Raw genomic sequence first — 55,430 nt, forward strand, 5'->3', positions numbered from 1 at the left:
TTTTGTTGGGTGATCAGACTGCGACTCAAGCGCCGCGCTGCTCCGAAGCCAGCACCGTCGCCGCCGGTTGCGTCGACACAGGCACATTGCGCAGCGGCGCAGCAGCTTGCGTAGCTGCCTCGACATGCGGGTTGCGCTCCAGCCAGTTGCGCACGCGCGTGGCATCCGCAAAACGCGTCAGGTTGCCGGCCGAATCCAGGAACACCATCACCACGTTGCGGCCATGCACGTTGGCCTGCATCACCAGGCAGCGGCCTGCCTCGTTGATGAAGCCGGTCTTCTGCAGACCGATGTCCCATTCGCCGCCACGTACCAGGCGGTTGGTGTTCACGTAGTGCAGCGAGCGGCCGTTGGCGTTAACCGTGTGCTCGGTGGTGGTCGTGAACTGGCGGATGGTCGGCACCTTGTAAGCCGCAACGACGATCTTGGCCAGATCCTGCGCGCTCGACACGTTGCTGCTCGACAAGCCGTTCGAATCGACGTAATGCGTGTCGTTCATGCCCAGCTCATGCGCCTTGCGGTTCATGGCGGCAACGAACGCCGGACGGCCACCCGGATAGTTGCGGCCCAGCGCCGAAGCCGCGCGGTTCTCCGACGACATCAGCGCCAGCAGCAGCAGGTCTTCACGCGTGAGCATCGTACCGAAACGCAAACGCGAGCTGGTGTTGCGCTCGTAGTCGCGATCGTCATCGGTAATTTCAAGCAGCTCGTCCATCGGCTGGTGCGCTTCGGTCACGACCAGCGCGGTCATCAGCTTGGTGATCGAGGCGATCGGCAGCACGGCAGCCGAATTCTTCTGGAACAGGACTTCACCGGTGTTTTGGTCCATCACCAGCGCAACCGACGAACGCAGCGCCAGTGCATCTGGCGTGGCACGCAGGCCCATCGCTTCGCCCAGCGTCGGGCTGGCCGGCACAAAGGCTGCACGCACCGGACGCGCGCCGCGCTCAACCACGATCACACGACGTTTGCCCTTGACGGTCACGACCTTGCGGACTTTGGTGGTGGCAGTGTCATCGTTGCTGGCAACCGCAACCTTGGCGCCGGCTTTCTTGCTGGCGACAGTCTTGCCTTTGGATTTGGCTTTCTTGCTGGCGGCGGGCTTTTTGTCGGCGGTGGCAGCGTTGGCCACAGAGGCGACGGAAACGGCGGCGAGCGCGACAGTCATCAGCGAAGCTAGGCCGAGACGTCGGAAAAATGAGGAAACAGACCGTGACATGATTCGATCACCCGCGCGTGAGATGGCGCAAGTGTAGGCAAAAACAAAATTCTTAGCAAGATGAAGGACTTAGCTCACAGCCTTAAAGTTTGACCTCTGGAGCCTTATCATTCAGACATCATTTCGACGCAATTCCCTGCTACGGCAGACCACAATTTGCGAAGAAAGTTGCGCATAGGGCACTTTCTGAGTCACGCGTCAAAACGTATTGCGAAGGCTCCAGAACAGAGCACCTCATCCCGCTCGAATTCCCACCTGGGTGGTGACAATCACGGTTTACAACGTCGTCCAACACTTCCTCACAATGCGCCCGCGCTTACACGCCGACTGCATGATGGAAGTCTAACGACGCACCAGCCATATTTGTTGACATAACTGAACGACTTTTTAGTCTCTATTCGCTCCTTGCGCGAAGATGTGCGCGAATCACGGCGCGTAGACGTGTCAATCGAAGAAGCGAGTGAAGTCGGAGACAGGTGCTCGCTCGGTGACGAGCGTGTTTTCGATGGCGGACCGGTCTGCATACCCCATCGACATACCGCACACGACCATTTCGTCATCAGGCAACGCCAGGTGCGCTTTGATGATGCGATGGAATTGCGTGAAGGCCGCTTGCGGACACGTATCGATGCCGCGTGCACGCGCCGCCACCATCACGGCTTCGAGGAACATGCCGTAGTCGAGCCAGCTGCCCTGCTCCATCACGCGATCGATGCTGAAGATGAGGCCGACGGGCGCGTCGAAGAAGCGAAAGTTACGCGCGTGCTGTGCATGCATGCGCTCCTTCTCTGCACGGCCGATGCCGAGCAGGCTGTATAGGTCCCAACCCACTTTCCGCCGGCGGCTTTGATACGGGTCGACCCACGTGCGCGGGTAGTACGGATACTCCTCGCGATGCGGCGTATCGACCTCCGGATGATCGTATGCAGCCAGTACGGATTCCGACAGCCGCGCCTTCGGCTCGCCCGTCAGCACGTAGACCTTCCATGGCTGCGTATTACTGCCTGAGGGGGCACGGCGCGCGACATCCAGAATGGCTTCGATGTCCTCGCGCGCAACCGGCTTGGGCAGGAACGCGCGAATCGAACGGCGCGACGTGATGGCCTGGTCGACGAGCTCGACTTCGGTGGGATTGGGGCGTCGATCGTTCATGACAAGGCAGGTCGCTCAGACGGTGACGTTGGCGACCAACGGTTCCAGCACGGCGCGCAACGCCTCTGGCAGCGGCACCGGACGGCGCGTTTCACGATCAACGTAGACGTGTACAAAATGCCCTTGCGCTGCCGCCTCGTGCGCATCACCACGGAACAGCCCCACCTCATAGCGCACGCTGGTGTTGCCCAGGCGCGCAACGCGCAAGCCGGCGACCACCGGATCGGGAAACGACAGCGGCGCGAAGTAATTGCACTGTGTTTCGATGACGAGGCCGATGGTGTCGCTGCGTTCGGGATTCAGCACGCCCTGCTCGATCAGGTAGGCGTTCACCACGGTGTCGAAGTAGCTGTAGTAGACGACGTTGTTGACGTGGCCGTAGACGTCGTTGTCCATCCAGCGTGTGGTGATGGTGTGGAAGTGGCGGTAGTCGTCGCGCGTCTGTCGGGGCGTGCTCATGCTGGCGTGCGCTCTGAAGATTGGAAAACTACGAGGATACGCCAGCCGGTTTCAAGTCAGCGGCGCTTACTTGCGGATCACCAGCGCCACACCGCACGCAGCGATCACCATGCCAAGTGCGGCCAGCGGTGGAAAGCGCTCGCCAAAGAGCGCCCAGGCCATCACCGCAGTCGTTGGCGGCGTCAGATAAAGCAGCGACGTCACCTTGGTCGCCGCGCCCTTGCGGATCAGCACAAAGAGCAGCGAGATTGCACCGATGGACAGCGCCAGCACCGACCACACCAGCGAGCCGATCATCTGCGCAGTCCAGTGCACCTCGCGCGTCTCGAACAGGAACATGAACGGCAGGCACAGCAGCGCCGACGCGCCGAACTGAATGCATGCCCCCATGCGCAGATCAAATACCGGGCAATAGCGCTTCTGGTACAGCGTGCCAATCGTGATCGACAGCAGCGCGCCCACGCATAGCGCCAGCGTCGTCACGCCCACGCCGGCCAGGTGCAGCTTGTTCGCCACCACGAGCCCCACCCCGGCGATACCGCACAGCAGACCCAGCCACTGGCGGCCCGTTACGCGCTCGCCGCGCATAGATACATACAAGGCCGTGAGAATCGGCTGCATGCCGACAATCAGCGCCGTCATGCCCGCCGGCATGCCCAGCTTGACTGCCGCCCACACGCCGGCTAGGTAGCCCCACTGCATCAGCACACCCGCGACAGCGAGGTGGCCGACGGTTGCCCAATCGACTTCCTTCGTGCCCGCGCGGCGCGGCAGCGGCACCCGCGCCAACCACACGAGCGGCAGCAGGCACACCAGCACACCAACAAATCTCAGGAAAAGGAAGGTGATCGGCTCGGCGTACGGCATGCCGTACTTGGCCACGATAAAGCCCGTGCTCCAGATCAGCACGAACAGCCACGGCATGGCGGCCACAAAGAGGGAATCGCGGGCCTGCACAGGCGCTGCGGAATACGCTTGGGTCATGCGGAAAGCGGAAGAGAGATCGATGCGGTGACAGCCTCGTCGCGTGCCGCCCAACGCTGTGCATGCCGGGCAGCCAGCGCGATCGTCTGCGCGTGGACGGCTACGGTGTCGTCGATATTGTTGCCATAGCCGCCCGCCATGGTAACGGCAATCGGAATCCGCCGTTGATATGCAAAATCGAACACCTGCTGGTCGCGTGCGGCCAGCCCTGCCATCGTCAGCTTGAGCCGCCCCAAGCGATCACCTTCGTGCGGATCGGCGCCAGCCAGGTAAATGATGAGGCTAGGCTTGAAGCGCCCGGCCAGGATGTCGAGCGCACCGGTCAGGGCTTCCAGATAGTCGTGATCGCCGCAGCCGTCGTGCAGGCCCACATCCAGGTCGGACGCCTCCTTGCGGAACGGGTAGTTCTTTTCACCGTGCACCGACAACGTGAATACCGAGGCATCGTCGCGCAGGATCGACGCGGTGCCATTGCCCTGGTGCACATCCAGATCAACGATGGCGACGGGAAACTCTGCGGGCGCCCTGCCCGGCTGACGCTGCATCCAACGAGAAGCGATGGCCGCGTCGTTGAAGACACAAAAACCGGCGCCCTTGTCGGCATAGGCATGATGCGTACCGCCCGCCAGATTGACGGCAACACCATCGGTCATCGCGGCTTCACAAGCTGCCATCGTTGCGCCGGCGGACCGGCGGCTCCGCTCCACCATCTCCGGCGACCACGGAAAGCCGATTTCACGCTGGCGCGCCGGATCCAGCAGGCCGGCACTCACCGCCTGGACATAATCAGGCGCATGCGCCAGCAGCAAAGCCTGGTCGTCTGCGCGCGGCGCTTCGTGCATCGCCAACCCAGGCACCTCGGTCAATACCCGCTCGCGTAACGCACTGTATTTACGCATCGGAAACCGGTGACCAGGGGGCAGCGGCAGCACAAAGTGATCGGTATAGAACGCTCGCATAAGAGATCACAAATAATTGCAGCGCAACAGAATTGGCGAACGGACGCATCCTAACCTAGGCTGCGACAGTATGTTTTTTGAGACGAAACTGCCACCAAAGGCATCCAGGCAACTTCGTCGCGCACCAATAATGCGCATTCTTTTGCCACAAAAAGTCATGCCAAACGGTTTGTCGCGCAATTCCTGTGCACGAAAAATCAGCCGATTCTGATTTTTGTGCGATGCACAAAAGATGCTTGACACTGGTTTGACGTTCAACAACAATGGAATTGTTGCGATGCACCATCACTAAGCCATCGCGATGTCGCCTGGAAGGCCCGACGCAGACCGTCATGCTTTGTACATCTGGGCGATCTAAATTTTTGATTTTGATTCCCCCCGTCCACCTTGCATTGGAGAGACAACATGCTGACTCAGGAACAGATCGCTGCGGCGCACAAGGCCAACCTGGAAACCTTCTTTGGCCTGACCAACAAGGCTTTTGAAGGCGTCGAGAAACTGGTCGAACTGAACCTGCAAGTCGTCAAGGCTACCCTGGCCGAAAACGTCGAGCACGCCAAGAAGGCCCTGACCGCCAAAGACGCGCAAGAACTGCTGTCGGTGCAAACCGCTGCTGTTCAGCCCCTGGCTGAAAAGGTTCTGGCTTACAGCCGCCACCTGTACGAAATCGCTTCGGACACGCAAACCGAGTTCAGCAAGGCTGCTGAATCGCAAATCGCTGAAAACAGCCGCAAGCTGCAAGCGCTGGTCGACAACGTGTCGAAGAACGCCCCGGCTGGTTCGGAATCGGCTGTTGCCCTGGTGAAGTCGGCTCTGTCGGCTGCCAACAACGCGTACGACTCGGTGCAAAAGGCCACCAAGCAGGCTGTGGAACTGGCTGAAAGCAACTTCCACGCTGCTGCCAACGCTGCTAGCAAGGCAACCGCCCAAGCTTCGGCTCAAGCGCGCGCTGCCACCAGCAAGAAGACCACGACCGCTGCCTAATCGCTAATCGGTCTGAAGTTTTCTGCTCAAGCGGGCCTCCTTCGGGAGGCCCGTTTTGTTTTGGGCGCTCGAATCCATCCTCCAAACATATCGTTTGCGTGCATTTGCGCGGAACCGAAACGCGCGCCCAGCAGTCAATCCCACTGTGTTCGTTAGTTTGTCTCCTCGGTACCGCCAGAGAAAACCTGTCCTCAGTGGTGATCAGTGGGTACCTTTGACCCGGCCTCGGCCGGGTTTTTTGTGTGCGCTCGAATCGCCCAGCGCTTCAAGCTGCGAACTTTTGTGGATGCCCGGCGCTCCATCCTATATTGCGGATTACCGCCCCAGCCCAACGCCGATGTCCCGCGAATCCCTGGCCAAACGCGGCCTGATCTTCCTGGCTGCGCTCATCCTGCTCTTCGAAGAATGGATCTGGAACGCCATGCTGCGGGCAACTGAGCGACTGGTGAGGCACCCGTGGGTCCAAGCCGCAGAGCGCAGGTTGGCCACGTTTGAGCCCATCGAGGCGCTGTGCGTATTTATCCTGCCGATGCTAGTGCTGTTGCCCTTCAAGCTGGCCGCCTTTTACGTGTTGGCGCGCGGCAAGGTGATTGCAGGGACACTGGTGCTGGTCTTGGCAAAAGTGGTCAGCACCGCGCTGGGCGCCCGTATCTACTACGTCGTCCGCCCGCAACTGCACACAATCGCGTGGTATCTCCGCTGGGAGACGGCGTTCCTGGCCTGGAAGCGCCGCATGGTCACCACACTGCGCGCCACGCCAACATGGCAAACCCTGCAAGCACGCATTGCCATCTGGCGGGCGCATCGCCATGGGCTGATGCGGTTGGCTTGGCGGCGGCTGACCGCAACGCTGCGCTTACTACGCCGGCATCGTCGCCGTGCCGAACCCCGGCACTGAGCCGTCCCGCATACAAACAAGAAGGGCCGCCCAATTGAGCGGCCCTTCCCGTTTTGCCGGCTTAGTCTTTGGGTTGCCCTAAAAACAAGACGGTTAATTGCAGATCAGCGCTTACGAGCAGGCGGCACATCCGTGCAAACACCTTCGTAGATCTCCGCAGCCATGCCCACCGACTCACCCAGCGTCGGGTGCGGGTGGATAGTCTTGCCGATGTCGACAGCGTCCGCGCCCATCTCGATGGCCAAGCAGACTTCGCCAATGAGGTCGCCTGCATGCGTGCCGACAATGCCGCCGCCGATGATGCGGTGCGTTTCCTCGTCGAAGATCAACTTCGTGAAGCCTTCGTCGCGGCCGTTGGCAATCGCGCGGCCCGAAGCAGCCCAGGGGAACACGCCCTTGCCGTACTTGATGCCCTGCGCCTTGCACTGGTCTTCGGTCAGACCTGCCCAGGCCACTTCCGGATCGGTGTAGGCGACCGACGGAATCTGCTTGGCATCGAAGTACGCCTTCTCGCCATGCGCGGCTTCCGCAGCTACGTGGCCTTCGTGCACCGCCTTGTGCGCCAGCATCGGCTGACCAACGATGTCGCCGATCGCGTAGATGTGCGGCACGTTGGTGCGCTGCTGCTTGTCCACGTCGATGAAACCACGGTCGGTCACGGCCACGCCAGCCTTCTCGGCGCCGATACGCTTGCCGTTCGGGCTGCGGCCCACGGCCACCAGCACCAGGTCGTAGCGCTGCGGCTCGGCGGGTGCGGCTTCACCCTCGAACTTGACGTAGATACCGTCCGGCTTGGCTTCGACGCCGACCGTCTTGGTCTTGAGCATGACCTTGTCGAAGCGGCCCTTGTTCATCTTGTCCCACACCTTGACGAGGTCGCGGTCTGCGCCCTGCATCAGGCCATCGAGCATTTCCACCACATCGATGTGTGCGCCCAGCGTGCTATACACCGTGGCCATTTCCAGGCCAATGATGCCGCCGCCGATCACCAGCATCTTGCCCGGCACCTGACGCAACTCCAGCGCGCCGGTCGAATCGACGATACGCGGATCCTCTGGGATGAACGGCAGCTTTACGGCCTCGCTACCCGCGGCGATGATCGCCTTGGCGAAGCGGATGACCTTCTTTTCGCCGGTCACAGCCTTGCCTGCGCCATCCGTAACTTGCACTTCCAAGTGGTTCGGATCGAGGAACGTGCCGACGCCACGCACGACCTGCACTTTGCGCGACTTGGCCATGCCGGCCAGGCCGCCAGTCAGCTTGCCGATCACGGATTCCTTGTGCTTGCGCAGCAGGTCGATGTCGAGCTTCGGCTCGCTGTAGACGATGCCGTGTGCAGCCATCGCCTTGACCTCTTCCATGACGGCGGCGGTGTGCAGCAAGGCCTTCGACGGAATACAGCCCACGTTCAGGCAGACGCCGCCCAGCGTGGAGAAGCGCTCGACCAGCACGGTGTTCATGCCCAGATCGGCACTCCGGAAGGCTGCCGAATAACCACCCGGGCCGGAGCCCAGCACGAGCATGTCGCATTCGATGTCCGCGCCGCCGGCGTGCTTGGCGGCTTGCGGTGCGGGTGCCGATGCAGCCGGCGCGGCAGCAGGCGCTGCGGCAGGAGCCGGTGCTTGGGCCGGCGCCGCGGGTGCAGCAGCGGCGCCGGCTTCCGCCGTGGCAATCACCGTGCCTTGGCTGACCTTGTCGCCCACCTTGATCTTGACCTCGACGATCTTGCCCGCCACGTCCGACGGCACGTCCATGGTCGCCTTATCGGTCTCCAGCGTGATCAGCGCCTGATCGACGGTGACGGCATCGCCCGCCTTCACCATCACTTCAATGACGTCCACGTCTTTGTAGTCGCCGATATCCGGCACCTTGATTTCCACCACGCTCATTCCTGACTCCTTGTTCTTGTCGTCGGCTGCAGGCACTGCCTTGGCCGCCGACGCTTTCAATCCTGCAGACGTATCGTGTGCACTTCGATCGGGCCGCCCGAACTCTTGTCGAACTCCACGCCAGCGGACACGCCCACCTGCGCGATATCCGCCGCCGTCTTGCCCGGCATATCAAACACCGCCGACATGGCGCCCAACGCAAAATTGCGCCCCGAGCCGATACCCCAGAAACGGTCGAACGAAAACACCTCGCGGTACGAATAGACGCCATAGATGCCGGTTACGTTGGCGATCAGGCAGGTGATCTGCGACGACTCGTAGGGGTCGTCATCGTCTTCCTTGGTGTTGACGAAATACTCGTCCTTGAGCTTTTCATGCACCTTGAGGAAGGTCCGGAAGACGTCGTCGCGCGTGCTGAGCCGGCACTCATCGGCCAATCCGGTCAGCAGACTGCGCATGACCGGAAAATGAGCCGTCGTACCCGCCAGCGCAATCAGCGACTCACCCACCTGGAAGATCTTCTGGTTCTGTTCGTAGCCGCGCGCCAAGCGCGTATCACCGAAGGTCACCAACGAATCGGCTGCGATTGCCACTTCGCCGTCTTTCTTGACTACCACGCACGTTGTCATGTCGTCCTCGCCAAAAGTCAGCCGACCGAGCACGGCACGCTCAGGCTCGAAGCCAGATGCGTGCCGCGCCCGTGCAGGCTTACAGGCTGACGCGGCGGAAGTCCGCCAGCACGCTGGCCAGATACGCGTTGAAGCGTGCAGCCTCCGCGCCGTCGATTACGCGGTGATCGTACGACAGCGACAGCGGCAGCGTCAGGCGCGGCACGAACTGCTTGCCGTCCCACACCGGCTTCTGATAGCCACGCGACAGACCCAGGATGGCCACTTCCGGCGCGTTGATGATCGGCGTGAAGTTCGTGCCACCAATGCCGCCCAGCGACGAGATCGAGAAGCAGCCGCCCTGCATCTGGTCCGGCTTGAGTTTGCCTTCGCGCGCAGCCTTGGACAGGTCCGCCATTTCCTTGGCGATGTCGATCAGGCCCTTCTTGTCCGCATCGCGGATCACCGGCACCACCAGCCCGTTGGGCGTATCCGCTGCAAAACCGATGTGGAAGTACTGCTTGAAGACCAGGTTGTCGCCGTCCAGGCTGGCATTGAAGGTCGGGAACTTCTTCAGTGCGCCCACAACCGCCTTGATCACGAACGCCAGCATCGTGAACTTCACGCCAGCCTTTTCGTGGTCCTTGTTCATCTGCACGCGGAAGGCTTCCAACTCGGTGATGTCCGCTTCGTCGTTGTTCGTGACGTGCGGGATCATGACCCAGTTGCGGTGCAGGTTTGCGCCCGAGATCTTCTTGATGCGCGACAGCGGCTTCGGATCGACCGGGCCGAACTTGGTGAAGTCCACCTTCGGCCACGGCAGCAGGTTCAGTTCGCCGCCGCCGGCCGGTGCAGCTGCAGCAGCCTTGCCCGGCGCTGCGGCCTGGCCACTCATCACGCCCTTGACGTAGCGCTGCACGTCTTCCTGCGTGATGCGGTTCTTCGGGCCCGTACCGCCGACGAGGTTGACGTTCACGCCCAGTTCACGCGCGTACTTGCGCACCGACGGGCTGGCGTGGGCGGCCTTGCCCACCGTGCCGACGGTGTCGGCGGTGTAAGTTGCAGGCGCTGCGGCCGGAGCGGCAGCGGGCGCAGCCGCAGGGGCTGGGCTCGGTGCAGCGGCTGCCGGTGCGGCTGTGGGTGCCGATACTGGAGCTTGCACGGGTGCCGATGCAGCGGCCGCGCCGCCGGCACCTTCCAGCACGACGATCAGCGTGCCTTGCGACACGGCATCGCCGACCTTCACGCGGATTTCCTTAACGGTCCCCGCAGCCGGCGACGGCACATCCATCGTGGCCTTGTCCGATTCGAGCGTGATCAGCGACTGCTCGGCTTCCACCTTGTCGCCCACCTTCACGCTGATCTCGATGACCGGCACGTCGGTGTAGTCGCCGATATCCGGCACCTTCACTTCCACCGTGCCGCCACCTGCTGCTGCCGACGCGGGGGCCGGCGCTTGTGCAGCGGGTGCGGGAGCGGGAGCGGGCGCAGCAGCGGCCGGAGCCGGTGCGGGCGCAGCCTGGGGTGCCGGGGCCGGAGCAGCCGCAGCGCCCTGCTCTTCAAGCAGCAGCACCAGCGAGCCTTCCGACACGGCATCGCCCACCTTGATCTTCACTTCCTTGACGACGCCGCTCTTGGGCGACGGCACGTCCATGGTCGCCTTGTCCGATTCCAGCGTGACCAGCGAATCCTCAGCGTTGACGGTATCGCCCGCCTTGACCAGCACTTCGATCACCGGGACGTCTTTGTAGTCGCCGATGTCCGGCACCTTGATTTCTACGACTTGACTCATTCTTCTGTCTCCAGAGGGTCTGGCGGCGGGTGCGTCCGGCGGCGGGCACAAACTGCTCCGCAGGCTACCGCATCGTGCAGGCAAATGCACGTCGCGGAAAGTCTGCCGAGGCAGTGCCCGGCCGGGGACGCAACCCGCGCGCCCGGCGGCTCCGTTATACGGTCATCGGGTTGGGCTTGTTCGGATCGAGGTTGTACTTCTTCAGTGCCTCGGCCACCTTTTCGCGCGGCAGCACGCCTTCATCGGCGAGCGCCTTGAGCGACGCAACCGTCACCCAATAGCGGTCCACCTCGAAGAAGTGGCGCAGCTTCTCGCGGGTATCCGAGCGGCCGAAGCCGTCGGTGCCCAGCACCACGTAGCGACGCGGTACGAAGGCGCGGATCTGCTCGGCGAACGTACGAACGTAGTCGGTCGATGCGATGACCGGGCCGCGTGCGTTCTTGAGGAGCTTCTCGACGTGCGACTCGCGTTGCGGAGCGGTCGGGTTGAGCAGGTTCCAGCGTGCGGTGGCGTTGCCTTCGCGGGCCAGCTCGGTAAAGCTCGGGCAGCCCCACAGGTCGGATTCGACACCCCAGTCCTTCTTGAGCAGCTCAGCAGCTGCAATCACCTCACGGAAGATCGTGCCCGAGCCCAGCAGTTGCACGCGCGGTGCGTTGCTGTTTTCGACGCCCTTCTTGAACTGGTACATCCCCTTGATGATGTCGGCCTCGACACCCGCCGGCATTTCCGGGTGCTCGTAGTTCTCGTTCATCACCGTCAGGTAGTAATAGACGTCTTCCTGCTCGACATACATACGGCGCAGGCCGTCTTGCATCACCACCGCCAGTTCGTACTGGAAGGTCGGGTCATACGAGATGCAGTTCGGGATGGCAGCGTGGTACACGTGCGAGTGACCGTCTTCGTGCTGCAGGCCTTCGCCGTTCAGCGTCGTGCGGCCAGCGGTGCCGCCCAGCAGGAAGCCGCGCGAGCGCATGTCACCAGCGGCCCAGCAGAGGTCGCCGATACGCTGGATGCCGAACATCGAGTAGTAGATGTAGAACGGGATCATCGCCACGCCATGCGTCGAATACGACGTGGCGGCCGCGATCCAGTCGCACATGGCGCCGGCTTCGTTGATGCCCTCTTGCAGCACCTGACCCGTCTGCGATTCCTTGTAGAACATCAGTTGGTCGTGATCCTGCGGCACGTACTTCTGGCCTTCCTGGTTCCAGATACCGACCTGGCGGAACAGACCTTCCATACCGAACGTGCGCGATTCATCCGGCACGATGGGCACGACGTGCTTACCGACGTTCTTGTCCTTGAGCAGGATGTTCAGAATGCGCACGAAGGCCATCGTCGTGGACACTTCGCGGCCTTCGCCCGTGGCCTTGAGCAGCGCGTCGAACGCCGACAGCGCCGGCACTTGCAGCGGGTCAGCCTTCTGGCGACGGGCCGGCAGGTAGCCGCCCAGATCCATGCGCGCCTTGCGCATGTATTCGAGTTCCTTCGAGCCTTCTTCGAACTTAACGTACGGAACGTGCTCGAGCTGGTCATCAGCCACCGGGATGTTGAAGCGATCGCGCAGCTTGCGGATAGCGTCCACCGGCATCTTCTTCTGCTGGTGGGCGATGTTCATCGCTTCACCGGCTTCGCCCATGCCATAGCCCTTGATGGTCTTGGCGAGGATGACGGTCGGCTGGCCCTTGTGGTTGCTCGCCGATTGGAATGCCGCGTAAATCTTGTGCGGATCATGGCCGCCACGGTTCAGCGCCCAGATGTCGTCGTCGGACCAGTCGGCCACCATGGCCTTGAGTTCCGGCGTGTTGAAGAAATGCTCGCGCACGTAGGCGCCGCTCTTCGACTTGAAGGTCTGGTACTCGCCGTCGACGCATTCCATCATGCGGCTCATCAGCAGGCCCTTGGTGTCGCGAGCGAGCAGCTGATCCCAGCGGCTGCCCCAGATGACCTTGATGACGTTCCAGCCGGCGCCGCGGAATTCGCTTTCCAGCTCTTGAATGATCTTGCCGTTGCCGCGCACCGGGCCGTCCAGGCGCTGCAGGTTGCAGTTGATCACGAAGACGAGGTTGTCCAGCTTCTCACGGCCGGCCATGCCGATTGCGCCCAGCGATTCCGGCTCGTCGGTTTCGCCGTCGCCCAGGAAGGCCCAGACCTTGCGGTTTTCCCAGTTCTGGATCAGGCCGCGGCTGGCCAGGTACTTGGTGAAACGCGCCTGGTAGATCGCCATGATCGGGCCCAGGCCCATCGACACGGTCGGGAACTGCCAGAAATCCGGCATCAGCCACGGGTGCGGATACGACGAGATGCCCTTGCCGTCCACTTCCTGGCGGAAGCTGTCGAGCTGTTCTTCCGACAGGCGGCCCAGCAGGAAAGCGCGCGAGTACACGCCCGGCGCCGAGTGGCCCTGCACAAAGACCATGTCGCCGCCGTGCTTGCCCGACGGGGCGTGCCAGAAGTGGTTGTAGCCGACGTCATACAGCGTGGCTGCAGACGCGAACGACGAGATGTGGCCACCGACGTTGGTGTCCTTGTTCGCACGCAGCACCATCGCCATGGCATTCCAGCGGGTGTAAGAACGGATGCGGTGCTCGATTTCCTGGTCGCCGGGAATGCGGTCCTGGTTTTCGACCGGAATCGTATTGATATAGGGGGTCTCTGCGTGCAGCGGCGAGGTCACGCCGTTGATGCGCGCGTACTCGATCTGCTTATCAAGGAGGAACGCCGCGCGCTGCGGGCCTTCCGCGCCGATGACGCCTTGCAGCGCCTCCAGCCATTCCTTGGTCTCCTGGGGATCGACGTCGCTGGCGCGCGTGGCGCCCAGGACTTGTTCTGGTACGGCCGACATGGCGGTCTCCTTGGTAGCAGTAACGGTAGGTGCGTCTCTTTAGATTGGGGGTACCCCAACTTTTGCGCTGATTCTATGGGCACCCGCAAATGCAGCACAAGAGGAATTTTCAAATTGCGATATGGTTTTTTATAATGCGGAATATTGCGGCGCTGCAAAACAAATCACTTTTAACGCTGCAGCGCAGCATTTTCCCGCTGGTGAAATGTGCCTCACCAAGCGGTTTCCCCAAGCGACCAGCAGGTTAATTGCCGTTACACTTGGTTTTGCGCAGTTGCACAGATGTCCACACCTTTACCTCCGCAGAATTCCGGCGTTCGTCCGCCCATCATGCTTTCCCCCTCCCACGCCTCACAGGATTCGGCTGCACCCGAGCCGGCGAAACCTGCCTCGCCCCCGGCGATCTCGGTTTCGGTGCCTGCGCCCGAATTGCCGCCCGAAAACGGTGGGCGCCCCAACGTGCCGCGCCGCCTGTGGATGACACGCCTGAGCCGGCTGTGGACGACCAACTGGTTCATGTTCATTCCGCTGGTGGCTATCGTCCTGTTTGCCGGCGCGATGATCTTCATCCTGTATCAGTTGCACGCCACCGAAGTGCAGCAGCAGCGCGACGCCCTCTACCGCGATGCCGCCTGGGCCGAGCAGAAGGTGCGCCTGTCCCTGCAAAGCAACCAGGATCAAGTGGCGGCGCTGGCGCGCGACATTGGCGCCGCGCAGTTGGACCCAAGCGCCTACCGCGACGCCGCGCGCCAACTGCTGCGCGAAAACCCCGAGTTGGTCTTCATCAACTGGCTGGACGCCACCCGCCGCCCGCGCTGGGCCTTCCCGGCCAGCTCTGAGTTTGTCACCCGGGTGCGCGAGACGCGCGATCACCCGCTCGAAGCCGAGATCCAATCCGCCTATGATGCCGCGCGTGAGACGCAGCGTGCCGTCTACTCGCGCCCGATCCAGAACGAACGCGGCGAGAGCTTCATGCTCATGGAAGTGCCGATCGTGCGGGACAACGAGTTCCTCGGCACGGTGGGCGCCATGTACTCCGTCACCGGCATCCTCACGCAACTGCTGCCGGGTGAACTGACCGATCGCTACCGGTTCTCCCTGGTCGACAAGAACAACGTGATTCGCGCCAGCACGTCGCTGCGCCCGGTGCCCAAGGCCGCGGCCTCGTACGAGGTGCTGCTGGACCCGCCGGGGCATTCGCTGTCGCTGCGGGCCGAAGCGTATCCGGCGCCGTCCAATCTGCCCAACAACATGCTGATGTGGCTGGTGGCGGGCCTGTCGTGCTTCGTGATCTGGAGCTTGTGGAGCGTCTGGCGGCACACCAGCCGCCGCTCCGAAGCACAGCGCGCCCTGCTGGCGGAAACCTCGTTCCGCCGCGCCATGGAGAACTCCATGGTGATCGGCATGCGCGCGCTCGACCTCAACGGCCGCATCACCTACGTCAACCCTGCCTTCTGCCGCATGATCGGCTGGACCGAGGCGGAACTGGTTGGCCGCATGCCACCCTTCCCATACTGGCCACCCAACGAAATCGGCGAGATGCAGAAGCACATCGAGCTGACCCTGCGTGGCAAGGCCCCGGCCAACGGCATGGAACTACGGATGATGCGCCGCGACGGCACGAGCTTCTATGCACGGATGTACGTCTCACCGCTGATCGATGCACGTGGCCGGCACACTGGCTGGATGAGTTCGATCACCGACATCACCGAACCGAAGCGCGCGCGCGAAGACCTGGCCGCCGCGCACGATCGCTTCACCACGGTGCTGGAGAGTTTGGACGCCGCCGTGTCCGTGCTGTCCACCGACAAGGCCGAGCTGCTGTTTGCCAACCGCTACTACCGCCAGCTGTTCGGCTGGGAGGCCTTCGGCCACCTGCAACTGTCCGGCCAAGACGTCAACACGGAAGACGTCTCCAGCGATGCGCTCGACATGGTGGACGGCTACGCGGGCCTGCCCGCCTCCGAGCTGACGCCACACGCCGCCGACGCGCGCGAAATCTACGTCCCAGCGATGCAGAAATGGTTTGAAGTGCGCCGCCGCTACATCCAATGGGTGGACGGCCACCTCGCGCAGATGCAGATCGCCACCGACATCACCGTGCGCAAGGCTGCCGAAGAAATGACGCGCCAGCACGAAGAACGCCTGCAGTTCACTAGCCGCCTGACGACCATGGGCGAGATGGCCTCGTCGCTGGCGCACGAGCTGAACCAGCCGCTGGCCGCCATCAACAACTACTGCATGGGTGCAGTCGGCCGCCTGAAGAGCGGGCGCAGCACGGCGGAAGAGCTGATTCCGGTGCTGGAAAAGACCTCCGCCCAGGCGGTGCGCGCCGGCACCATCATCCAGCGCATCCGCGGTTTCGTGAAGCGCAGCCAGCCGCAGCGGCGCGAATCCGACCTGCGCGACATCGTGGCCGACGCCGTCGGCCTGGCGGAGCTGGAGGCCACGCGGCGCGGCATCACCATCCTCACGCGCCTGCCAGCCGACCTGCCGCACCTGTACGTCGACCCGGTGCTGATCGAGCAGGTGCTGGTCAACCTGCTGAAGAACGCCGCCGAAGCGATGGCTGCGCACCCGCGCCTGCGCGCCGCGAGCGTCCTGCGCCTGCACGCCAACCTCATCGAGGACCCGGATAACTCCGTGCTGATTGAAGTCATCGACCAGGGCCCGGGCGTGGACGACAGCACCAAGGAACGCCTGTTCGAGCCCTTCTTCAGCACCAAATCCGACGGCATGGGCATGGGCCTGAACATCTGCCGCTCCATCATAGAATCCCACCTCGGCAGGCTCTGGGTAGAAAACAATGCCGATGGCATCGGCTGTACGTTTAAAATCATCCTGCCGCTGAATCCGCTGTAACCCGCTGTAAATCGTTTTTAAAACAGAACGTAGACCGAGGACTCTCCATGAGCACAACGCCCGCAGCAGTTGCTCCGCGCAACGAAACCGTGTTCGTCGTCGACGACGATGAAGCCATGCGTGACTCATTGACGTGGCTGCTCGAAGGCAACGGTTACACCGTGCGCACCTACCGCAGCGCTGAAGAATTTCTCGTGGACGACAAGCGCACCGAAGGCGTCGGCTGCCTGATCCTCGACGTGCGCATGCAGGGCATGAGCGGCCCCGAGCTGCAAGACCGCCTCATGGCCGAGAACAGCCGCCTGCCGATCGTGTTCGTGACCGGCCACGGCGACGTGCCGATGGCGGTATCGACCATGAAGAAGGGCGCGGTCGACTTCATCGAGAAGCCGTTCGACGAATCGGAACTGCGCGAACTGGTCGAGCGCATGCTCAGCAAGGCCCGCTCGGAAGACTCCGTTGCGCGCGAGCAAAAGGCCGCCAAGGACCTGCTCGGCCGCTTGACCACGCGTGAGCAACAGGTGCTCGAGCGCATCGTTGCCGGCCGCCTGAACAAGCAGATCGCCGATGACCTGGGCATTTCCATCAAGACGGTGGAGGCGCACCGCGCCAACATCATGGAAAAGCTCAACGTGAACACGGTCGCCGACCTGCTGCGCTTGGCCCTCTCGCGCAATAGCTGATTCATTTTGTGGGCCGGTTGTGAGCAACCAGGGCGGCTGGAAGGGAGGCGCCGATTTATAATCGCGGTTTGCCCTCTCCCTCCTCCGCCCAGCCATGACCGCCCAACTCATTGACGGCAACGCGCTTGCCAAACAACTCCGCGCCGAAGCCGCGCAACGCGCCGCCGCCCTCACCGCGCGCGGCCACCAGCCCGGCCTCGCCGTCATCCTCGTCGGCGAAGACCCGGCCAGCCAGGTCTACGTGCGTAACAAGATCAAGGCGTGCGAAGACAATGGCTTCCTCTCCGTCTTCGACCGCTACCCCGCTGACCTGACCGAAGCGGACCTGCTCGGCCGCATCGATGCCCTGAACCGCGACCCGCGCATCCACGGCATCCTGGTCCAGCTCCCGCTGCCCAAGCACATCGACAGCCACAAGGTGCTCGAAGCCATCGCGCCCGAAAAGGACGTCGACGGTTTCCACGTCGCCAACGCCGGCGCGCTGATGACCGGCGCCCCGCTGTTCCGCCCGTGCACGCCGTATGGCTGCATGAAGATGCTGGAATCGGTCAACTACCCGGTGCGCGGCGCCAATGCCGTGGTGGTGGGTGCCTCGAACATCGTCGGCAAGCCGATGGCGATGCTGCTGCTGCAGGCCGGCGCCACCATCACCATCTGCAACAGCAAGACGCGCGATCTGGCCGCCCACACGCGTGAGGCCGACATCATCGTGGCCGCCGTGGGCCGCCGCAACATCATCACCGCCGACATGGTCAAGCCGGACGCCGTCGTCATCGACGTGGGCATGAACCGCGACGATGCCGGCAAGCTCTGCGGCGATGTCGACTTTGCGGGCGTGAAGGAAGTCGCCGGCTACATCACCCCCGTGCCGGGCGGCGTCGGCCCGATGACGATCACCATGCTGCTGATCAACACCTTGGAAGCCGCTGAACGTGTTGCCGCGGGAGCCTCGCTGGCAGCGTAAGCTTCACTTTCCACCATTGGAAACGGAAAAAGCGTCCCAACCTGCTGGATCGGACGCTTTTTTTGCACCCGATTTTTCCTACTGAGCCCGCCATGACCGACATTTCGCTCCAAGCCAATAATCCGCTGCTCGATTTCTCCGGTCTGCCGCGCTTTGCGGACATTCGCCCCGAGCACATCACGCCGGCCATCGACGTGCTGCTCGAGCGCGCAGCGGCCGCGGTTGCCAAGGTCAAGGACCCAGCCACCCCGGTCAGCTGGAACACCGTCGTCACCGCTCTGGAAGATGCCACCGAGCCATTGGGCCGCGCCTGGGGCGTGGTCGGCCACCTGAGCGCCGTGGTTGACACGCCAGCCTTGCGCGAGGCGCATGCCGCCAACCTGCCGCGTGTGACCGAGTTCTGGTCGGGCCTGGGGCAAGACCTTGAATTGTTCGAGAAATACAAGGCCATCGCACAAAGCGCCGAATACGCCACACTCACTTCCGCCCGCAAGAAGCTGCTCGACAATGAACTGCGCGGCTTCCGCCTGGGCGGCGCCGAACTGCCGGAAGATCAGAAGCCGCGCTTTGCCGCCATTCAGGAACAGCAGGCGCAACTGACCAAGGCCTTCAGCGACCATGTGCTGGATGCCACCAACGCCTATGCGCTGCTGATCAACGACGAAGCCCGCCTGGCCGGCCTGCCCGACGATGCTAAGCAAGCCGCGCAGGAAGCCGCCCGCCGTGACAACCCGAACGCTACGGGCTGGAAGTTCACGCTGCATTTCCCGTCGTACTTCCCGGTGCTGCAATATGCAGACGACCGCGCACTGCGCCGCACGCTGTACGAAGCCAACGTCACGCGCGCGTCCGAACTGGGCGCGCAATACGGCGGCGGCAAGGCTGAATGGGACAACACCGCCAACATGGCCGAGCAGCTCGCGCTGCGCACGGAAGAGGCGCACATGCTCGGCTATCGCAACTTCGGCGAGGTGTCGCTCGTGCCGAAGATGGCGGACTCGCCCGAAGACGTGCTGCGCTTCCTGAGCGAACTGGCCGACCGCGCCCGCCCGTTCGCTGAGAAGGACTGGGCCGAGCTGCAAGCCTTCGCCAAGACCACTCTCGGCATCGACAAGCTGGAACCGTGGGACATGGCCTATGCGTCGGAAAAGCTGCGCGAAGCGCGCTATGCCTTCTCCGAGCAGGAGGTGAAGCAGTACTTCCCGGAACCCGCCGTACTGGATGGCTTGTTCGAGGTTGTGCAGACGCTGTTCTCGGTCAAGATCCGCCCGGAGCAGGCCGAGGTGTGGCACCCGGACGTACGCTTCTTCCGCGTCGAATCTGCACAGGGCGAGCTGCTCGCCCAGTTCTACATCGACCTGTATGCCCGCGAAGGCAAGCGCGGCGGCGCCTGGATGGATGACGCCCGCGGTCGCAAGCTGCTGGATGATGCTGGCGTGCAAACCCCGGTGGCCTACCTCACCTGCAACTTCTCCGGCCCGGTCGGCAACAAGCCCGCGCTGTTCACGCACGACGAGGTCATCACCCTCTTCCACGAATTCGGCCACGGCCTGCATCACATGCTCACGCGCGTGGACGAGCTGGGCGTGTCCGGCATCAACGGTGTGGAATGGGATGCGGTGGAACTGCCCTCCCAGTTCATGGAGAACTTCTGCTGGGAGTGGGAAGTGCTCTCGCGCATGACCCGCCACGCGGAGACCGGTCAGCCGCTGCCGCGCGCCCTGTACGACCGCATGCTGGCCGCGAAGAACTTCCAGAACGGCATGATGACGCTGCGCCAGATCGTGTTCTCGACGTTCGACATGCACCTGCATACGGACTTCGACCCGAAGGGTCCGACGTCGGTGCTGGAACTCTCACGCCAGGTCAACAACCGCTTCCATGTCGTACCGCAGGCGGAGCTGTCACGCTGGCCGAATACGTTCAGCCACATCTTCGCGGGCGGCTACGCGGCTGGCTACTACAGCTACAAGTGGGCCGAGGTGCTGTCGGCAGATGCCTACGCGGCATTTGAGGAAGCCGGCAAGTTGAGTGGCTCGGTACTCGACGCCGAAACCGGCGCGCGCTACCGCCGCGAAGTGCTGGAAGTCGGCGGCAGCCGCCCGGCCATCGAATCGTTCACCGCCTTCCGCGGGCGCGCGCCGAGCATCGACGCGCTGCTGCGTCACGGTGGCATGGTGGCGGAAGCCGCCTGACGGTCTACGTAGCAAGAACAACGCCGCTTCGCGCGCAAGCCGAAGCGGCGTTTTTCATTGGGGCAAGCGGAAATCGACGTGCGCTGGCCTGCCCGGCAGTGACAGCGTTGCATGCGGCGCCGGCGCGCGAGCCACCACTTGGCCTCGCCGCATGACCAGCGTGCGCGTTGCGCGCAAGCGGATCGCCTCGATTGGGTCGCGCGCATCCAGCACCACCAGGTCTGCATGGCACCCCGGTACGATGCCGTAACGCTCCAACCCCAGGATCCGCGCGGGGGCTTCTGTCACCGCTGCAAAACACTGGCGCATGGCGTCTTGCCCGGTCATCTGCGCGACGTGCAAACCCATATGCGCAACCTCCAGCATGTCGCCGGAGCCCAGGCTATACCACGGGTCCATCACGCAATCGTGACCAAATGCGACATCGATACCGGCAGCCAGCAGTTCCGGCACACGCGTCATGCCACGCCGCTTCGGATACGTATCGGACCGCCCCTGCAGCGTGATGTTGATCAGCGGATTGGCAATCGCCGCCACACCCGCCTCGCGCATCAGCGGCAGCAGCTTGCTGACGTAGTAGTTGTCCATCGAGTGCATCGACGTGAGGTGCGAGCCGGCCACTCGCCCATGCAAACCCAGGCGATGCGTCTGCGCGGCGAGCACCTCGATATGGCGCGAGAGCGGATCGTCGGACTCATCGCAATGCATGTCGATGCGCAGGCCGCACTCGGCAGCAAATTCACAGAGCAGGCGGATGGACTCGGCGCCATCGGCCATCGTCCGCTCGAAATGCGGGATGCCTCCAACGACATCCACGCCCATGCTGATGGCGCGCTTGAGGTTGTCAAAGGCGCCCGGGCTGCGTAACAGGCCGTCTTGCGGGAAAGCGACAAGCTGCAGATCCAAATATGGCGCCACCTGCCGCTTGACGTGTAGCAGCGCCTCGACGGCCAACAACCGCGGGTCGCACACGTCCACATGGGAACGGATTGCCAGCAGGCCGCGCGCCACGGCCCAGTCGCAGTAACGCAGGGCGCGTTCGACCAGCGCGTCTTGCGTGAGCGTTGGTTTGAGTTCGCCCCACAGCGCGATGCCTTCAAGCAGCGTGCCGGACTGGTTCACGCGCGGTAAACCGTACGACAAGGTCGCATCCATGTGGAAGTGCGCATCGACGAACGGTGGGCTGACCAATGCCCCCGCTGCGTCGAACTCCTGCGCGCCATGCGCGGGCAACTGCGGCTGCACTGCCTCGATCCGTCCGGCGGTGATGCCGATATCGATGCCAGTAAGGCCGTCGGGCAAGCTGGCGTTGCGAATCACGAAATCCATACGGGCTCCTCATGCAACATGGCTGCCAATCTACCTCAAGCGGGTATGGCGGTGGCATGGGCGCTTGATGGCACAATACGCTCGATTTAGACGGCGCCGTTTGTATGCGCCGTCGCCATTTGCAAGGACCGATCCCCCATGCGTGTCGCCACCTGGAACGTCAACTCCCTCAAAGTCCGCCTGCCGCAAGTGCTGCAATGGCTGGCAGAACGCGAAGCCGACGGCACGCCCATCGACCTGCTCTGCCTGCAGGAACTCAAGCTGCCGGATGACCGCTACCCGCTGGCAGAGTTGGACGCCGCGGGCTACGCGTCGCTCTTCACGGGCCAGAAGACCTACAACGGTGTCGCCATCCTCGCGCGCAAGGCTGCTGTGCCCGAGGGTCGCGACGTGGTGAAGAATATTCCCGGCTTTGCCGACGATCAGCAACGCATCGTGGCCGCCACCTATGACGTAGCCGGCGGCCCGGTCCGCGTGATCTCCGCCTACATCCCCAACGGCCAGGCGCTGGACTCCGACAAGTTTGTCTATAAGCTGCGCTGGCTTGAAGCCCTGCAAGCATGGCTGAAAGACGAAATGGCTGCGCACCCCCGTCTGATGCTGCTGGGCGACTTCAATATCGCCCCGGAAGACCGCGACGTGCACGACCCGAAGAAGTGGGAAGGCCAGAACCTGGTGTCGCCGGAAGAACGTGCGGCGTTTCGCGCGATGCAGAGTGCCGGGCTGGTCGACGCCTTCCGCATGTTCGAGCAGGAAGACAAGCTGTTCTCTTGGTGGGATTACCGGATGTTCGGCTTCAGGCGCAATGCCGGCCTGCGCATCGACCACATCATGCTGTCACCCGAGCTCGCCAAGCTGTGCGAGTCGTGCCATATCGACAAGGTGCCGCGAGCGTGGGAGCAGCCATCCGACCACACGCCGGTGGTCGCTGCGCTGCGCGACGCATAAGGTAGGTTCGGCATGGCATCCACCTTCAAGCACCGCAACCTGCCGCATCTGCTGCTGCGCGCGCGCGAGACCTTCATGGCGCGCTTCCGGCCGATCCTGCGCGAACACGGCATCACCGAACAGCAATGGCGTGTGCTGCGCACGCTCAACGACACCGGCGACATGGAGCCCAATCAGCTCGCCGATGCGTGCCTGATCCTGAGCCCGAGCCTGACGCGCATGCTGGCGGCAATGGAGCAGTCCGAGATGATCGTACGTACGCGATCGTCGGTGGATCAGCGCCGGCAGGTGATTTCGCTCACGCCCAAGAGCCGCAGGTTCCTGGCCGATGTGGAGCCGCAAGTGGACGCGGAGTATGCGCGCATCGAAGCCCAGCTTGGACGCGCGCGTCTGGATGCGCTCTATGTCGCCATCGACGAATCCATCCGAGTGATGGAAACGCACACGCCGATGTCCCGCTTTACCGGCGACGAATAACGCCGCTCAGTAAACGCTGCCGCCCGTCTGCGGCTTGGCGCCCTCGCCCTTGAACGCCTGAGCCAGTTGCTCGGCGCTGCGGGCCAGCAAGGTGACGTCTGTTCCGACAGCAACGAAGGTCGCTCCGAGCGACAGGTAGTGCCTGGCCTGCGCCTGGTCAGCCGAGAGAATGCCTGCTGCCCTGCCCGAGGCCACGATACGGCGAATCGTGTCGTCGATCGTCTTGCGGACTTCCGGATGGCCCGGCTCGCCCAGGTGGCCCATGGACGCAGCCAGATCCCCTGGTCCGATAAAGACGCCGTCTACCCCATCCACCGCAAGAATCGCGTCGAGATGCACCAGACTCTCGGTGGTTTCCACCTGCACGAGCGTGCACATCTCTGCGTTAGCACGGCGGAGGTAATCGTCAACGCGGTTCCAGCGTGACGCGCGGGCCAATGCGCTGCCCACGCCGCGCATGCCCTCGGGCGGATAGCGCATCGCCTCAACGGCCGCGCGGGCTTCGTCTGCGCTTTGCACCATCGGCACCAACAGTGTCTGTGCACCGATGTCCATCAGGCGCTTGATCTCGACGGCGTCATTCCAGGCCGGCCGCACGATCGGGTGCGAGGGATACGGCGCAACCGCCTGCAGCTGCGCCAATGTCGATTGCAGCTGGTTCGGCGCGTGCTCGTTGTCGATCAGCAGCCAGTCGAAGCCGGCCCCTGCGACGATCTCGGCAGGATACGGATGCGTCACCGCCAGCCAGAGGCCGATCTGCGGGCGGCGCTCAGCCAGCGCGCGCTTGAAGTGGTTCACCGGGAGCTGCATGACGGAAACATCCTTTGAGCGTTAGACGAAATGGCAGGCGATGCTGCCGAGCGGACCATAGTCGCAGTGGAATGTATCACCGGGGCGTGCAGGCACCGGGCGTGTGAACGAGCCCCCCAGAATGATTTGCCCGGGCTCCAGGGCCACGCCGTGCGGTGCCAGCTTGTTGGCCAGCCAGACCACGCCATTGGCCGGGTGGTTCAGCACACCCGCCGCCACGCCGGTCTCTTCAATCACGGCATTGCGCGACAGGATGGCACCGACCCAGCGCAGGTCCACATCGCGCATGCGGATTGGGCGGCCACCCATCACCACGCCGGCATTGGCGGCGTTATCCGCGATCGTGTCGAACACCTTGCGCGGGCGGCCGCTGTCCGGGTCGATCGACTGCGAACGCGCATCGATGATCTCCAGCGCCGGGATCACGTGATCCACCGCGTCGTACACGTCGAACAGCGTCACCTCCGGCCCCTCCAACCGCTTGCCGAGCACAAAGGCCAGCTCCACCTCCACGCGCGGCACGATGAAGCGGTTGGCGGGAATCTCGCTGCCGTCAGCAAAGAACATGTCGTCGAGCAGCGCACCGTAGTCTGGCTCGTCGATCTGCGAGGACTGCTGCATCGCGCGCGACGTCAGGCCGATCTTGTGGCCCTTCAGGCGTCGGCCCTCCTCCATCTTCATGGTCACCCATTCACGCTGGATGGCGTAGGCGTCTTCAATGGTGATCTCAGGGTGGTCGAGTGAGACCTGGCGGATCTGCTTGCGGTCGATCTCGGCTTGGTGCAGGCGACGCGCAATGGTCTGGATGATCGTGGGTTCGAGCATGGGTCAGGCTTTGCGAAAACGCGCGTGGATGTTGTTGTGCTTGTAGCTGCCGCCTTCGTCAAATTCGGTCAGCTCCATCGAGAGCGCCAGATAGCGGCGAGCAAAGGCTTCTGCAAAGTGCGCCTTGATCGCGTCGAACAACGCATCGCAGGCGGCTTTCTTGACCTCGGGCGTGCGGCCTGCACCGATCTTGAGCGTGACGTGGACGAAGGCGTCGTCTTCCTTGCCATCGGCAACGCGGTAGTCCGTCAACCGGATGGCACGCGAGCGGATGCCACCGGTCGGGAACACGCCGTTCTGCGCGATCAACGTCTCATTGATTGTCTGCAGCAGCTTGGGGATGCGGGCGTCTTCGCCCAGGTTGTCGGTGTATTCAACAATGACGTGCGGCATGGTGGTCTCCTGCTCAAGCTCCGGTTTGACCACGTTCGGGCAGCGGGAAGATCGCGTTGATCTGGCCCGTACCGGAACTGGGGAAATACTCGGTGATGACTTCGATGCCCTTGTCGTAGGCATCCCAGCCGAGCAGGCCGAGCAGCATGGCCGTGTCGTGCATGCCGCCCTCGCCTTCACACAACGATGCGTACTCGGGCAGCATCGCGCAGAAGGTCTTCCAATCGCCCTGCTTCCACAGTTCCACCACACGCAGGTCGACCTGTTTGAAGAACTCGCGGCTGATCTGGTGGATGGACTCTTCGGGGCTGCCGTTATCGTTGAAGCGATGCGAGAGCGATCCACTGGCCAGGAACGCGACGGTGCTGTCGCTGGCCTCGATGGCTTCGAGCAGCGCGGCGCCAAAGCGGCGGCTCTCGTCCAGCTTGTGCCACGCGCACCAGCCGGCAATCGACACGACCTTGAAGTGCTGGTCGCCGTTCATGTAGCGCATCGGCACCAGCGTGCCGTATTCGAGTTCGAGGCTGTCGATCTCGTGCGCACGCGTAAAGACACCGCGCGCGGTCGCCGTTTCTGCAATCAGGCGACCGAGCGCCGGGTTACCCGGATACGCATACCGCATGTCCTTGATGAAATGCGGCAGCTCGTTGCTCGTGTAGATGCCTTCGAAGCGCGCATTGCAGTTGACGTGATAGCCGGCATTGACCAGCCAGTGCACGTCGGACACGACGATGGTGTCCACGCCCAGATCCCGGCAGCGCTGCCCGATGATGCGGTGCCCCTCGATGGCCGCTGCCCGGCAGCCATGATGCTTGCCGGGTAGCTCCGACAGATACATCGACGGTACGTGGGTAATCTTCGCGGCCAAGGCCAGCTTGCCCATGGTGTCTCCTTCCGCCCTTGTTTGACTGTGTGAGTTGGCGACCGAACGCCCTTACACGCCCCATCGGGGAATATGGTGGCTGCCCATCGAGATGCAGACATTCTTGATCTCGGCAAACACTTCCAGGCTGTACTCGCCGCCTTCGCGCCCCGTGCCGGATGCCTTCACCCCGCCAAATGGTTGACGCAGATCGCGCACGTTCTGGCTGTTGACGAACACCATGCCCGCCTCAATACCGCGCGCCAGGCGATGCACCTTGCCTACGTCCTGCGTCCAGATATACGAGGCCAGACCATATTCCACGTCGTTAGCGAGCTTCAGGCCGTCCGCCTCGTCCTTGAACGGGATCAGGCACGCCACGGGGCCAAAGATCTCTTCCTGGGCCACGCGCATGCGGTTATCGACGTTGGCCAGCACCGTAGGCGCGACAAAGTTGCCGTTCTTCAAGTGGTCAGGCAGGCCTGCAGGCTTGTCTGGGCCGCCGGCCAGAATCCTGGCGCCCTCCTGCTCGCCCAGGCGGATGTAACCCGTGACCTTCTCCCAGTGCGCGCGCGTGATCATCGAGCCGACGTTGGTCTTCTCATCCGCCGGATCGCCCACCACAAGGCGCTTGGCCCGCTCGGCAAACTTGCGCACGAAGTCGTCGTACACGCTCTCCTGCACGAAGATGCGCGAGCCAGCGGTGCAGCGCTCGCCGTTTATCGAAAAGATGGTGAAGAGCGATGCATCCAGCGCGCGGTCCAGATCCGCGTCGTCAAAGATCAGTACGGGCGATTTGCCGCCCAACTCCATCGAGAATTTCTTCAGGCCGGCGCGCTCCATGATCCGCTTGCCTGTGGCGGTGCCGCCCGTGAAGGACACCACGCGTACATCCGGATGCCGCACCAATGCATCCCCGGCGGTTGCGCCATAGCCTTGCACGACATTCAGCACACCCGGAGGAATGCCGGCTTCCAGCGCCAGACGGCCCAGTTGATCCGCAGTCAACGGCGACAGCTCCGACATCTTCAGCACCGCCGTGTTGCCCAATGCCAGACACGGCGCGACCTTCCACGTGGCCGTCATGAACGGCACGTTCCACGGCGAGATCAACGCACACACACCCACCGGCTGATACAGCGTGTAGTTCAGCATCTGATCGTCGACCGGATACGTGCGGCCGTTGATCTGCGTACACACCTCGGCAAAGAAGTGGAAGTTCTCCGATGCGCGCGGAATGAGTTGTTTGCTTGTCTGGGCGATGGGCAAGCCGGTGTCCATCGTCTCCAGCGCGGCCAGGTGCGGCACGTTCTGCTCAATCAGCTCGCCCAGGCGGCGCATCAGCTTGGCGCGTTGCTTGGCCGGGGTATTGGCCCAGGCGGGGAATGCGGCCTTGGCTGCGGCCACCGCCGCGTTGATCTCCGCCTCGCCGCCCGAAGCCACCTCGGCAATCGCCTCACCTGTGGCCGGGTTGGTGGTGATGAACCGCTCGGCACTATCGACCTGACGGCCATCGATCAAGTGTTTGACGGGGTCCATGCTCACGGGGTGCATGCGCGTGTTCATGCGGGCTCCTTGCTCGGTTGTTCTGCGGCGATGGTGCTGACCAATCGCCCGATACCTTCGATTTCGGTGACGACCTCGTCGCCGGGTTGCGTATCGGCCAAACCCTCGGGCGTGCCGGTCAGGATCATGTCGCCCGCTTCGAGCGTCATGAAGCTGGAGAACCATGCGATGAGCGCCGGGATGTCGAAGATCATGTCGCGCGTGCTGCCTTCCTGCGTGACACGGCCGTTGACGGTGGTGCGCAGGGCGAGGTTCATCGGATCGGGCACGTCATCGCGATCCACCAGCCACGGGCCAATGGGCGTGCAGGTGTCGCGGCTCTTCACGCGCAGATTCGGGCGATAGTAGTTTTCGAGGTAATCGCGGATGGCGTAGTCGTTGGCCACCGTGTAGCCAGCGACAACCTCATAGGCGCGTTCGCGCGGCACATTGCGCGCAGTCTTGCCGATCACCACCACCAGTTCGCACTCGTAGTGCATAAAGGCCACACCCGCCGGGCGCACGGTGTGGGCGCGGTGGCCGATCAGCGTGTTCGGCCCTTTCAGGAAAGCGAGCGGCTCCTCCGGTGCCTTGAAGGCGAGTTCCTTGGCATGGTCGGCATAGTTCAAGCCCAGCGCGAAGATAGTGCGCGGCTCAACCGGTGGCAACCAGATCACTTCGTTGTCATGCAGTACGCGGCCATCGGCAAGCTGCAAGCGAGTGTCGTCGCCAGGTACGGCGGTGGCCTGATGGATCGCGCCGTCATAGGCAATGCGTGCGCGCTTCATTGCAAGACCTCCTGCGCGTGCCTAACCAGCCGCGTCGTCAGTGTGCCAATGTGGGCAATGTCGATATCGATGCGGTCACCGGCACGGGCCAGCGGCGGGTTCTCGGGCATGCCGACAAGCAGCACGTCACCAGCTTCGAGCGTCATGAAGGCCGTCACGTCGGCCAGCAGTTGCGCGATCGGGCGCACCAGCGTTGCGGTCGAGGCGCGTTGCCTGATCTCGCCGTTAATACGCACGGTGATATCCAGTGCGTCCGCATTGGGCACATCGCTTCGATCCACCACCCAGGGGCCGATCGGGCAGAAACCATCACGACACTTGTGACGGATTGCCGGGCGGTAGTAGCTGGCATGCGGCACGGTCAGGTCATTGACGATGGTGTAGCCGGCAATGAATGCGTGGGCCTGCGCGGCGCTCACACGTGTGGCGGTGTGGCCAATCGCCACGCCCAGGCAGGCGCCTGCCCAGACCGCGTCAACATCGGCCGGCAGAACCACATCACGACCGTGCCCAACGTGCGTGTTGGCCGGCTTGAGATACAGGATGGGGGCTTTGGGTGGCGCTTGATAAGGCGGTGCCGAGAGCGCGTCGCCCAAGCTTTCCAGCTCGCCACGGTAGTTCAGCAACGCGCCGACAACCGTGCCGCCAACCGGTGGCAGCCAGTGCTGCGCGGCGCCCGCTTCAGCATCTCCAGGTGCCGTTGCCCAGGCGATTTCGCTCGCCCGACCATCCGGCAATGCCACTCTGCCTCGCCGCATCCCTGTCTCCTTGGCTTCGGGTCAGCATCAACGCTGCCCATATAATTAACATGTTAATCATCTAATCAGATGACGGCTCTGTCAAGTCGGGAAACACTGGAACATCGGCAATGAAAAAGCCGGTCACGCGGACCGGCTTTTTCAGAACGGTGGACGTGTGTCCACCATGCGGGCATATCGGACGCGCCGATGCCTGCGGAGGCAATCGACCACGCTCAAGCCACGGCGACGTGCACGCGCTTGACCACAACCGGTTGCGGTAAATCAGTCAACCCTTGAGATCGCTGCACGCCATCTGCGATGAGCACGCGCGCAGCATCCTGGATCCGATCCTGGCCGGCCTCAAAGGCCGCTTGAAGCGACAACACCTGATCACCTTCCAGGCCTTCCCACAGGGCCTCGCGCGTTGCCACGCAAGTCACCTTTTCGCCGTCGACCAATGCGTCGAACAGCAGGCCTTCGTTGTTGATGTCGTACGCCTCTTTCTTTTCGAACTTGATTTCCATCGTCAAAGCCCTCCGATTGCAATGGACAACAACGCACACGCCGTTGCGTGGAAACCGTGCGGGGGGGCCGGCACGATTCCGTCAAACAATGTGTCTGACCGCGAGATTCATTTTAACCACAGCTTGCGCTGCGCGTGCGAACCACATCGCCAAAGCCAGCGAACCCAAACAAGGGCGCTAGCTCGCCATCCCAGGCTGCATCAGGGCTCGCACACCCATCGCCATAGTTATGCTTTTTTGTCAGGACCGCGAGCGCCACCCGACTAAGCAAAGCGGGAGCCACATGCAAAGCCCGTGCCGACATGCTGACAAGGAGACCATCATGCGCATCCAACCACACTGTTTGCGACACTTTCGTGTCAGCGCAACACTGACATTGCTAGTACTGACAAGCGCCGCGCGCCCAGCGCCAGCCGCGGATTGCGCCGCGCTGCACGTCCAGAGCCCACCGCACACGGTTGCGGTTGTTGAACTCTATACATCCGAGGGTTGTAATAGTTGCCCTCCGGCTGACCGCTGGCTGAGCCGCACACCAGTCGATACGCTGCACTGGATTCCCCTCGCACTGCATGTGGACTACTGGGACGGTCTCGGCTGGAAAGACAGCTTCGGCCGCGCGGCCTTCTCTGAGCGGCAACGTGCGCTGGGCGATGCCACGCGCGCGCCAACAATCTACACGCCAGAGGTCTTCGTCTCTGACCGCGAGTTGCGCCGTTGGGCAGATCGCGCCGACTTCTCTCGCGCCATTGCGGCACGCAACGCACAGCCTGCCACGGCGGATATTGCACTCGATGCCACTGCAACGAACACGCCGCGTGCGGCACTGCAAACCCGCGCGCGCTTCACGTTGCGGCCGAGCGCAGCCAACGACTCCACCCCAACCGTCGCGTGGATCGCACTGACGCAAAACAACCTGGTGAGCCACCCGAGTGGCGGTGAGAACGGCGGCGTGGAACTACGCCACGACCATGTCGTAAGGGAATGGATCGGGCCAATCCGATTGACTGGCGCGAGCACGCAATGGCAGGGCGACATTCCCCTGCCCGCCAATGCGCACCCGACCGATGTGAGTGTGGTCGCCTTGATCGAGCGGCCACGCGACGCGGAAATCCTGCAAGCGGTTTCCGCGCCGCTATGCCATTAGGCGTAGGCGATCAGCGCGCCGTTTCCGAGGCCGGAGCGGCGCCTTGCTGCGGCGTGTGCAGCAGCGAGCGGCGACGTGCATAGCCGAAGTACACCAGCAGGCCGATCACCACCCAAACCACAAAGGCGATCCAGGTAACGGCCTGCAGATGACTCATCAGGAACAGGCACATGCCGATGGCCAGCAGCGGTACCACCGGCACGCCTGGGCAGCGGAAGCCGCGATGCAGGTCCGGACGCGTACGGCGCAGCACCAGCACGGCAACCGCGATGAGCGAGAACGCTGCCAGCGTGCCGATGTTGATCAGCTCGGCCAACACGTTCAGCGGCACGAACGCGGCGATCACCGCGAACACGATGCCGACCACCCACGTATTCAGGAACGGCGTTGCGTAGCGCGGGTGGATGTGCGACAGGCGCTTGGGCAGCAGACCGTCACGCGACATGGCGAAGATGATGCGGGTCTGGCCGTAAGCCATCACCAGGATCACCGTGGTCATGCCGATGATGGCGCCCAGGTCAACAAAGCCCGCGACCCAGCTTTCACCGGCCATCTGTAGCGCCAGCGACACCGGGTGGTCAACGCCTGCAAACTTCGTGAACGGCACGATACCGGTCATGATGGCAGCCACCACAACGTAAAGGACCGTGCAGACCGCCAGCGAACCGATGATGCCGATGGGCAGATCGCGCTTAGGGTTGCGCACCTCTTCCGCCGCAGAGGTCACTGCGTCGAAGCCGATGAAGGCAAAGAACACGATGGCTGCAGCACCGAACACACCCTCCATGCCGAACGGCATGAACGGCTGCCAGTTGGCCGGCTGCACGTGGCGCACGCCCACGAAGATGAACAACAGCACGACCGTCACCTTGATCACCACCATGATGTTGTTGGCACGCGCCGATTCACGCACGCCAAACGACAGCACCGTGGTGACAAGCAGCATGATCACCAGCGCAGGCAGGTTGAACAGCGTCTGCACGCCCGGGATTGCGCCCGGTGCCGCCGTCAGCGCCACCGGCAAATGCAAGCCGAAGCCCGACAACAGCGATTGGAAGTAGCCGGACCAGCCGACTGACACGGCGGAAGTCGCCAGCCCATATTCGAGCATCAGGTCCCAGCCGATGATCCAGGCAACCAGCTCGCCCATCGTTGCGTAAGCGTACGTGTAGATCGAGCCAGATACAGGGATGGTCGAGGCAAACTCGGCGTAGCACAGCGCGGCAAACCCGCAAGCCAGCGCCGCAACGATGAACGACAACGTGAGTGCGGGGCCCGCGGTCAGCGCGCCCGTGCCCGTGAGTACGAAGATGCCGGTGCCGATGATGGCGCCGACGCCCAGGAAGGTCAGGTCCAGGGGCCCGAGGACTTTCTTCAGGCCGGTATTGCTGTGGCCCGTGCGGATCATGTGATCCACGTTTTTGGTACGGAACAAACTCATTGACTGCGTCTCCTGTCTGCGTGCCTCCGTGGGTACGGATGCACTGTCGCGCACGTGTGGCGCGCGGCGGCGGATTTTTGCAAAAAGCGGGCATTTTACCCGCTGGCGACGTCCGCCCCTTCACATCGCCGTGATGCAGACAAGAAAATAGGACAATTCGTACCCGACTGACGTGCGTCACAACAACTCACGACAATTGAGGCTCACTCAACCGTGTCGGCGTCTTCTGTGAATAGCGTCTGTTGACGCGCGTGTGCATCGGACTCATACAAGCGCACGCCCACCCCCAGCAGCCGCACGGGAATCTGCCGCCGCTCGAAGCCCTGCGTCAGCAACTTCGCGAACACCGGCAACGACACTTTCGGGTGGATGCACTCAACCGTGGTCCCGCGAAAATCCGCAAAGCGCAGCTTGACGTAGGTCTTGTGGATCATGCCGGCAGCGCGGGCACGCTCAACGCGCGCGGCAAGCTGCTCGACGAGGATGATCAGCTCACGCTGGCAATCATCGAGCGTGCGCAGGTCCGTGGCGTACGTTTCTTCCACGCTGACGGACTTGCGGATCTGCGAGGGTTGCACCTGCCGGTGATCGATGCCGCGGCAAAGGTCATGCAGCCGAAAACCAAACACGCCGAAATGCTGTTGCAACCGGTCGGTGCCCCAACTGCGCAGATCCCCACACGTTTCAGCGCCCAGCCGGCGCAGCTTGGCGGCCGTCACCTTGCCCACGCCAAACAGGCGCTCCACCGGCAACTCGGCCACAAAGGCATCCACCTGTTCCGGCCGCACCACGAACAGGCCGTCGGGCTTCTTCCAATCACTCGCGATCTTGGCGATGAACTTGTTGGGTGCTACCCCGGCTGACACCGTGATACCGATCTCTTCCCGCACGCGGCGGCGGATGTCCTCTGCGATGCGCGTGCCACTGCCGGCAAGCATCGGGCTGTCGCTCACGTCGAGGTAGGCCTCGTCCAGCGAGAGCGGCTCAACCAGTGGCGTGTAGCTGTGATAGATGGCGAAGATCTGGCGCGCGACCTGGCGGTACTTGTCCATGGACGGCGGCACGATCAGCAAGTCCGGACAACGCTTGACGGCCTGCGACATGGGCATCGCGGAGTGGATGCCGAACTTGCGCGCTTCGTAGTTGCAGGTGGCCACCACACCGCGCCGCTCGGGCCGCCCGCCAACGGCCAGCGGCTTGCCGACCAGGCGCGGGTCATCGCGCATCTCGATGGCGGCGTAGAAGCAGTCGCAGTCGCAGTGGATGATCTTTCGCACGGCAGGAGGCCGTCAGGACGGGCTACAACAAGCCGCGTCAGATGCGGGCTTGCACGTTCAGGAGGAACGCAAGCGTACCAGCTTCCGCCGGGTGCGCGCCGAATGCGCACGCTCGGCGGCGCAACAATGCATTTCGCCGATACTGCAGCGCAGCATCGGCGAATGATGGGGCGGGAAGCGCGGCTTAACGGTTGATGTCGCGTGCCACGGCACCCAGCTCGTCGTTCAGCGCACGCTGCTCGTCGCCGGACAGGCCGCCATTGTGCTGGCTGGCCATGTCGTTGGTTTCCTGGCGGATGCGGCGCAGGCGGTCACGCAGGCCGTCGCCGCGGTACGGATCGATATAGCCCTGCGACTGGCGCACGTCGACGCGATGGAATTCCTCGGCGATGCGGCCCTGCACTTGGTCAAAGCGGGCGCGCGGATCAACCGGTGCCGGAGCCGGCGCGGGTTCGTGCACAACCACCGTGCGAGTTTGCTGCGGCGGGGCCACCACACAGCCGGCCATGGAAGCCGCCAGCACAGCACACAGGGTCAGACGCGGAAGAATCGACATGATTAGGCTCGTATTGTCGTTGTAGAGATGCGCAAGTCGCGCGAGGACTGACGCTATCTTACGAACCGCTTTGCGTAAAGCTGTGACGATTGGTAACAACACATCACAGCCACAACACCTCCGGTGGCTCGACCGGCGGCGGGGTTTCATCGGGCGACGGCAAATCAGGAGGAATACCCGGCGGCGATGGCTCGTCAGGGGGCGGAACAGTGTGTGCGGGATGCATCAGGCTGCGCGCGCGGCCCGCCCAATTGACTGACGGATTGGCGTAACGGCTGGCGGACATGGTTTCCCTCCGGGCAAAACGCATTGACAATCTAGTACGCGAACCCCACGCCAACAAGTCACCCTACCCGACCACGCATGCACGACCTGCCCACTGCCCGCTTCCAAGACCGCACGCTAGTCCGCATCGGCGATGTTGACGACCCGAGCGCGGACGGCTCTATGCTGCTGCTCGCACCGGAAGCTGGCGGCCGGCTCGCGCGCTGGCGCCATCTTGGTGAGGAGATCCTCTTCTGGCCGGAGCATGCGGACTGGTCCAACCCGGCCAAGGTACGTGGCGGCAATCCGCTGCTGTTTCCCTTCATCGGCCGGCACTTTGTCGATGGCGAGATCGGCCAGTGGCGCGACGCACGCGGACAACGACATGCCCTGCCGCAACACGGCTTTGCACGAGACCTGCCGTTTGAGGTGGAAGACGCGAGCGACACGCACATCGTCATGCTGCTGCGTGACCGCCCGCAAGCGCACGAAGGCTATCCGTTCACGTTCGAATTTCGCATCACGTATCGACTGCTGATTGACGGGCTGGAGGCAACGTTCTCGGTCAAGCACCTCGACAAAGGCGATATCCAGGCGCCGATGCCGTTTTACGCCGGCCACCATTTCTATTTCGCGCTGCCGCACGCGTTGCGCAGTGCGGCTGAGCTGTCGATGCCGCCATCGCGGCTTTCACGCCAATTGGCCGATGGCAGCCTCGATATGCCGGAACCTGGAAGGCCAACCTACAGGTTCGACGACACAGCGCTGCAGGATCGCTATCACCTGCTGGATGACGCCGGCGCGGCCACGCTGATCATTCCGCCGCACGCAGATGCGCCACTTGGCCGCCGTATCCACATCGAGGTGGATGGCGCGCCGGTACCCTGGCACGCCATCACCACCTGGACGGAAAACGCCACGTCCGACTTCTACTGCGTTGAGCCCTGGATGGGCCTACCCAACGCCATCCACCACGGCGAAGGCCTGCACCTGCTCGCCCCTGGCGAAACACGCCAAGCCACCTGCCGGTTGCGAATCACGCGCTAGCCAGCGCGCTCGAACCTCTCAGGCCTTCTCGTACGCTTGCACCGCGTCCATCACGCGTGCCGAGTACACCAGCGCTGCACCGGCATTGAGCGAAATCGCCACGCTCAGCGCATCCGCAATCTCTTCATGCGTGGCGCCGTGCTTGAGCGCTTCAGCAGTGTGCACGGTGATACAGCCATCGCAGCGCGTCGTCACCGCCACGGCCAGGGCAATCAGTTCACGCGTCTTGGCATCCAGGCTGCCGGTCTTCGCGCCCGACAGCGTTTGATAGCCCTTGACGGTATCCGGCGTGATCTTGCCGATCTCGCCAATGCGCCCCAGCAGTTCCTTCCGATACTCAACCCAGTTCAGCATGATGTGCTCCCGGTGGTGTGGCGCTGGCCCGATGCCTGCGCCGTTGGAAAGAGTATTGTCTTTGCGCTCGATCCGTTGAATACTCGATTCAAGCAATTTTTATCGAGATCGTCTCAATGGATGCGCTCAGCCAATTCATTCAGTTGACCCGCCCGCAGGCCAGTCTTGATTTGCGCTGCCTGTTCCAAGGCCCCTTCTCGATCCCGCATGATCCTGAGCCGGAGGGTCAGGTGATCTTCCACCTAGTGCTGGCTGGCACATGTTTGGTGGAAACCAGCGGCCGCACGCTCGCCCTACGCGAAGGTGATTTCATCCTGTTTCCGCGCGGCCACGCGCATACCATCCATGACCCGGCAAGCGCAGCCAACGCGCCCGTGCGCAGACCGCGCGCCTCGCACGACGGCATGCTCCCTCTGCAACGAACCGGCCGTGGCGCCGCTGAAGTCGACCTGCTGTGCGGCCGCTTCGTGCACGAGCGTGGCTCGACCACGCTGCTGGTGCGCACGCTGCCCGACCCGCTGCATGTGTCCTTGAGTGATAGTGCGTCGTTTCCAGCGCTGCAAGCCGTCATTGGCATGATGCGCAGCGAGGCTGAAACGCGCGCCCCCGGTGCGCTGGCGATCGTCACATCGTTGAGCCAGACCCTGCTGACGCTTGCGCTGCGCGTCTACGGCCAGCGCGAGGCCGCCGGCCCAGGGACGCTCACATTGCTATCGGACACACGTATGAGCGCGTCCGTGCAAGCCATGCTCACCGCACCCGAACAGGCATGGACCATTGATGCGCTGGCAGACCTGGCGGCCATGTCACGCGCCACCTATGCGCGCCACTTCAAGGCACGCGCCGACATGACCGTGTGGGATTTCCTCACGCGCGTGCGCATGACCCTGGCTTGCGATGCGTTGATGCATACGCGGCTGAGCGTGGGTGAGATCAGCGCGAACGTTGGCTATCAATCCGAAGCGGCATTCGGCAAAGCGTTCAAGCAGCAGTTGGGAATAACACCGGCGCGGTACCGACGGGCGACCGCTGGGCCCGAGCGCGAAGCGATCTCATCCTGAGCCAGATCCCTTAGTCGGAGCGGTTCTGGGCACGATCAGCAAGCGAGCTCGGATTGCCCCAGCCGTTTTCGAACAGCAGTTCATGGAGTGGCTGTCGCGCTGCCCACCGTTGCTGCTCCAGCATCGGCTGGTCGTAGAACTGATCCACATAGCCCAGGCATAGCACTGCGACAGGTTGGGCGCCCGGCGGCAGATGAAGCAGCTCGGCCAACTGCTCCGGATCGAATAGGGACACCCACCCCATACCGACCCCTTCAGCCCGGGCGGCGAGCCACAGGTTTTGGATCGCGCAGGCGACCGAAGCGAGATCCATCTCCGGCAGCGTGCGGCGGCCAAAAACATGCCGCTCGCGGTCGTCCATCAGCGCCGCCACCAGGACGTCTCCGCATTCCAGAATGCCCTCCACCTTGAGCCGCATGAAATCATCCTGCCGCTCGCCCAGTGCAGCGGCAGTCTGCTGACGCTCGGCTTCAACCAGTGCGTGCACACTGGTCCGCAGGTCTCGATCTGTGACGTGGATGAAGCGCCAGGGCTGCATGAAGCCGACGCTGGGGCCAAGGTGTGCGGCTTCTAACAGACGTGTCAGCAGCGCCGCATCAAGTGGGTCGGGCCGGAAATGGCGCATGTCTCGCCGCTCGCGGATCACCCGATAGACGGCGTCGACTTCACCGTCGCTATACCGAAATTGGCTCATGGCCTGAACCCGCGCGCATGCGCGGGTGATATCCCCGTAGAAAACAAAAAGGACTTACGGCTCATCACCGTAAGTCCTTCGATATTTCTGGTCGGGGCGAGAGGATTTGAACCTCCGACCACCTGCACCCCATGCAGGTACGCTACCAGGCTGCGCTACGCCCCGAACAAGCATGAAAGTATAACAGAGCCGCTACGCAGATGACTAGTGGGTACCGCGCTCGCTTACCGTTTATCGCTGCGCAGAATCTCCAGCACCGATTGCAACGCATGACGCAAGCCCAGCACATCGACGGGGCCACTCACGACAGCTGGCACCGGCGCCACGGTCTCCACGTGTGGCACGTCGACTTCCTCTACCGACGCGACGCTCACACCATGTCGCAGCTCATCAAGCCGATTGCGCGCGCCGTTGATCGTGAAACCCTGCTCGTACAGCAGCTCGCGAATGCGCCGAATCAGCAGCACTTCATGATGCTGGTAGTAACGACGATTGCCGCGCCGCTTGACGGGCTTGAGTTGCGTGAACTCCTGCTCCCAATAGCGCAGCACGTGCGGCTTGACGGCGCACAGATCGCTCACCTCACCAATGGTGAAGTAGCGCTTGGCAGGAATCGGCGGCAGGTTGACCCGCTCCGTGTGTTTATCGGCAGCCATGAAGGGCAGGCGAAAAGATCCGGATTGTCGAAACGGCTGGAACTACAGAATCACACGGCTGAATTACGCAACGTCCGCAGACATCGGCTCAAGGCGCTCTTCAACGAGCGCCTTGAGCTTCTGGCTGGCGTGGAACGTCACGACACGGCGCGCCGTGATGGGGATGATCTCTCCGGTCTTCGGATTGCGCCCCGGGCGCTGCGGCTTGTCGCGCAACTGGAAGTTGCCGAAGCCGGACAGCTTGACGCTGTCACCTTGCTCGAGCGCCTCGCGAATCACGTCGAAAAACGCCTCGACCATATCCTTCGATTCACGCTTGTTCAGGCCGACCTGCTCGAACAACATCTCGGCAAGCTCAGCCTTGGTGAGCGTCGGCACATCCTGGCCGCGCGCATCACGCGCGTCAGCCTGTGCTGCCGAAGAAGAACCGAGCGAGTCGTCCAAAGATGCCACCAGTGCGGGCGCGTGTTGATCGTTCATAGGATTCGCTTGGGCGTTGATCGATCCGAATGCGGAGGTTCGTTCGAGCTGTCTCTAGCGCAGTGCGGACGTCTGAGACGTCAGGCACGCAGGCGCGCGCCGAATGCATCGCTGGCCGCTCGAATCAGTTGCTGCGTGGCGGCCTCGACAATGTCGTCCTGGAGGGTGCTGTCAGTATCTTGCAACGTAATTCTGAAGGCAAGGCTTTTCTCCTGCGCCCCAATCGCCGCCGTAGCGGCCTTCGGACGGAACTCGTCGAACAGCACAACACCCTGCAGATAGCGTTGCCACGGCGTGCCGACAGCCGTCTTCTCGAACGTGTCGACCAAGTCCTGCACCGCCACATCCTGACGCACGACCAGCGCAATGTCGCGCGTCACGGCCGGCACGCGCGGCACTTCACGATACGTTGGCAGGCCGATGGCGGTGATCGCATCGAGCTCCAGCTCCCACACCACCGGCGCGGTCGGCAGATCGTACTTCTGCAGCCAGCGCGGATGCAGCTCACCGATCCAGCCGATGGCGCGTCCATTCAGCACCACACGGGCGGAGCGCCCCGGATGCAGCGCGGGATGCTCGGCGCGCTCGAAACGCGCCTGCAGCGGCCACAGCAGCGACTCCACATCGCCCTTCACATCGAAGAAATCGACCGGGCGCGTCTGCACGCCCCACTGCTCTTCCTTGGACGGGCCATAGGCAATACCGCCCGCCATCATCGGCTGTGCATAGCCGGCAATCGACAGACCACCATCCGCGACGCTCGCATCGCGGTGGAACACGCGGCCCACCTCGAACATGCGCACGCGCGAAGCCTTGCGATTCAGGTTGTAGCGCACCTTGTCGAGCAAGCCGCCGATGAGCGTGCTGCGCATCACCGAGTACTGGCTGGCGATCGGGTTCAGCAACGGAATCGGGTTGGTGTTGCCGGCAAAGTCGGCTTCCCATTCGGTCTCGACGAAGGCGAAGTTGACGACTTCGTGATAGTCGCGCGCGGCCACGGCGTGACGCACGTCGTGCATCGTGCGGCGTGCCTCGTTGGTCGGACGCATCGCGTTTTCGGCGACCGGCGGCTTGGCCGGAATCCGCTCGAAACCGTAGATGCGCGCGACCTCTTCGATCAGGTCTTCTTCGATCTCGATGTCAAAGCGATACGACGGCGGCTCGACGATGAACACATCGCCGTCCACACTGAACGTGAGGCCCAGGCGCTTGAACACATCGGCCACGACTTCGTGCGACAGCTCAATGCCGAGCACACGCGCCGCACGCGCGACACGCATGCGCACCGGTTCGCGCTTGGGCAGGTTGACGACCTGATCGTCAATCGGACCAGCCTCGCCACCGCAGATGTCGAGGATCAGGGCGCTGATGCGCTCGATGTGTTCAACGGTGGTCGCGTAATCGACACCGCGCTCGAAGCGATGACCGGCGTCGGTCGAGAAGTTGTAGCGGCGCCCGCGGCCCTGGATGGCTTCCGGCCACCAGAATGCAGCTTCGACGTAGATGTTCTGCGTGTCGAGCGTGACGGCAGTCTTGTCGCCACCCATGATGCCGGCCAGGCTTTCGATGGCCTGCTCGTCCGAGATCACGCCGACCTTTTCGTCGACGGTAATCGTGTCGCCGTTGAGCAGCTTCAGCTCTTCGCCGGCCTTGCCCCAGCGCACCGTCAAGCCGCCGTGGATCTTGTCCAGATCGAACACGTGCGACGGACGGCCCAGCTCCAGCATCACGTAGTTGGAGATATCAACCAGCGCCGACACGCTGCGCATGCCAGCGCGCTCGATACGCGAGACCATCCACGCCGGCGTCTTCGCGTGTGCGTTCACGCCGCGGATGATGCGGCCCGAGAAACGGCCGCACAGGTCCGGCGCTTCGACCTTGACCGGCAGCTTGTCGGCCAGCGTCACGGCCACGGGGGCCATCGACGGCACGGTGATCGGTGCGCCCGTCAGCGCAGACACTTCACGTGCCACGCCATGAATCGACAGGCAATCCGCCTTGTTGGGCGTGAGCTTGATCACGAAGATCTGATCATCCAGATCGAGCACCTTGCGGATGTCTTCACCCACCGGCGTGTCTTCCGGCAAGATCAGCAGGCCACCGTGGTCTTCCGACAGCTTCAGCTCGCGCGCCGAGCACAGCATGCCGTAGCTCTCCACGCCGCGCAGCTTGCCGATCTTGATCTTGAACGGCTTGCCGTCTTCACCCGGCGGCAGTTCGGCGCCCACCATCGCGCACGGCACCTTGATACCCACCGACACGTTCGGCGCGCCACAGACGATCTGCAGCAACTCGCCCGTACCCGCGTCCACCTTGCAGACGTTCAGGCGATCGGCGTCCGGGTGCTTGTTCACCTCGACCACATGGCCGACGACGATATTCGTGAACGGCGGCGCAACAGGGTCGACCTCTTCCACTTCAAGGCCGGCCATCGTCAGGCGATGGGAGAGCTCATCCGTGGTGATCGGCGGATTGACGAAACTGCGAAGCCAGGATTCCGGAAATTGCATGGCGCGACAGAAAAGAGAATTCGATTAACGGGGCGACGGGATGACTAAGCTGCGAATGAACGCGTATTACGCGAACTGGCGCAGGAAACGCACATCGCCCTCGAAGAACAGGCGCAGGTCATTGATGCCATAGCGCAGCATCGTCAGGCGCTCCAGGCCGGAGCCGAACGCAAAGCCGATGTAACGCTCCGGGTCCAGGCCCATGTTGCGCACCACGGTAGGGTGCACCTGGCCGGAACCGGAAATCTCCAGCCATTTGCCGTTGCCGAACGCCATGTCGATCTCGGCCGACGGCTCGGTGAACGGGAAATACGACGGGCGGAAACGCACCTGGATGTCGTCGCGCTCGAAGAAGTTGCGCAGGAAATCGGTGTAGACGCCCTTCAGGTCGGCAAAGCTGATGTTGTCGGCAATCCAGAGGCCTTCGACCTGGTGGAACATCGGCGAGTGTGTTGCATCGCTATCGACGCGGTACGTGCGGCCGGGGGCGATGACCTTGATCGGGGGAATGCGGTCGAGGTGCTTGTACTTCTCGACGTGCATGCGGGCGTAGCGCACCTGCATCGGGCTGGTATGCGTGCGCAGCAGCAGGAGCTTGTCGTCGCTGTCGCGGCCATCGATGTAGAAGGTGTCCTGCATCGAGCGCGCGGGGTGGTTGTCCGGGTTGTTCAGCGCCGTGAAGTTCATCCAGTCGGACTCGATTTCGGGGCCGTCGGCCACATCGAAACCAATCGAGCCGAAGATCTTGGCGACGCGCTCCCAGGTGTTCATCACCGGGTGCAGGCTGCCCTCGGCAACGTCGCGGCCGGGCAGCGTCACGTCGATCGCTTCGGCGGCCAGGCGCGCGTTCATCAGCGCATCGGCCAGTGCCTGACGGCGGGCGGTCAGGGCTTCTTCAACGCGGCTCTTGGCCTGGTTGATGCGCGCGCCTTCCGATTTGCGCGTCTCCGGATCCAGCTTGCCCAAACCTTTGAGCAAGTCGGTCAGCACGCCGGACTTGCCGAGAAAGCGCGCCTTCTCGTTTTCCAGCGAGGCGTTGTCCTCCACAGAGGCAAACGCGTTTTGGGCATCGACGACGACTTGGTCCAGATCCAGTGACATGGGAAGGCGAGCGAAAAGAATTCGGGTGATTCGGAACTGCAGAATAAAAAACGGGGCTCGGTGAGAGCCCCGTCAGGGTGATCAGCCGGCAAACTTACTGGGCAATTCCAGCAGCCTGCCCGGCTAATCCATCAGGCGACGTTGGCTTTCACCTGGTTCACGATGGCGGCAAAAGCCACCTTGTCGTGAATGGCCATGTCCGACAGCACCTTGCGGTCCAGCTCGATGGACGCCTTCTTCAGGCCGTTCATGAACTTGCTGTACGTCAGACCATGCTCGCGTGCGCCAGCGTTGATACGTGCAATCCAGAGTGCGCGGAACACGCGCTTCTTGTTGCGACGATCGCGGTAAGCGTACTGACCAGCACGCATGACCGCCTGCTTGGCGATGCGATAGACGTTATTGCGACGGCCGCGGTAACCCTTGGCTGCGCTGATAACCTTCTTATGACGGGCCCGCGCTGTGACCCCACGTTTTACTCGAGGCATGAAATGCTCCTTTCGTAGTTAGTTAGGGTTAGGCGTACGGCATCATTGCGCGAACGGACTTCAGGTTCGTCTCATGGACGCCCTCGGTACCGCGCAGGTGACGCTTGTTCTTGGTGGTCTTCTTGGTCAGGATGTGACGCTTGAAGGCTTGGCCACGTTTGATCGTGCCACCAGGACGGGCGGTAAAGCGCTTGGAGGCGCTTTTCTTCGTCTTCATCTTCGGCATGGAACAACTCCGTTTTTGACATGAAGCCAGGTGGACGGCTAGCGCCGACACTTGCATGACCCGGACTCACTTGTTGTATCGCGGCCAGTTTTGACACCCGCCGCGTTTTCCGACGTTTCCGTCTGAAACCTGCTCAGTGCAGCCGGAATCGTCCGGCCGCCACTGCGTTACTTTTTCTTCTTGGGTGCCAACATCATGACAGCCTGGCGACCTTCCATCTTGGGCATCTGCTCAACCTGGCCGTATTCCTCCAGGTCAGACTTGATACGCTCCAGCACGCGCATACCGAGTTCCTGGTGAGCCATTTCGCGGCCACGGAAACGCAGTGTGATCTTGGCGCGGTCCCCTTCTTCCAGGAAGCGCTTCAGATTGCGCAGCTTGACGTCATAGTCGCCGTCATCGGTACCAGGGCGGAATTTGACTTCCTTCACCTGGATGACCTTCTGTTTCAGCTTGGCTTCGTGAGCCTTCTTCTGCTCCGAATACCTGAACTTGCCATAGTCCATCAGGCGGCAGACGGGCGGCTGCGCAGTCGGCGCGATCTCGACCAAGTCGACGTCTTTCTCTTCTGCCAGACGCAGTGCGTCGAACAGCTTGACGATGCCGAGCGCTTCTCCCTCAACCCCCGTCAGCCGGACTTCCGGCGCGGTGATTTCGCGGTTGAGGCGGTGAGAAGATTTATCAGTAGCGATGTTGATGTCCTCAAAGATTCAAAAAAACAGGCCGTGCCCAGCTCATGACTTGTTGGCGAGATCGTTCTGCAGTCGCTCAACGAACGCCGACAGCGGCATGGAGCCTAGATCGACGTTGCCACGGGCACGCACGGCCACCTGATTTTCATCCCGCTCTTTGTCGCCCACCACAATCTGGTAAGGGACCTTCTGCACGGAATGCTCGCGGATTTTATACCCAATTTTCTCATTCCGCAAATCGACAACCGCCCTAAATCCTTGTTTTTGCAGGGATTGCGCAACGGATTGTGCGTATTCGGCATGCGAATCGGTGATGCTGAGCACCGCAATCTGTACCGGCGAAAGCCACGTCGGCAGCGCACCGGCATATTGCTCGATCAAGATACCGATGAATCGCTCAAGGCTGCCCACGATGGCCCGGTGCAGCATGATGGGGCGATGGCGCGCGCCGTCTTCGCCGACAAACTCGGCGTCCAAGCGCTCCGGCAGGTTCGGGTCGACCTGGATCGTGCCGCACTGCCACTGACGACCAAGTGCATCTTTCAGCACGTATTCGATCTTCGGGCCATAGAACGCACCCTCGCCGGGCAGATACTCGAATTCGCAGCCGGAGGCACGCAAGCCGTCCGCCAGGGCAGCCTCGGCGCGATCCCAGCTTTCTTCGGTGCCAATGCGCTTTTCGGGGCGCGTGGACAACTTGTACAGAATCTCGGTAAATCCGAAATCCTTGTAGACCTTCTGCAGCAGCGTGGTGAACGCCGTCACTTCGGCCTGGATCATGTCTTCCGTACAGAAGATGTGACCGTCGTCCTGAGTGAAGCCGCGCACGCGCATGATGCCGTGCAAACCGCCCGAAGGCTCGTTGCGGTGGCAGGCGCCAAACTCACCGAAACGCAGCGGCAGATCGCGGTAGCTCTTGATGCCCTGTTTGTAGATGAGGATGTGGCCGGGGCAGTTCATCGGCTTGAGCGCGTATTCGCGCTTTTCCGATTCCGTGATGAACATGTTCTCGCGGTACTTGTCCCAGTGGCCGGTTTTCTCCCACAGCGACTTGTCGAGAATCTGCGGCCCCTTCACTTCCTGGTAGCCGTTTTCACGGTACACGCGGCGCATGTACTGCTCGACCTCCTGCCACAGCGTCCAGCCCTTGGGGTGCCAGAACACCATACCCGGCGCCGTTTCGTCGATGTGGAACAGATCAAGTTCGCGACCCAGCTTGCGGTGGTCGCGCTTCTCGGCCTCTTCCAGCATGCGCAGGTAGGCTTCCTGATCTTCCTTCTTGGCCCAGGCCGTGCCGTAGATGCGCTGGAGCATCTCGTTGTTGTGATCGCCACGCCAGTAGGCGCCCGCGACCTTCATCAGCTTGAAGACCTTGAGCTTGCCCGTGGATGGCACGTGCGGGCCGCGGCACAGATCGACGAAATTGCCTTCACGGTACAGGCCGATCTCCTGGTCCTCCGGAATGGAGGCAATGATCTCGGCCTTGTACTTCTCGCCCATGCTTTGGAACAGCTTGACGGCCTCGTCACGGTTCCAGACTTCACGCGTGACCTTCTCGTCTTTCTTGGCGAGCTCGGTCATCTTCTTTTCGATGGCGACGAGGTCTTCCGGCGTGAAGGGACGCTTGTAGGCGAAGTCGTAGTAGAAGCCGTTGTCGATGACCGGGCCGATGGTGACCTGCGCGTCCGGATACAGCTCCTTGACGGCGTAGGCCAGCAAGTGCGCCGTCGAGTGGCGGATTACGTCGACGCCGTCGGCGTCCTTGTCGGTGATGATGGCGAGCTTGGCGTCGCGGTCGATCGTGTAGCTGGTGTCGACCATCTGGCCGTCCACGCGGCCGGCCAGTGCGGCCTTGGCCAGACCTGCGCCGATACTCTGCGCCACCTCAGCCACCGTTACCGGGCCGGGAAACTCGCGCCGGGAACCGTCCGGCAACGTGATTGCGATCATGCTTGCTCCTGTGGAGTCACCGTCGCGCTTGTCGTCCACGCGAAGGCTGTCATTCTGTCGTGCGCCACACCAAGCCGGTGCGGCAGATTGTCGAATCGATGCTTCGAAGCGCTTTCAGCCTGATCGCCACGTATGACATAAAAACGCGGACGAAAAAAAACGCGGCCAAGGCCGCGTTTTCTTTTGCGCTGACTACCGCTTGGGCAGAGCACAAAGGGCGAAAACCGCACCTTGACTACTGTCGCTCCGAAGCGGTTGTAGTTCGCGGTGCTTGAATCATGTTTTGCCCTTCACTTCAGTTGTACGGGACAAACCCGAGGGATGACGGCTTGGACATCCTACCCGACGCGCCCTGCTAAATGCGTTGGTAGGCTCGATTGGACTCGAACCAACGACCCCCACCATGTCAAGGTGGTGCTCTAACCAGCTGAGCTACGAGCCTGCCGAAGAACAAGACTATACCGTCACTTGCGCCTGGCTGTCAACACCCCTTGCACTTCTTCTATCAAAGTCAGTGCGCGTTGCAGTTGCGTTGCCTCCGCCACCTCGGCGGTGAACTGCATTTTGGCAACGCCCTTGCTCGACAGCGTGCGCACGCCCGTCACGTTGATCTTCTCGCGCGAGAGGATTTCCGAGATGTCGCGCAGCAGCCCCTGGCGGTCCAGCGCTTCGACCTGGATATCGATTGGATAGACTGAGTCACTGCGTTGACCCCACTCCGTCTGGATCACGCGGCCCGGCGCGCGAGCGGCCAGCTGCTGGAATGTCGCGCAGCTTTGCCGATGGATCGACACCCCACGCCCGCGCGTAACGAAACCGACGATCGGGTCCGGCGGCGCCGGCTTGCAGCAGCGCGACATCTGCGTAAGCAGCGAATCAACGCCCACCACCAGCACGCCGCTCTTGGCGCCACGGGCCACACTGGTCGCTTTGCTCTTCTTGGTGATCAACGCCTCGTCGTCAACCGGCACGGGGGGCGGCGCACCATCCGAGCGCAGCACCGCCTCGATGCGGCGCAGGCTTAGCTCATCCTTGGCGACCACAGCGTACAGATCGTCCGGCGTCTTGTAGCCGAGCTTGGCCGCCAGCTCCTCCAGATTGACGGCGGTCTTTCCCTCGCGCTGCAGCGTCTTTTCGATGAGCGCACGGCCTTGGGCGAGCGTCTCTTCCAGTTCCATCGCGTTGAACCAGGCACGCACTTTCGTGCGCGCACGCGGGCTGACCAGATAGTGCAACTCGGTGTTCAGCCAGTCACGCGACGGGCCGCCGTGCTTGACGGTCACGATCTCCACCGTCTGCCCGTTCTTCAGCGGCGTGTTCAACGGCACCATCGTGCCGTCGACGCGCGCGCCGCGGCAGCGATGGCCAAGATCGCTGTGCAGATGGTAGGCAAAGTCGACCGGCGTCGCGCCTTGCGGCAACGCGATCACGCGTGCCTGCGGCGTCAGCACGTAGATATGGTCATCGAGCTCGGTGTGCTTGAGCTGCTCCCAGGGCGAATCTTCGTGCGCGACGGTGTGTTCGGCGTCGTCCTTCCAGGCGAGAAGTTGACGCAGCCAGGCGATCTTCTCGTCGTAGCGCTCGCTGGCGGAGAACTGGCCGCCGTAGCCCTTGCTGCCCGCTTCCTTGTAGCGCCAGTGTGCAGCCACGCCGTACTCGGCAAAGTGGTGCATCTCGCGCGTGCGGATCTGCACCTCCAGCGCGCGGCCGTCGTCGCCGATCACCACCGTGTGCAGCGACATGTAGCCGTTGGCCTTCGGACGGGAGATGTAGTCGTCGAACTCTTTCGGGATCGGCTGCCACATGTGGTGCACGAATCCGAGCACCGTGTAGCAATCCTTAATGTCGTCGACGATCACGCGGAAAGCCCGCACGTCATACAGATCGGCAAAGTCGAGCTCCTTGCCGCGCATCTTTTTCCAGATGCTGTAGATGTGCTTGGGGCGGCCGCTCACCTCGGCCTGGATGCCGGCGTCGTGCAGCGTCTTCTGCAACTGCGCGATGGCCTCGCCGATAAACTTTTCACGCTCGATGCGCTTCTCGTCGAGCAGGCGGGCGATGCGCTTGTAGGTGTCGGGGTCTTCGAAGCGGAAGCCAAGATCTTCCAGCTCCCACTTGAGTTGCCAGATGCCGAGGCGGTTGGCGAGCGGCGCATAGATGTCGAGCGTCTCGCGTGCCATACCCTCGGGCGCGGGACGCTTGCTTTGCGCCAACCAGCGCAACGACTGCAACCGTGACGCCAACCGGATCAGCACCACACGAATGTCCTGCGCGAACGCAAGCAGCATCTTGCGCAGCGCTTCGACCTGGGCGCGGCGCGCCTCGGCTTCGTTCTTGCGCGTGATACCGGCATCCGTCGGACTCACCAAGCCAGCAATCGCGCCGATGCGCAGCAACTGCCGCACGTCGTGCACGAGTTTGACCACCTCGGGGCCGAAAGCGGGTTCGAGCGCCTTTTCGTTGTCCATCGCCAACGTGGGCAACAGGAACAGCGCGGCCGCCTGCAGCGACGGGGTATCAACGCGCAGCCCTTCGAGGATGGCGATCGTGCCACGCGCGTGCGACTCCAGCGACTCGCCCGTCAGCGTGACGTTATCGCCGGCATTGGCGGCGAGGTATTCGATCGCCCTAGCGACCTGCTCTGCCGCGGGTGTTGCCAACTTGCCAGCCCCCTCGGCTGGCCGGTCGGTCTTGTTCTCCATGATGCGTCCTGCTGTGACGCGACGGGCTTAGCTCTTCTGCGCAGCCGTCACGACGATTTCAATGCGGTACTTCGGGTTGGCCAGTGCGGACTCAACCGTAGCGCGCGGCGGCGAGTTCTTGGACTCGGCGGCGACCCACTGGTCCCACACCTTGTTCATCTCGCCAATCTCGGTGATGTCTTTCAGGAAGATCTGGCACATCAGGATGCGCGTCTTGTCGCTGCCGTTGGCGGCGAGCACGCGGTCGATGATGGCGAGCACCTCGGCCGTCTGCTCGGCGATGCCGGCATCCAGCGTGGTCTCGGGCACCTGGCCGGCCACGTAGACGACGCCGTTGTAGACGGCTGCGTCGGAGTAACGATGTTCGACGTTGTAGCGTTTCAGTTCAGTGCTCATATTGCGAATCGAATTGGGAGCAGACAAACGGTCATTGACCGAGAAAGAACTTGCGGGCGATCGCCACCTGGTCCGGCTGGATGAAGGTCGGCGCGTGGCCCACGTCGGGAATCTCCACCGTGTTGACGTGTTGACCGCGCTGCATCATGGCCTCAACGGTCTCGCGCGTGAGCAGATCGGACTGCGCGCCGCGCACGATGAGCACCTCGCCGGGAATCGCCTCGAAGAGTTTCCACAAGGTGGCCTCCCCCGCAGCGATCAACTCGGGCGTGGCGCTCTTGAACGGTTCGGCCAGGCGCGGGTCATAGTGCAGGATCCACTCACCGCCCTGCGGCTTGAGAATGGCGGTGTTCAACTCGCGCCATTGCTCGGGCGTATGCGGCCCGAACGACGCGCTGATCGTCTTTAGATACGCAAGCCCCTCGTCGAAGGTCTTGAAGCGGACGTTCAAGCCCAAGTACGCGCCAATACGCGTCAACGACGATTCCGTCACGCGCGGGCCCACATCGTTGAGCAGCAGTTTGCGGACCGGTGACTTCGGCAGGCCCGCCAGGCTCATGCCAATCAGCCCGCCCATCGAGGTTCCAAACCAGTCGACCGACTCCACGTTCAGGCGTGCCAGCAACGTCACCATGTCGGCCACATATTGCGGAATCACGTAGCCCTTCGGATCGAGCAGCCAGTCGGAACGACCACGCCCGACCACATCGGGGCAGATCACGCGGTAGTCGTTGCACAGCGCCTGCGCCAACACGTCGAAGTCGCGGCCGGTACGCGAGAGGCCGTGCACGCAAACCAGCACACGCGGGTTCTGCGGATCGCCCCACTCGTGATAGGCCATCCGATGCAGGCCGGACGGGCTCAGGCACTGCACGAAGGCAAGGCGCGGCGAAACTGGCATCTACAACTCCTACACGAAAATGACGGAGACAGCGAAGCCTGATTGTACGCGGCCCGGCAACCATGCGGCGGTGCAGCAGGCATGCGTGTCTTCGCACAAACAAAAAAGCCTCGCCGCAGCGAGGCTGTTCCACGACGTCGGTCGCGTTACTGCGCCACCCAGCCGCCGTCCATGTTCCAGGCCACGCCGCGCACCTGTTCGGCCGCGTCACTGCACAGGAACACCGCCAGCGCGCCAAGCTGATCGGGCGTGACGAATTCACCGGAAGGCTGTTTTTCCATCAGCAGGTCCTTCTTGGCTTCGAGCGCGGACAGACCATCCTTCTCGGCGCGCGCATCGATCTGCTTCTGCACCAGCGGCGTCAGCACCCAGCCCGGGCAGATCGCGTTGGACGTGATGCCCGTCTGCGCCGTCTCCAGCGCCACCGACTTGGTAAAGCCGACAATGCCGTGCTTGGCCGCCACGTAGGCCGACTTCTGCGCCGACGCCACCAGACCATGCGCCGAAGCGATGTTGATGATACGACCCCAGTTCTTGCGCTTCATGCCGGGCACGGCCAGTCGCGTGGTATGGAACGCCGAGGTCAGGTTGATGGCGATGATGGCGTCCCAACGCTCGGTCGGGAAGTCTTCCACATTGGCCACGTACTGGATGCCAGCGTTGTTGACGAGGATGTCCACACCGCCGAACTCAGCCTCGGCATAGGCAAACATGCCTTCGATCTCGGCCGCCTTGCTCATGTCGGCGCCGTGGTAACCAACGCGAATGGCGTTCTTGCCCGCCGCGGCAATCTGGGCCTTGGGCGCTTCCACATCGCCAAAGCCGTTCATGATGATGTTGGCACCCTGCGCGGCCAGCGAGCAGGCAATGCCCAGACCGATCCCGCTGGTCGAGCCCGTAACGAGGGCGGTTTTTCCTTGCAGCATCGCAGTCTCCGGGTTAGATCAGGGTGACGCCAGTCTTGGCTTGGATTTCTTCGCGCGAAACGCCTGGCGCGGTTTCAACCAGCTTCAGGCCCTGCTCGGTCACGTCCATCACGCCCAGGTCGGTAATGATGCGGTCGACCACGCCCACACCCGTCAGCGGCAGCGTGCACTTGGGCAGGAGCTTCAGGTCTTCAGTGCCGTCCTTCTTCTTGGCGGTGTGCTCCATCAGCACGATCACGCGCTTGACGCCGGCCACCAGATCCATCGCGCCGCCCATGCCCTTGACCATCTTGCCGGGGATCATCCAGTTGGCCAGATCGCCCTTCTCGCTCACCTGCATCGCGCCGAGAATCGACAGGTTGATCTTGCCGCCACGGATCATCGCGAAGCTCTGGTCGCTGCCGAAGATGGCGCTGCCCGGCAGCGTGGTCACAGTTTGCTTGCCGGCGTTGATCAGGTCGGCATCCACTTCGTCTTCCGTGGGGAACGGGCCGATGCCGAGCATACCGTTTTCGCTCTGCAGCCAGACCTCCTTGTCGCCGGTGTGGTTGGCGACAAGCGTCGGGATACCGATCCCGAGGTTGACGTAGAAACCGTCTTGCAATTCCTGGGCAGCACGCGCCGCCATTTGGTCTTGAGTCCAGGCCATGTCGGTCTCCTTAGTTGGCTGCACGGATAGTGCGCTTTTCGATGCGCTTCTCGGGCGTGGCGTTCAGCACAATGCGCTGCACGTAGATGCCGGGCAGATGGATGTCGTCCGGTGCGAGCTCGCCCACTTCGACAATCTCTTCGACCTCGACGATACAGATCTTGCCGGCGGTTGCCGCTGCCGGGTTGAAGTTGCGTGCAGTCAGATTGAAGCGCAGGTTGCCGGACTTGTCGGCCACCTGGGCCTTGACCAGCGACACATCGGGCACCAGCGAGCGCTCCATGACGTACGTTTCGCCATCGAATTCACGCAGCTCCTTGCCCTCAGCCACCAGCGTGCCGACACCGGTCTTGGTGAAGAACGCGGGGATGCCCGCGCCGCCTGCACGCAGCTTCTCTGCCAGCGTGCCTTGCGGCGTAAATTCCAGCTCGAGTTCGCCGGCCAGGTACTGGCGCTCGAACTCCTTGTTCTCGCCCACGTAGGACGAAATCATTTTCTTGATCTGACGGGTTTCCAGCAGCAGCCCCAAGCCGAATCCGTCAACGCCAGCGTTGTTGGAGATGCAGGTGAGATTCTTGACGCCCGAATCGCGCAGCGCGGCAATCAGCGCTTCCGGAATGCCGCACAGGCCGAAGCCGCCCACGGCGATGGTCTGGCCGTCTTTGACGACGCCCGCGAGCGCCTCGCTGGCGCTGGCGAAGATTTTGTTCATGCGTACTCCTTCCTTGGTGGTCCAACGAATCCGGCAGGTTTTTGACCGATCACACAGTTGGGGTTTGTGCGATGCAGCGCCGGAAAATAGTAACGATACAATCTGGCGAGAATACGCAAGCGTCACGCAACGCAGCAATACGTACGACTACATAAGGCTTAATCCCATGCCCGCACTCGATTATCAGACCGCGTTCCAGCTCGCCCCGGTCGGCATGGTGATGTCACGCGAGCGCGTGATGCTCGACGTCAACGACGAAGCCGCGCGCATCTTCGGCCACGCACGCACCACGATGATCGGGCAATCGTTTGAGTTGCTCTATCCGACCCACGATGAGTACGAGCGCACCGGCGCACGCATCATCCCTGTCATGAACGCACGCGGCAGCTACTCGGACGAACGCATCATGAAACGCGCCAACGGTGAGCTTTTCTGGTGCCACGTCACGGGCCGCGCACTGGATCGCACCAAGCCGCTCGGCGAAGGTATCTGGACGTTCGAGGATCTGTCAGCGCACAGACCAGTCACGGCGGCACTTACGCCACGCGAGCGCGACATCGCCGCACAACTGGTCGAAGGCAAGACCAGCAAGCAGATCGGCAAGCAGTTGGAGATCAGCCCACGCACGGTGGAAATTTACCGCGCGCGGCTGATGAAGAAGTACGCCGCCGGCACCTCGCTGGAGCTGGTGCAGCGGCTGATGGGGCATTGAGCCCCAGGACCAGACCCTTTAGACCATCCCGTCGTCAGCGTTGATGACGGCGCCGTTGATGAAATCCGACTGATCCGACGCCAGCAGCAGGATCAACCCATCCAGATCCTCCGGCTTGCCCACGCGCTTGCGCGGCAGCATCTGCACAAGCTTCTGGCCGGCTTCGGTTTCCCAGTGGTGGTGGTTGATCTCGGTGTCGATATAGCCCGGGCAAATGGCATTCGTATTGATGCCCAGACGCCCCCACTCCAGCGCCATGGCCTTGGTCATGTGCACCACGGCAGCCTTGCTCATGCAATAGATGCCGATCTGCGACAACACCTTCAGCCCAGCCACCGACGCAATGTTGATGATGCGCGACTGCGGCAGCGGCGAGCCGTTTTTCTCCGCGCCCTTGGCCCGCGCGATCATGCGCTTGGCGGTTTCCTGCGCCACGAAGAAGGCACCACGCGTGTTGGTGTCAAAGACGAAATCGAAGTCGTCCGGCGTCACGTCCACCATGCGCTGCGTGGTCGACACACCCGAATTGTTGACCAGGATGTCGATGGTGCCCGCCTCGGTTTCGGCATGGGCGATGGCGGCACGGATGCTGTCCGGGTCCGTCACATCCAGGCGCACGACGTGAGCGCTGCCGCCCTTCGATTCGATGTCGGCGCGCAGCTCCTTCAAGCGTTCGACGCGGCGCGAGGCCAGCACGACCTTGGCACCGGCAGCCGCCAGCGTATGCGCGAAACGCGCCCCCAGGCCACTGGATGCGCCGGTGATCAGCGCAACCTTGCCTTCCAGATTGATCGACAGACCCATGATGCGTGATCCCCGTATGTTGGTTTCGCGTGTGGTTTGGCATACGCGAGGCCCGCTGCAGGCGGTCTCGGCATGTGAAGTCGGCGCAGCTTAGCAAAAAATCGAACGATCGTTCAGAAATTTCACTTGCCGCATGCGGGCGTGTCCCCGACAATGCGGGAAATTCTAATGCAGCATTCCGCCATACCAATAAGCAAACGCCCTTAACTGTCCCTAAAAGAGCGACGAGACATCTATGAACCAGCAGCAGCTCCTCGAACAGTACGGTCCCCGAGAGTCCATGGAGTACGACGTCGTGATCGTCGGCGGCGGCCCCGCTGGCCTGGCGACCGCGATCCGGATCAAGCAACGCGCCGCCGAGACCGGCAAGGATGTGTCGGTCGTCGTGCTGGAAAAGGGCTCGGAGCCCGGCGCGCACATCCTCTCGGGCGCGGTGATGGACCCGCGCGCAATCACTGAACTGCTGCCCAACTGGAAGGCCGACGGCGCCCCGCTCAGCCAGCCCGTGACGGGTGACGATGTGCTCTTCCTGAGCGAAACCGGCACCAAGCGCACGCCTGACTGGCTGGTGCCGCGCAACTTCCACAACCACGGCTGCTACGTCATCTCGCTGTCGAACGTGGTCAAGTGGATGGCAACGCAGGCCGAATCGCTGGGCGTGGAAATCTTCCCGGGCTTTGCCGCGGCTGAAGTGCTGTACGACGACAAGGGTGCCGTGCGCGGTGTCGCCACAGGCAACATGGGCATCGGCAAGGATGGTGAGCCGACCGAAAACTTCCAGCTCGGCATGGAGCTGCTTGGCAAGTACACGATCTTCGCCGAAGGTGCGCGTGGCCATCTGGGCCGCCAACTGCTCGACAAGTACAAGCTGAACGCCGGTAAAGACCCGCAGACCTTCGCCATCGGTATCAAGGAACTGTGGGAAATCGATCCGGCCAAGGCCAAGCCTGGCCTAGTGGTGCACACCGCCGGCTGGCCGATGGAAGACGACACCTTCGGCGGCGGCTTCCTGTACCACCTGGAAGACAACAAGGTCACGCTCGGCTTCGTGATCGGGCTCGACTACAAGAACCCGTGGATGAGCCCGTTTGAAGAAATGCAGCGCTGGAAGGCTCACCCGGCCATCCGCGCGCATATCGAAGGCGGCAAGCGCATCGGCTATGGCGCCCGCGCCATCAACAACGGTACGCCGCAAGCGCTGCCGAAGACGGTGTTCCCGGGTGGTGCGCTGGTCGGCTGTGACGCCGGCTACCTGAATGCTGCACGCATCAAGGGCAGCCACGCAGCTATCAAGAGCGGCATGATGTGCGGCGAAGCCGTATTCGACGCCGTGACGGCTGGCCGCTCCGCAGATGAGCTGTCCGCCTACCCGGCTGCTTTCGAGCAAAGCTGGCTGAAGGAGGAACTGGACCAGTCGCGCAACTTCAAGCTGTGGTTCAAGAAGAGCCCGACGCTGGGCAAGATCATGACCGGCATCGAGCAATGGCTGCTGCCCAAGATTGGCGTCAGCAACCCGCCATGGACGCTGCACGGCACGAAGTCGGACAACCAGTCGCTCAAACCTGCCGCCGAGTGCGTAAAGATCGAGTATCCGAAGCCGGACGGCAAAATTACGTTTGACCGCCTCTCGTCGGTGTTCATCTCGAACACCAACCACGAAGAGAATCAGCCGGCCCACCTGACGCTGAAGGACCCAACCGTTCCGACGCGCATCAACCTGACGCAGTTTGCAGGCCCCGAGCAGCGCTACTGCCCGGCCGGCGTGTACGAGTTCGTGAAGAACGACGACGGCGCCGAGCGTCTGCAGATCAACGCGCAGAACTGCGTGCACTGCAAGACCTGCGACATCAAGGACCCGACGCAGAACATCGTATGGGTCACGCCAGAAGGCGGCGGCGGTCCGAACTACGTCGGCATGTAAGCGCCGAATGACCAACAAAAAAGCGCGTTCGA

52 protein-coding genes and 2 tRNA genes are annotated in these 55,430 nt (G+C 62.7%); 13 read left to right on the forward strand and 41 right to left on the reverse strand.

The features are described 5' to 3' along the window. Window positions 1-25: 25 nt before the first annotated feature. The 5 genes from pbpG to C404_RS41280 all read right to left on the reverse strand — a co-directional run bounded on the left by pbpG (window position 26) and on the right by C404_RS41280 (window position 4,773). Window positions 26-1,219, reverse strand: a complete 1,194-nt coding sequence (gene pbpG / locus C404_RS41260) for a D-alanyl-D-alanine endopeptidase (RefSeq protein WP_037011563.1) — start codon at window positions 1,217-1,219, stop codon at window positions 26-28. A gap of 444 nt (window positions 1,220-1,663) precedes the next feature. Next, window positions 1,664-2,371, reverse strand: a complete 708-nt coding sequence (locus tag C404_RS41265) for a nitroreductase (RefSeq protein WP_021194641.1) — start codon at window positions 2,369-2,371, stop codon at window positions 1,664-1,666. A gap of 15 nt (window positions 2,372-2,386) precedes the next feature. Continuing rightward, on the reverse strand, window positions 2,387-2,830 hold the full coding sequence (locus C404_RS41270) for an acyl-CoA thioesterase (protein ID WP_021194642.1): 444 nt from the start codon (window positions 2,828-2,830) through the stop codon (window positions 2,387-2,389). 66 nt (window positions 2,831-2,896) lie between these two features. After that, complete coding sequence (locus tag C404_RS41275) at window positions 2,897-3,814, reverse strand: DMT family transporter (RefSeq protein ID WP_021194643.1); 918 nt, start codon at window positions 3,812-3,814, stop codon at window positions 2,897-2,899. Next, window positions 3,811-4,773 carry a histone deacetylase family protein gene (locus C404_RS41280; RefSeq protein ID WP_031329295.1) on the reverse strand — a complete coding sequence of 321 codons (963 nt, stop codon included), beginning with the start codon at window positions 4,771-4,773 and terminating at the stop codon, window positions 3,811-3,813. Before C404_RS41280 ends, C404_RS41275 begins: the two co-directional genes overlap by 4 nt. Window positions 4,774-5,178: 405 nt before the next feature. Between C404_RS41280 and C404_RS41285 the strand changes: the two genes are divergently transcribed. Both C404_RS41285 and C404_RS41290 read left to right on the forward strand, forming a co-directional pair. After that, window positions 5,179-5,757 carry a phasin family protein gene (locus C404_RS41285; RefSeq protein WP_021194645.1) on the forward strand — a complete coding sequence of 193 codons (579 nt, stop codon included), beginning with the start codon at window positions 5,179-5,181 and terminating at the stop codon, window positions 5,755-5,757. A gap of 337 nt (window positions 5,758-6,094) precedes the next feature. Further along, window positions 6,095-6,655 carry a hypothetical protein gene (locus tag C404_RS41290; protein ID WP_021194646.1) on the forward strand — a complete coding sequence of 187 codons (561 nt, stop codon included), beginning with the start codon at window positions 6,095-6,097 and terminating at the stop codon, window positions 6,653-6,655. Between the two features lie 104 nt (window positions 6,656-6,759). Here the strand turns inward: C404_RS41290 and lpdA are convergent, their stop codons facing one another. The 4 genes from lpdA to aceE all read right to left on the reverse strand — a co-directional run bounded on the left by lpdA (window position 6,760) and on the right by aceE (window position 13,789). Further along, complete coding sequence (gene lpdA / locus C404_RS41295) at window positions 6,760-8,544, reverse strand: dihydrolipoyl dehydrogenase (protein ID WP_021194647.1); 1,785 nt, start codon at window positions 8,542-8,544, stop codon at window positions 6,760-6,762. A 56-nt stretch (window positions 8,545-8,600) separates the two neighbouring features. Beyond that, complete coding sequence (locus C404_RS41300) at window positions 8,601-9,173, reverse strand: MFS transporter (RefSeq protein ID WP_021194648.1); 573 nt, start codon at window positions 9,171-9,173, stop codon at window positions 8,601-8,603. A gap of 79 nt (window positions 9,174-9,252) precedes the next feature. Further along, the gene (gene aceF, locus C404_RS41305) at window positions 9,253-10,944 is read right to left on the reverse strand and encodes a dihydrolipoyllysine-residue acetyltransferase (RefSeq protein WP_021194649.1); all 1,692 of its coding nucleotides are present in this window, start codon (window positions 10,942-10,944) and stop codon (window positions 9,253-9,255) included. Window positions 10,945-11,098: 154 nt separating this feature from the next. Continuing rightward, window positions 11,099-13,789: a pyruvate dehydrogenase (acetyl-transferring), homodimeric type gene (aceE, locus tag C404_RS41310; RefSeq protein WP_021194650.1), complete on the reverse strand. Its 2,691-nt coding sequence runs from the start codon at window positions 13,787-13,789 to the stop codon at window positions 11,099-11,101. A 282-nt stretch (window positions 13,790-14,071) separates the two neighbouring features. Between aceE and C404_RS41315 the strand changes: the two genes are divergently transcribed. The 4 genes from C404_RS41315 (at window position 14,072) to C404_RS41330 (ending at window position 20,493) form a co-directional block, all read left to right on the forward strand. Continuing rightward, entirely contained in the window at window positions 14,072-16,651 is a 2,580-nt protein-coding gene (locus C404_RS41315) for a PAS domain S-box protein (protein ID WP_031329296.1), read from the forward strand. Window positions 16,652-16,698: 47 nt separating this feature from the next. Continuing rightward, the gene (locus C404_RS41320) at window positions 16,699-17,334 is read left to right on the forward strand and encodes a response regulator transcription factor (protein ID WP_021194652.1); all 636 of its coding nucleotides are present in this window, start codon (window positions 16,699-16,701) and stop codon (window positions 17,332-17,334) included. 94 nt (window positions 17,335-17,428) lie between these two features. Then, window positions 17,429-18,298: a bifunctional methylenetetrahydrofolate dehydrogenase/methenyltetrahydrofolate cyclohydrolase FolD gene (gene folD / locus C404_RS41325; RefSeq protein WP_021194653.1), complete on the forward strand. Its 870-nt coding sequence runs from the start codon at window positions 17,429-17,431 to the stop codon at window positions 18,296-18,298. Window positions 18,299-18,390: 92 nt separating this feature from the next. Next, window positions 18,391-20,493, forward strand: coding sequence for a M3 family metallopeptidase (locus C404_RS41330; RefSeq protein ID WP_021194654.1), 2,103 nt, complete (start codon window positions 18,391-18,393; stop codon window positions 20,491-20,493). A 54-nt stretch (window positions 20,494-20,547) separates the two neighbouring features. Here C404_RS41330 and C404_RS41335 read toward each other — a convergent pair whose 3' ends face one another. Then, entirely contained in the window at window positions 20,548-21,822 is a 1,275-nt protein-coding gene (locus C404_RS41335; RefSeq protein ID WP_021194655.1) for an amidohydrolase family protein, read from the reverse strand. A gap of 138 nt (window positions 21,823-21,960) precedes the next feature. On the opposite strand from C404_RS41335, the gene xth reads away from it, so the two are divergent. Together xth and hpaR are read left to right on the forward strand one after the other, a co-directional pair. Further along, on the forward strand, window positions 21,961-22,770 hold the full coding sequence (gene xth / locus C404_RS41340; RefSeq protein WP_021194656.1) for an exodeoxyribonuclease III: 810 nt from the start codon (window positions 21,961-21,963) through the stop codon (window positions 22,768-22,770). 12 nt (window positions 22,771-22,782) lie between these two features. Then, window positions 22,783-23,247 (forward strand): homoprotocatechuate degradation operon regulator HpaR, encoded by a 465-nt coding sequence (gene hpaR, locus C404_RS41345; RefSeq protein ID WP_021194657.1) that lies wholly within the window; start codon window positions 22,783-22,785, stop codon window positions 23,245-23,247. 6 nt (window positions 23,248-23,253) lie between these two features. On the opposite strand, the gene hpaI is transcribed toward hpaR, so the two are convergent. The 8 genes from hpaI to C404_RS41385 form a co-directional block, all read right to left on the reverse strand. Next, window positions 23,254-24,057, reverse strand: coding sequence for a 4-hydroxy-2-oxoheptanedioate aldolase (gene hpaI, locus C404_RS41350; RefSeq protein ID WP_021194658.1), 804 nt, complete (start codon window positions 24,055-24,057; stop codon window positions 23,254-23,256). Window positions 24,058-24,078: 21 nt separating this feature from the next. Beyond that, window positions 24,079-24,882: a 2-oxo-hept-4-ene-1,7-dioate hydratase gene (gene hpaH, locus C404_RS41355; RefSeq protein WP_021194659.1), complete on the reverse strand. Its 804-nt coding sequence runs from the start codon at window positions 24,880-24,882 to the stop codon at window positions 24,079-24,081. Window positions 24,883-24,885: 3 nt separating this feature from the next. Further along, window positions 24,886-25,275 (reverse strand): 5-carboxymethyl-2-hydroxymuconate Delta-isomerase, encoded by a 390-nt coding sequence (locus tag C404_RS41360; protein WP_021194660.1) that lies wholly within the window; start codon window positions 25,273-25,275, stop codon window positions 24,886-24,888. A 13-nt stretch (window positions 25,276-25,288) separates the two neighbouring features. After that, the gene (gene hpaD, locus C404_RS41365; protein ID WP_021194661.1) at window positions 25,289-26,158 is read right to left on the reverse strand and encodes a 3,4-dihydroxyphenylacetate 2,3-dioxygenase; all 870 of its coding nucleotides are present in this window, start codon (window positions 26,156-26,158) and stop codon (window positions 25,289-25,291) included. A gap of 51 nt (window positions 26,159-26,209) precedes the next feature. Continuing rightward, window positions 26,210-27,691 (reverse strand): 5-carboxymethyl-2-hydroxymuconate semialdehyde dehydrogenase, encoded by a 1,482-nt coding sequence (gene hpaE, locus C404_RS41370; RefSeq protein ID WP_031329297.1) that lies wholly within the window; start codon window positions 27,689-27,691, stop codon window positions 26,210-26,212. A gap of 8 nt (window positions 27,692-27,699) precedes the next feature. After that, window positions 27,700-28,470 carry a fumarylacetoacetate hydrolase family protein gene (locus C404_RS41375; RefSeq protein ID WP_021194663.1) on the reverse strand — a complete coding sequence of 257 codons (771 nt, stop codon included), beginning with the start codon at window positions 28,468-28,470 and terminating at the stop codon, window positions 27,700-27,702. After that, window positions 28,467-29,228, reverse strand: coding sequence for a fumarylacetoacetate hydrolase family protein (locus C404_RS41380; protein ID WP_031329298.1), 762 nt, complete (start codon window positions 29,226-29,228; stop codon window positions 28,467-28,469). The genes C404_RS41375 and C404_RS41380 overlap by 4 nt, the downstream gene beginning before the upstream one ends. 215 nt (window positions 29,229-29,443) lie before the next feature. Beyond that, window positions 29,444-29,734, reverse strand: a complete 291-nt coding sequence (locus tag C404_RS41385; protein WP_021194665.1) for a DUF1488 domain-containing protein — start codon at window positions 29,732-29,734, stop codon at window positions 29,444-29,446. Between the two features lie 322 nt (window positions 29,735-30,056). On the opposite strand from C404_RS41385, the gene C404_RS0129875 reads away from it, so the two are divergent. Further along, window positions 30,057-30,878: a DUF1223 domain-containing protein gene (locus C404_RS0129875; RefSeq protein WP_049285820.1), complete on the forward strand. Its 822-nt coding sequence runs from the start codon at window positions 30,057-30,059 to the stop codon at window positions 30,876-30,878. Window positions 30,879-30,888: 10 nt separating this feature from the next. Here C404_RS0129875 and C404_RS41390 read toward each other — a convergent pair whose 3' ends face one another. The 4 genes from C404_RS41390 to C404_RS59275 form a co-directional block, all read right to left on the reverse strand. After that, the gene (locus C404_RS41390; RefSeq protein ID WP_021194667.1) at window positions 30,889-32,319 is read right to left on the reverse strand and encodes an amino acid permease; all 1,431 of its coding nucleotides are present in this window, start codon (window positions 32,317-32,319) and stop codon (window positions 30,889-30,891) included. Between the two features lie 203 nt (window positions 32,320-32,522). After that, on the reverse strand, window positions 32,523-33,596 hold the full coding sequence (gene dinB / locus C404_RS41395; RefSeq protein ID WP_021194668.1) for a DNA polymerase IV: 1,074 nt from the start codon (window positions 33,594-33,596) through the stop codon (window positions 32,523-32,525). Between the two features lie 184 nt (window positions 33,597-33,780). Beyond that, a complete protein-coding gene (locus C404_RS41405; RefSeq protein ID WP_021194670.1) occupies window positions 33,781-34,152 on the reverse strand; it encodes a hypothetical protein in 372 nt (123 codons plus the stop codon). Between the two features lie 103 nt (window positions 34,153-34,255). Then, window positions 34,256-34,438: a hypothetical protein gene (locus C404_RS59275; RefSeq protein WP_080981201.1), complete on the reverse strand. Its 183-nt coding sequence runs from the start codon at window positions 34,436-34,438 to the stop codon at window positions 34,256-34,258. Between the two features lie 77 nt (window positions 34,439-34,515). On the opposite strand from C404_RS59275, the gene C404_RS41410 reads away from it, so the two are divergent. Next, window positions 34,516-35,463 carry an aldose epimerase family protein gene (locus tag C404_RS41410; protein ID WP_021194671.1) on the forward strand — a complete coding sequence of 316 codons (948 nt, stop codon included), beginning with the start codon at window positions 34,516-34,518 and terminating at the stop codon, window positions 35,461-35,463. A gap of 18 nt (window positions 35,464-35,481) precedes the next feature. Here C404_RS41410 and C404_RS41415 read toward each other — a convergent pair whose 3' ends face one another. Continuing rightward, window positions 35,482-35,817, reverse strand: coding sequence for a carboxymuconolactone decarboxylase family protein (locus tag C404_RS41415; protein ID WP_021194672.1), 336 nt, complete (start codon window positions 35,815-35,817; stop codon window positions 35,482-35,484). Window positions 35,818-35,933: 116 nt separating this feature from the next. Here C404_RS41415 and C404_RS41420 point away from each other — a divergent pair, with 116 nt between their 5' ends. Continuing rightward, window positions 35,934-36,878 carry a cupin domain-containing protein gene (locus C404_RS41420; protein WP_021194673.1) on the forward strand — a complete coding sequence of 315 codons (945 nt, stop codon included), beginning with the start codon at window positions 35,934-35,936 and terminating at the stop codon, window positions 36,876-36,878. Between the two features lie 10 nt (window positions 36,879-36,888). Here C404_RS41420 and bluB read toward each other — a convergent pair whose 3' ends face one another. The 17 genes from bluB to C404_RS41495 all read right to left on the reverse strand — a co-directional run bounded on the left by bluB (window position 36,889) and on the right by C404_RS41495 (window position 51,961). Continuing rightward, complete coding sequence (gene bluB / locus C404_RS41425; RefSeq protein ID WP_021194674.1) at window positions 36,889-37,572, reverse strand: 5,6-dimethylbenzimidazole synthase; 684 nt, start codon at window positions 37,570-37,572, stop codon at window positions 36,889-36,891. Between the two features lie 88 nt (window positions 37,573-37,660). After that, window positions 37,661-37,737 (reverse strand) — tRNA-Pro (locus C404_RS41430). Window positions 37,738-37,796: 59 nt separating this feature from the next. Next, on the reverse strand, window positions 37,797-38,228 hold the full coding sequence (locus tag C404_RS41435) for a MerR family transcriptional regulator (protein ID WP_021194675.1): 432 nt from the start codon (window positions 38,226-38,228) through the stop codon (window positions 37,797-37,799). A 63-nt stretch (window positions 38,229-38,291) separates the two neighbouring features. Further along, on the reverse strand, window positions 38,292-38,708 hold the full coding sequence (locus C404_RS41440) for an integration host factor subunit alpha (protein WP_021194676.1): 417 nt from the start codon (window positions 38,706-38,708) through the stop codon (window positions 38,292-38,294). A gap of 80 nt (window positions 38,709-38,788) precedes the next feature. Beyond that, window positions 38,789-41,218, reverse strand: coding sequence for a phenylalanine--tRNA ligase subunit beta (gene pheT / locus C404_RS41445; protein WP_021194677.1), 2,430 nt, complete (start codon window positions 41,216-41,218; stop codon window positions 38,789-38,791). Window positions 41,219-41,284: 66 nt separating this feature from the next. Next, window positions 41,285-42,313, reverse strand: coding sequence for a phenylalanine--tRNA ligase subunit alpha (gene pheS, locus C404_RS41450; RefSeq protein WP_192840335.1), 1,029 nt, complete (start codon window positions 42,311-42,313; stop codon window positions 41,285-41,287). Between the two features lie 137 nt (window positions 42,314-42,450). Continuing rightward, a complete protein-coding gene (rplT, locus tag C404_RS0129880; RefSeq protein WP_012762124.1) occupies window positions 42,451-42,807 on the reverse strand; it encodes a 50S ribosomal protein L20 in 357 nt (118 codons plus the stop codon). Between the two features lie 28 nt (window positions 42,808-42,835). Beyond that, entirely contained in the window at window positions 42,836-43,033 is a 198-nt protein-coding gene (gene rpmI, locus C404_RS41455) for a 50S ribosomal protein L35 (protein ID WP_004636003.1), read from the reverse strand. A 167-nt stretch (window positions 43,034-43,200) separates the two neighbouring features. Continuing rightward, window positions 43,201-43,725: a translation initiation factor IF-3 gene (infC, locus tag C404_RS0129885; protein ID WP_374754741.1), complete on the reverse strand. Its 525-nt coding sequence runs from the start codon at window positions 43,723-43,725 to the stop codon at window positions 43,201-43,203. A 42-nt stretch (window positions 43,726-43,767) separates the two neighbouring features. Then, window positions 43,768-45,675, reverse strand: coding sequence for a threonine--tRNA ligase (gene thrS, locus C404_RS41460; protein ID WP_021194681.1), 1,908 nt, complete (start codon window positions 45,673-45,675; stop codon window positions 43,768-43,770). 365 nt (window positions 45,676-46,040) lie between these two features. Continuing rightward, window positions 46,041-46,117: transfer RNA gene (locus C404_RS41465), tRNA-Val, on the reverse strand. Between the two features lie 22 nt (window positions 46,118-46,139). After that, window positions 46,140-48,377, reverse strand: coding sequence for a RelA/SpoT family protein (locus tag C404_RS41470; RefSeq protein WP_021194682.1), 2,238 nt, complete (start codon window positions 48,375-48,377; stop codon window positions 46,140-46,142). Between the two features lie 27 nt (window positions 48,378-48,404). Beyond that, on the reverse strand, window positions 48,405-48,773 hold the full coding sequence (locus tag C404_RS41475; protein ID WP_021194683.1) for a RidA family protein: 369 nt from the start codon (window positions 48,771-48,773) through the stop codon (window positions 48,405-48,407). Window positions 48,774-48,804: 31 nt separating this feature from the next. Then, window positions 48,805-49,674 carry an alpha/beta fold hydrolase gene (locus C404_RS41480; RefSeq protein WP_021194684.1) on the reverse strand — a complete coding sequence of 290 codons (870 nt, stop codon included), beginning with the start codon at window positions 49,672-49,674 and terminating at the stop codon, window positions 48,805-48,807. Between the two features lie 146 nt (window positions 49,675-49,820). Continuing rightward, window positions 49,821-50,600 (reverse strand): 3-hydroxybutyrate dehydrogenase, encoded by a 780-nt coding sequence (locus tag C404_RS41485; protein WP_021194685.1) that lies wholly within the window; start codon window positions 50,598-50,600, stop codon window positions 49,821-49,823. 13 nt (window positions 50,601-50,613) lie between these two features. Continuing rightward, the gene (locus tag C404_RS41490) at window positions 50,614-51,249 is read right to left on the reverse strand and encodes a 3-oxoacid CoA-transferase subunit B (protein ID WP_031329304.1); all 636 of its coding nucleotides are present in this window, start codon (window positions 51,247-51,249) and stop codon (window positions 50,614-50,616) included. Between the two features lie 10 nt (window positions 51,250-51,259). After that, window positions 51,260-51,961, reverse strand: a complete 702-nt coding sequence (locus C404_RS41495) for a CoA transferase subunit A (protein WP_021194687.1) — start codon at window positions 51,959-51,961, stop codon at window positions 51,260-51,262. A gap of 166 nt (window positions 51,962-52,127) precedes the next feature. Between C404_RS41495 and C404_RS41500 the strand changes: the two genes are divergently transcribed. Further along, on the forward strand, window positions 52,128-52,673 hold the full coding sequence (locus C404_RS41500) for a LuxR C-terminal-related transcriptional regulator (RefSeq protein ID WP_021194688.1): 546 nt from the start codon (window positions 52,128-52,130) through the stop codon (window positions 52,671-52,673). 18 nt (window positions 52,674-52,691) lie between these two features. Here C404_RS41500 and C404_RS41505 read toward each other — a convergent pair whose 3' ends face one another. Beyond that, a complete protein-coding gene (locus tag C404_RS41505; RefSeq protein ID WP_021194689.1) occupies window positions 52,692-53,477 on the reverse strand; it encodes an SDR family oxidoreductase in 786 nt (261 codons plus the stop codon). Between the two features lie 235 nt (window positions 53,478-53,712). Between C404_RS41505 and C404_RS41510 the strand changes: the two genes are divergently transcribed. Next, window positions 53,713-55,398, forward strand: a complete 1,686-nt coding sequence (locus C404_RS41510) for an electron transfer flavoprotein-ubiquinone oxidoreductase (protein WP_021194690.1) — start codon at window positions 53,713-53,715, stop codon at window positions 55,396-55,398. Window positions 55,399-55,430 lie beyond the last annotated feature (32 nt).

Source organism: Ralstonia sp. AU12-08 (genome assembly GCF_000442475.1).
In the GTDB taxonomy this organism is placed as follows: Bacteria; Pseudomonadota; Gammaproteobacteria; order Burkholderiales; family Burkholderiaceae; genus Ralstonia; species Ralstonia insidiosa.

Coding starts and splice junctions, on each gene's coding strand:
- bluB (WP_021194674.1), bottom strand. CDS start 37,572: ATGAGCCAATTTCGGTATAGCGACGGTGAAGTCGACGCCGTCTATCGG.
- C404_RS41505 (WP_021194689.1), bottom strand. CDS start 53,477: ATGGGTCTGTCGATCAATCTGGAAGGCAAGGTTGCGCTGATCACCGGC.
- C404_RS41300 (WP_021194648.1), bottom strand. CDS start 9,173: ATGACAACGTGCGTGGTAGTCAAGAAAGACGGCGAAGTGGCAATCGCA.
- C404_RS41385 (WP_021194665.1), bottom strand. CDS start 29,734: ATGGAAATCAAGTTCGAAAAGAAAGAGGCGTACGACATCAACAACGAA.
- hpaR (WP_021194657.1), top strand. CDS start 22,783: ATGGCATCCACCTTCAAGCACCGCAACCTGCCGCATCTGCTGCTGCGC.
- C404_RS41290 (WP_021194646.1), top strand. CDS start 6,095: ATGTCCCGCGAATCCCTGGCCAAACGCGGCCTGATCTTCCTGGCTGCG.
- rpmI (WP_004636003.1), bottom strand. CDS start 43,033: ATGCCGAAGATGAAGACGAAGAAAAGCGCCTCCAAGCGCTTTACCGCC.
- C404_RS59275 (WP_080981201.1), bottom strand. CDS start 34,438: ATGTCCGCCAGCCGTTACGCCAATCCGTCAGTCAATTGGGCGGGCCGC.
- folD (WP_021194653.1), top strand. CDS start 17,429: ATGACCGCCCAACTCATTGACGGCAACGCGCTTGCCAAACAACTCCGC.
- C404_RS41485 (WP_021194685.1), bottom strand. CDS start 50,600: ATGCTGCAAGGAAAAACCGCCCTCGTTACGGGCTCGACCAGCGGGATC.
- C404_RS41285 (WP_021194645.1), top strand. CDS start 5,179: ATGCTGACTCAGGAACAGATCGCTGCGGCGCACAAGGCCAACCTGGAA.
- C404_RS41405 (WP_021194670.1), bottom strand. CDS start 34,152: ATGTCGATTCTTCCGCGTCTGACCCTGTGTGCTGTGCTGGCGGCTTCC.
- aceE (WP_021194650.1), bottom strand. CDS start 13,789: ATGTCGGCCGTACCAGAACAAGTCCTGGGCGCCACGCGCGCCAGCGAC.
- rplT (WP_012762124.1), bottom strand. CDS start 42,807: ATGCCTCGAGTAAAACGTGGGGTCACAGCGCGGGCCCGTCATAAGAAG.
- C404_RS41440 (WP_021194676.1), bottom strand. CDS start 38,708: ATGAACGATCAACACGCGCCCGCACTGGTGGCATCTTTGGACGACTCG.
- C404_RS41490 (WP_031329304.1), bottom strand. CDS start 51,249: ATGGCCTGGACTCAAGACCAAATGGCGGCGCGTGCTGCCCAGGAATTG.
- C404_RS41480 (WP_021194684.1), bottom strand. CDS start 49,674: ATGCCAGTTTCGCCGCGCCTTGCCTTCGTGCAGTGCCTGAGCCCGTCC.
- C404_RS41335 (WP_021194655.1), bottom strand. CDS start 21,822: ATGGATTTCGTGATTCGCAACGCCAGCTTGCCCGACGGCCTTACTGGC.
- C404_RS41410 (WP_021194671.1), top strand. CDS start 34,516: ATGCACGACCTGCCCACTGCCCGCTTCCAAGACCGCACGCTAGTCCGC.
- C404_RS41280 (WP_031329295.1), bottom strand. CDS start 4,773: ATGCGAGCGTTCTATACCGATCACTTTGTGCTGCCGCTGCCCCCTGGT.
- C404_RS41320 (WP_021194652.1), top strand. CDS start 16,699: ATGAGCACAACGCCCGCAGCAGTTGCTCCGCGCAACGAAACCGTGTTC.
- xth (WP_021194656.1), top strand. CDS start 21,961: ATGCGTGTCGCCACCTGGAACGTCAACTCCCTCAAAGTCCGCCTGCCG.
- aceF (WP_021194649.1), bottom strand. CDS start 10,944: ATGAGTCAAGTCGTAGAAATCAAGGTGCCGGACATCGGCGACTACAAA.
- C404_RS41495 (WP_021194687.1), bottom strand. CDS start 51,961: ATGAACAAAATCTTCGCCAGCGCCAGCGAGGCGCTCGCGGGCGTCGTC.
- lpdA (WP_021194647.1), bottom strand. CDS start 8,544: ATGAGCGTGGTGGAAATCAAGGTGCCGGATATCGGCGACTACAAAGAC.
- hpaD (WP_021194661.1), bottom strand. CDS start 26,158: ATGGGCAAGCTGGCCTTGGCCGCGAAGATTACCCACGTACCGTCGATG.
- thrS (WP_021194681.1), bottom strand. CDS start 45,675: ATGATCGCAATCACGTTGCCGGACGGTTCCCGGCGCGAGTTTCCCGGC.
- C404_RS41420 (WP_021194673.1), top strand. CDS start 35,934: ATGGATGCGCTCAGCCAATTCATTCAGTTGACCCGCCCGCAGGCCAGT.
- C404_RS41475 (WP_021194683.1), bottom strand. CDS start 48,773: ATGAGCACTGAACTGAAACGCTACAACGTCGAACATCGTTACTCCGAC.
- C404_RS41375 (WP_021194663.1), bottom strand. CDS start 28,470: ATGAAGCGCGCACGCATTGCCTATGACGGCGCGATCCATCAGGCCACC.
- C404_RS41275 (WP_021194643.1), bottom strand. CDS start 3,814: ATGACCCAAGCGTATTCCGCAGCGCCTGTGCAGGCCCGCGATTCCCTC.
- pheT (WP_021194677.1), bottom strand. CDS start 41,218: ATGCAATTTCCGGAATCCTGGCTTCGCAGTTTCGTCAATCCGCCGATC.
- C404_RS41415 (WP_021194672.1), bottom strand. CDS start 35,817: ATGCTGAACTGGGTTGAGTATCGGAAGGAACTGCTGGGGCGCATTGGC.
- C404_RS41380 (WP_031329298.1), bottom strand. CDS start 29,228: ATGCGGCGAGGCAGAGTGGCATTGCCGGATGGTCGGGCGAGCGAAATC.
- C404_RS41330 (WP_021194654.1), top strand. CDS start 18,391: ATGACCGACATTTCGCTCCAAGCCAATAATCCGCTGCTCGATTTCTCC.
- C404_RS41435 (WP_021194675.1), bottom strand. CDS start 38,228: ATGGCTGCCGATAAACACACGGAGCGGGTCAACCTGCCGCCGATTCCT.
- C404_RS41500 (WP_021194688.1), top strand. CDS start 52,128: ATGCCCGCACTCGATTATCAGACCGCGTTCCAGCTCGCCCCGGTCGGC.
- hpaI (WP_021194658.1), bottom strand. CDS start 24,057: ATGCAGCTCCCGGTGAACCACTTCAAGCGCGCGCTGGCTGAGCGCCGC.
- C404_RS41510 (WP_021194690.1), top strand. CDS start 53,713: ATGAACCAGCAGCAGCTCCTCGAACAGTACGGTCCCCGAGAGTCCATG.
- hpaE (WP_031329297.1), bottom strand. CDS start 27,691: ATGCACCCCGTGAGCATGGACCCCGTCAAACACTTGATCGATGGCCGT.
- C404_RS41360 (WP_021194660.1), bottom strand. CDS start 25,275: ATGCCGCACGTCATTGTTGAATACACCGACAACCTGGGCGAAGACGCC.
- C404_RS41470 (WP_021194682.1), bottom strand. CDS start 48,377: ATGGAGAACAAGACCGACCGGCCAGCCGAGGGGGCTGGCAAGTTGGCA.
- C404_RS41270 (WP_021194642.1), bottom strand. CDS start 2,830: ATGAGCACGCCCCGACAGACGCGCGACGACTACCGCCACTTCCACACC.
- pbpG (WP_037011563.1), bottom strand. CDS start 1,219: ATGTCACGGTCTGTTTCCTCATTTTTCCGACGTCTCGGCCTAGCTTCG.
- C404_RS0129875 (WP_049285820.1), top strand. CDS start 30,057: ATGCGCATCCAACCACACTGTTTGCGACACTTTCGTGTCAGCGCAACA.
- C404_RS41265 (WP_021194641.1), bottom strand. CDS start 2,371: ATGAACGATCGACGCCCCAATCCCACCGAAGTCGAGCTCGTCGACCAG.
- C404_RS41315 (WP_031329296.1), top strand. CDS start 14,072: ATGTCCACACCTTTACCTCCGCAGAATTCCGGCGTTCGTCCGCCCATC.
- C404_RS41390 (WP_021194667.1), bottom strand. CDS start 32,319: ATGAGTTTGTTCCGTACCAAAAACGTGGATCACATGATCCGCACGGGC.
- hpaH (WP_021194659.1), bottom strand. CDS start 24,882: ATGCTCGAACCCACGATCATCCAGACCATTGCGCGTCGCCTGCACCAA.